Below are 57,671 nucleotides of genomic sequence, written 5' to 3'. Positions count from 1 at the left end.
CATCATGCGGAAGGCAAGCGTCCGCAGGTTCTCCGACTGGACGAAATACGCAGAGTCCAGCCAGGAATTCCATTGGCCTACACCCATGAACAGTGCCATTGTGGCAAGAAGCGGCATCGAGACCGGCAGGATAATCCGGAAGAAAATAACGAATTCGCCCGCGCCGTCAATGTGTGCGGATTCCTTAAGCTCACCGGGAATTTCCCGGAAGAACGAGATGGCAATGAGCAGGAAGAACGTGCTGAGCATCGACGGTATGATATAGACGCCAAACGAATTAAGCAGACCGATCGAGCGCAGCACTACGTAGTAAGGGATCAGGCCGCCGGAGAAATACATCGCAAAAATGATGATTGCAAAATACAATTTGCTGAACATCAGGTCGCGGTGCGAAAGTCCGTAAGCTACCAGACTTGTCAGCAGCAGCCCCAATGCTGTACCCGAAACCGTCCGGACAACCGTGACTATGAAGGCACGGTACCATTTAGGATCGTCCAAAAACATTTTGTAATTCTCCAGAGTAAAGCTTCGCGGCCAGAGATAGACGCCCCCCAGAAGCGAATCCGACCCCTTGTTGAATGAGGCGATCAGAACATAATAGAACGGGTATAGCATAATGAGCATAATAATGAAAAGGACGGTATAAATAAAGCCGTCAAAAAGCAGATCCTTTTGTCTTTGACTCTTGAGCACGGCTCTTCCTCCTTTCCCTAGAATAAACTTGAGCCTGACATCCGTTTTGCGATAGAGTTGCTAGAAAATATTAATACTACCGAAATAACCGACTGTATTAAATCAATAGCCGCTGCGTAAGAGAACCGGCCGTCCTTCAGCCCCACCTTGAACGCATAGGTCTGCACAATCTCCGAAGTCGAATTATTGATGCTGTTGCCGAACAGGTACGCCTGCTCGAAATTGGAGCCCACCAGTCCTCCTCCAAGAATACTGCCGATCGTCAACACCAGCACCACCACGATGGTTCCCTTCATCCCCGGCAGCGTGATATGACGAATGCGGGCAAGTCTTCCTGCCCCGTCGATCTCGGCCGCTTCGTACAGCGCCGGATTGATTCCGGTAATGGCTGCCAGGAAAATGATCGTCCACCAACCCATTTCCTTCCAGACAGCGCTTCCGACTGCAAGTCCCCAAAAATAGTTCGGGCTTGTCAAAATATTGAGCGGTTCGTGGATGAAGCCGAGGCTCATCAGGGCTTTGTTGACCACACCGACATCTGCGGACAGAAAGGCATAGGAAACACCGACCACCACGACCCAGGAGATAAAATGCGGTAGATAGCTGACCGTCTGAACGAACCGCTTGAAGGCCATGTTCTTCACTTCATTCAGCATAATGGCGAGCAGAATCGGCGCCGGAAAAGCGAAGATGACCTTCAGAAAGCTCAGGACCAGTGTATTGCGGACAATCTTGCCGAACTGATAATCGTGTACAAATTCATCGAAATACTTTAGTCCCACCCAATCACTTGTAAAAATCCCCTTAATGCCGCTTGAAATGCTGTAGTCTTTGAACGCCATCAGGATCCCGAACATAGGCGTGTACGAAAAAACCACCAAGAACAGCATACCGAGTCCGACAAATAAATGAAGCATCCTTTGTCTTTTGAACCGCTTCCATAATCTGCCGCTGCCGGTCTGCGGGCTACTAAGCTGCGTCTCCAGTTGCATATGCGACCCTCCTTCTATATGTAGTGTACTCTCCCGAACAACGGCGGCATAAGCCAACATTCTTAAGAAAGCGTTGTCATTTTTAAATATGGATACGCTTCGAAGTATAGATGTAACGCTCTCCCATGACAGAGACGTTGTCCGAATTGTACCACGCATGTTGCGAAACACATGTTCAAGTAATTGAATGAGAAACCTAAAAAGGACCGCAACAGCTTGCCCGCCAGCAACCTGTCACAGCCCTCCAACCCGCGTCTGACGCGGTCTTACGCCTGTTCTTCTTCTCCCGTCGCGATCGGATTTTCCGGGTAGCTGACCCAATCGCTCCAGCTTCTTATCCACCCAAGAGCCACTTCACCTCCGGAAAGCGGCTATCCGGTCCTTTCATTAAGCTTCCGCCTTGATTTTTCAGATACATATCGAAGAAATCCAGCATATAGGCATTGATAACGGAGTTCGCTCTTTCGGGCGCAATCTTTCCTGTAATGCCCAGCCTTTTGAAAATCGGAGAAATGAACTGTACGTCGGTAAAATTCAAATGCTCCGTATTTTCGATATAGAGGACTTGTCCCCCTTCGCCCGTCGCTTCGCGCATCCGTTCAAGCTCCAGCTTTTTATCTTCCGTTACTTGATTCATCCACTCTCTTGTTGAGCCCATACGGTTAAGCTCTGCATCTGTGTAGACCCGGTTCTCCATCACCATTTTTAATTTTTCGGATTCGCTTTCCGAGTTGATGAACAAAAACGGCTTTCGCAGACCCTCTCTGTCACGCAGCCGATAAAGCGCTCCATCAAGGTCTATGCCAACCGCGATTCACGGATCGTAAGAAGCGTCATAGGCCGTCGCTCCGCCGATGGAATGACCGAACACCCCGACATGACCGAGATCAATCCTCCCTTTTAGCTGACTTGGAATCTGCCCCGATTGGATCAGCTCAAATTGGTCCAGCGCAAACGCCACATCGCCCGTTAAAACTTTGCCCAGCTTGTCGCGATTTCCGCTTTCCGTCCGGTAATCATGGTCGGGCGAGAATAAGTCGTTGGTTGTGCTGGTCGTGATTCGACCATCCGGAAACTCGGTTGCAAATGTATTGTAGGTGTGGTCGATCACTGCCACGATATAACCGTGACTCGCCAGATTCTCGGCTTGCGACGTGTGGAGGAACCTGGAAGAGCCGAAGCCGGGATTCGCAAGGATCAGCGGGTATGAAGTCTGTGCCGAAGAGACTTCGGCCCCTGAATAAGCATGACTGGATACGTACTTCAGGTGCCCAAAAGTAAACCCGGGAAGACCATAGTCCGCGGCCATATAACGTAAAATCCGGGTATCGGGAATAAGGGGAGCGTACTTGCCGGTGCCAGCTTGAGCCGGATACCATACCTGAACCATCAATTCCCTCTTGCCTGTCGCGGGTTGTCCAAATGTCTCCTCCCGGTTTGGATCAATGAAATGAAAAACTTGCGTGCCTACCTTCAGCTCACCGGTTGGTGCCGGAAGGCTGAATACGGGAAACACATAGAGGAAGCACGCCGTTGCGATTAGCCCAAACACGATAAATAGGCGACCCAGCACCCTACGGATTCGCGGGACCGTCCGAACAGCTTTCTGCGTTTTGAAAACGTCTATAAACGAAAGCATAAGCATGAGAATCGTAAATCCGTATAAAAATAAAAGCTGAACCCTGTATCCTTCGACAAGAAAATGGATCACTAAAAAAATGGAGCCGGCTCCGCTTGTCAGGAGCAAAGCTGATCTTCGGATACGTTGATTGGAAACGAACAGGAATGCCAACAAACAAGCACTTGAAAAGAATAGCAGCATTTCAAAAAGCCTCACGCCATCTCCCCCTAAAAACTAATCCCATCGATGGATAGGATTAGTATACAGGAGCAAATAGGTTGATACTATTGATCTAGATTACAATTGCCTTACACTCCTCGTAAGGTTATTCCGCGGGATTGTGAATCCAACTAAAAGGTCAAACTGTCAATAATAGCTCCATGGCTACACGTTCCTTATCCGCAATCTCGAGCAGAAGCTCGGAAACCAGGTTCAGTTCCTGATGGCTCCCCGTTCTTCCTGTATTGTCGATCAAAGAAGACACGCTTACCCACATTGGAGCAATTTCCGTAAACAGCCAGTATGCCTGTTCTACCTTTGAATCTCCAAACAGATCCACGCATTCTTTTATAAAATCCCGATATAGGTTTCGAAACAAAGCGCCGCCGGTTCCCGCTCTTTCCATTAATAGCGCAGTCAAACATAGATCTTTCTCTAAATCCTTGCTTCTAGAAGGCCACTTCAAGACTTCATGGCTCATTTTTATAATGCCTTTATTCCCTATATTGCGAATAGGCGGATTCAAATAGTTTCTTGCATTCTCGGCTATAGATGATCGTATAGCGGGTATAAGCGGCGGAAGGGTACCGACCGGCTCAATCGTAAAGGAACGATTCCTGGAGCTCATTGGTCCCTTTGCGTTTCTCGCCATGGCCAAATGGGTCAAACTCGTCTTTACAAGTCCGCCTTGTTGTCTTGTATCCGCCATGTAGGCGTATTCGGCATCCGCGCCATATATTACCGCATAATGGGCTGCAAAGTGCACTTTATTCGTGAAATAGTCCAAATAATAGGAGTCTAGTTTAAGCCCAACCGGAACTCCAAGTTCTATGTAGCTCCGTACATTCTGCCACGCTTTATCAACGGACGAGCTCTCTTGCATCCTGATAGTTAAGTTGAGCTGGGATACAAGGCAAGCAGTCAGTTCATCCGGCTTAACCCTCCCTCCTATAAAAGGAAAGTCCATCTGCTTCGAATCCCAATAAATAAATCCCAATCCTTGCCCGAGTCCGAATAACATCGGTTCCGATAGCCGAACTCCAGCAAATTGAAGCAAGTTGCCTATTGTTGTTGTCTCGCAATGTTCCCCTTGAAACGGAACGAACCCCTCAATGTTATTAGACATGTTCCTTCGTCTCCTCCATCAATTCGTTGATAATACTGGCGACGAACGCTTGCTCACTCTCGATAAGACTCATCGGATGAAGGAAAAGCGCTCTTACGTGAAGCGGTAATCGAGCTCCGCCTTGAGATTCGTACGTCTGCCTTAAATTTTTCAATGTCTCTCCAAGAAAATCTAGCCGTTTCCGCAAAGCCTCAATGGCTTCTCCTTTCTTAACAAAAGTTAATGCGGCAAGCCCAAGATCGAAGCGGTTATCGCGCTCTCGCGAAGACGATAGGCTGGCAACAACTTCTTTTCTCAGCGTTGTTATCCCCATCTCCGTCATGGAGAATCGGGTCGGCATTGGTCCCTTACCCGATTTCTCTCCGGAATTCTCGTGCTCGACCAATCCTTTATCGTTTAATTTCTTCAGTCCTGCGTAAATTGAAGTCGTACCGATATTTGCCCATTCCCTGTAACCGCGCTGATCGATTAACTTATTGACCTCGTAACCCGAAGCTTGATTACATTCCGCGACAATTTGCAACAGCATAAATTCGACATTCGAAAGTTGATTCATGTTCAGACCCCTTATGCTTTAATATTACACACATGTAATATAACACTAGTGAAATATAAAATCAATATAACGAAAGCGGCAGTGAAGTAACAACCGCCTGCAGCTGTTTTCCTCGGGTTCTTGTTTGCAAGCTGTTGAACGAAAACGCCAAAAAGGACTGCAACAGGTCACTTGCTCCTAACCTGTCATAGCCCCCAAACCCGCGTCCGACGCGGCTTCCCGGTTCTTACTCTTCTCCCGTAGCGATCGGGTTCCCTTCATACGAGATCCAGTCGCTCCAGCTGCCCACGTAGAGTCTCACGTGTGAATATCCCGCTTCCGTCAACGCCAGTACGTTAGGGCAAGCCGTAACACCAGCCCCACAGTAGACGATGATCTCCCGGTCAGTCAGAATGTCCCGAAACCGCTCCTTCTGAGCAGCCGCACTCTGAAAAACGCCGCCCGGCGATCCGTTCTCCCAATAGCGGTTGATCGCGCCGGGTATATGTCCAGCTTTGGCGTACTACCGCGAACCGTGCGCTTTCAAAGCTTTATATTTGCCAAAGGATTTCTTGAAAACATAATTTGAAGAAATGGTTATGACCACGTAATAGATCAAAATGATCAGAGCAATAACAGCCATGAAAATCCAAATATTATATATAAAAGGAATATAATCATTTGTGCTTATGGATACACTTCGAAGTATAGATGTAACGACCTCCCAGGACAGAGGCAGTGTGATTATATAAGCGGCTAACAGTATAGGCACATAGACATTTATCAGCATTTTCTTGATCTCCCCAGGCTCATACCCCATTCGCTGCAATATGTCCATACTGCGTCTGCTTTCCTCGGTAACGATTAAACTGATCAACATTATCATCACAATAGCGATAAGCACGCCAATGACCTGATTCAAAACGGCGCTTAATTGTGAGGATGAGGCTTGACTTAACTTTTCATCGTGAATTTGTTTTACGGAAATAACTTCATTTCCCGCTCCTTTATCTCCTTCAGAAATTAAAGCATTGCTGAATCTGCCATTATAAATATGTGGAGATATACCGAGCATTGCCGTCAACTTTTCTTTTTTCAAATACACTGTGTCCGGATTTCCATTATAGCTAAAAGCACTGACGGGAACTTGCAGCACTGAGTTGTCTACCCGAACCGTAATTGCCGTTCCTACCCGCAGCCCCCATAATTTCGCTTTGGAATAATGGACCACTGCCCCCTGATCCATAGCGCTGTTAATAGATTGTCCGTCCTTCGACAACAGTGTGAGCCAGCTGGCATCGCCGTCCCAGGATAGCAGTTCGCCTTGGAAGCCCTGTCTGCCGCTGCCGGAATCTGCCCAAGTAAAATATTTGTTTCCAAGGCGGTAGTAGCTGCCGGAATCTCCCGATTTTTCCTCAATTCGGGCCTGATCAAAGCGTAAGTCATAGCTGTAATGAATTCCGGAAAACTGCCGCTGAATAGAATCCAAGCTTGACTGATTCAGCGAGAAGCCGAGCAGGAACAAGATGGAGGACAGCACAATGGTTATGACAAGTAGCACAATTACCCGGAAGCTTCGAAATGCCATCCGCCATTTAATCCGGGACAGGAAGGGGAATTTTTCCGTCCACAAGGCAAGCTTTTGCATAACTTTCTTAGGAGAAGATTGCAATGTCGGCCGCAGCATGGATAACGATGTTTGACGTGCGAACAGGCGCAGCTTCAAATATAAAGGCAGAACAAATGCAGCAAGAATAAATATTATCCCGATCAGCAGCGAAGCGGTTGAAACGCTTTTGGGAAAAGACGGCAATGTATACTGGGATTGAAACTGCGCGATCAGCAGATCGGCTCCCATGTAAGCCAGTCCCCAGCCGGCGAGAATCCCTGCTGCGCACAAGCTCGTATGCACCAGCAAAAATGCCCGAATCACCAGGCCAGGTGAATAGCCCATGGCTTGAAGCACTCCCCAGGATTGTCTCAGCGCATTCAAACGGCGGTCCAGAAAAACATAATAGATCCCCCCGCACAAGGCCCCCAGCACAACCAAAAAAGTATAGGACAAGCCTTGATTCGAAGTAACGCCCTGTATGATTTCAGACGCATTCGGATTATCATTGACCTGCAGGATGGTATCAAAACCGGTATCTTCATTCATTCGAGCAGTTTCATCGGAAAGCGATAAACCCTCCATCGGTAAAAATCTGCCGGTATACAGATATTGCTCCGAAGATACCGAACGATTATAATCGGCAGACCACGATAAAATGGAAACAAGCTGATCCGACCCTGAAGACACCCGAGTTAAATGCCCCGGTTCAATAAAATGTCCCACAACAGTATAAATATTCCCGCCTAAGCTGATCGTCCCTCCTATATGGGAGGACAACAGCTCCTCTGCATTGACAGGGACTGCAATTTCACCGGATTTTCCAGGCAAACGGCCTTCGCTCATATACACCTGATTGATACTGTTCGAGTTCGGACTTGCAATCAAGTGGAAGGTTGTTCCGTCTTGCCGGATTTCTTTGTAAGAGTTCCTTCCATATGTGAAGTGATACTCCTTGCTCAACCGCTCCGCTTCCTTGCTTTCCTGGGCATCAAAAGCAAGACGGTATTTCTTGCGGATATTGTTGAATCCCATCATATCGAACTCCTGCCGGGAGACTCCGGTTCCTGACAACAGCTCCCATTGCTGATCCTTGGTTAAGGAGCCCGCCAGGTTTAATGTAAATTCGAACTGCTCCTGGTGTTGTTCTTCAGTAAAGCTGTTGTATTCTGCGGCGATCCCATCCGATGCATAACGTATGAAAAAATAGATAAAAGCCGCAGCCAAAATAAGGATTATAATCAAAATTGTTTGCAGCCGGTTTTTAAGCACATCCCGCCAAACCCACTTCAGCACATTTCCCATAACCATTCACTTCCTTAACTTGGATAACTAGCTCCAGGGGATGTCGTCGACATCAAGCGGCTGTAAAGAATGCAATTCTCTAACCAGCTTTCCGCTGTTAAGCTTGATGATGTGATTCGCCATCTGCGATATGGCTGTATTATGCGTGACGAATACAACGGTAAGCCCATATTTGCGGCGTAGTCGCTGTATTATTTTTAACACCTGTTTGCCGCTCTCTTCGTCAAGTGCTCCGGTCGCTTCATCGCAGAACAGGATATCCGGCTTTTTAATCAAAGCTCTGGCAATAGCAACCCGCTGCTGCTGTCCTCCCGACAGTTCATGTGGAAAACGCTTCTCCAAGCTGCCGATATCCAGCTCTTCCACAAGCTCATCAATTTCCAGTCCCTCTTTGTTCAAATAGCGCCCAATCTCAATATTCTCGCGGACGGTCAGATTAGGAATTAGATGATACTCTTGAAAAATAAATCCGGTATGAAGCCGGCGGTAGCGGCGCAATTCTTGATCGTTATACCGGCTCAAATCGTCCCCGGCAAAAAAAATGGCCCCTTCATCCGCGCGCTCGAGCCCTGACAACAAATTCAACAAGGTGGACTTCCCCGACCCGCTCGGACCAAGGATCACAACAAAATCCTTTTCTTCTATTACCGCACTCACCTGCCTAAGGGCAAAAGCCCGCCCTTCTTTTTCTCCATAGGCTTTACTCGCATTTTCAACACGTAATATCTCCGTCATGAATCCCCCTCCATTTTGCTGTTGACATTGTAGGACGGTTCCAAATTCTGTTCTGCCCCTACTTTCCTTATGTACACCACGATAGTTCGGCCGCCCATTTTACTTTGCGAATATCCCAATTGTACGCTCAGCAAGTAAACTGGCACATCATTCTCGGGAATGATTTTTTACTTTTTATATATTCCAAGGAAAAAAAATACAACGACGAAATGAAATAAATATCATTTTGTAGAGTATACTCCGTAGTTCTCATAATAGAGATAAGGGGATAATGAATTAAAAAGAAGGATACCTATAAATTCAGAAAGGATGAACAGAAAATGAGGAGCCTGCTAGAACAGCTATATCATGGCAATTTGTGTCCCGAAGAAAAGGTTATACCCAGCGACCCACAATACCGTCAGCTCAGCCGCAAAACATCCGAGACTATTGAGGCATGGAGGAAGCAGCACTCCGAAGAGGAGTTCAGTAAGCTTGAGGAGTTACTGGAGTTATATGGTCAGACCCATGGAATGGAGCTGGCCTCTTCTTTTACCTATGGATTTCGCCTGGGGGCAGGCATCATGGTCGAGGTCTTGACTGGAAAAGATGAGCTGGCTCACAAGCTGAGTAGCTTTCCTGATAAAACTTAGTTATAGAGATTTCAAATAAAAAGAGCTGAAGCATACGGATTTCTATATCTAAAAGGCAAAATAAGAAACCTTGATTTAGATATTCCTGAAACTCCCCTATTTTTCGATAACTATAGTATGTGAGTAGATGTGCTACTAGGATACGAAATACTTTTTTTGATGTAATACACCCCACTGACAACTGATGAAGCTTTATACTAATGGTCACAAGATGATATTAAGCCGAGATGTCCCTTAGACTATTTTCTAGCATCTAAATAAGGCAGAACATGGCATCACTAAAAGAGCATACTAACCCTAAACTTAGAGAGTGTAACAATGATTGAAACCTAATTACCAGGCTTTTTTCTTTGTTTAAGTGTCATTAAGGCAAAGCATAGGAAAAGCCCATACAATGGCGTACAGGCTCGTGTGATGAGGTGCTTATGTCTTATGCTTTCTGCTCATACCCTTAACCCTACGATAGAAGGTATTCGGTTTCATATAAGTTCTAGGACAATACTTGATATCAGCTTCTCTAAGCCCTTGTGGTACTGTCTAGTGTCAAGAATTAGACTATCAAGAATTACTATATGAGCTCCTATCTCTTGTGTTATCCCTTGCCGTTCACGCTTAATCTCTTGAGCGTTGCGTCCAAGCCGATTAAGTTCCTTGACGAAAAGAATATATCTTTTCTGCAAATGTATAGAGATTAAGTTAAATCTATTATTTTACATTATCTAACCTCTGTATATTCTTATTATCTTCAAAATAATTATTATCCGGTCGGTTTCCGATATTTTAAAAAATCCAAACTTTTATTATTTTATAAAAGAAAGAATTTATTTGCTTCGATCAATTCGAGTTTAGACCTTTTTATACAATTTACCATCTTTGATGAAACCGTATTTTCCATAGAATCTCTTCAAATCTTCAACGGTTAAATTTCTACCAGGAACCATACTACCTCTAATACAGGTAATTTGTTTTTTATAACTTTGTGAACTCAAGAATTTTTCATATGAGTAACGATGTTTAATTTCTGAATAAAACTGTTTGTTATATTCGTCTATTCTTTGGTTTAGTTTCGGAATGATTTCAAGTAAAGCATTCAGCATTATTCCGCCATGCCCCATTCTTTCCACTTCAGAGAAAAAATCGTTAATTATCAGGTTGTTGCTATAACCCTCATACTCAAGGTACAGTCTAGAACGCATAGAAAGGCATTTTCCAAATGATAAAAATAATGTTGGCGTATTTCTATCTTCAGGGTTAAACTGACTTAGATTTAAGTATACTGCGACTAAATTATTGATTCTATCTCTACAAACTTTGAAGTAAACATCATCATTCTTTGATGAGCATTCATTGTGTAAAAGAATAGATATATCTGACACTAGATCGATAATTTGATTTAGTTTTTGATTCTCTGTGCCATATTTTCTCAAATTCAATTCACCGATTTTATTTACTATTTTTCCGTTCATTGATAAAATCTTTTCAAGGTTTCCTTCTTGAATTATACCTTCAAGATCAGTTATATATTTATTAAGACTTTCACTGTAAATCTTATCTTTTTCAGTCATTAAGATTGTGTTTGATGTTACCTTATTCTTCTGGTTATTAAAAATAAAGTTTAACAATTTTTTCATATTTCACCCCAGCATCCGTTTCCTTTGCACCACATTTGATCTCGTGTACCAATTTCAATGATTTCATTCTACTTTGAACGATCATTCTCCCAACATGTTGCTTCTAAATCTAAAATAATGTAATTCATTTTATCTCCATTCGCTGATTAAGTTTTATTTTAGAAAAGAATCTATATTGAACAACTTTGGTTTCTTCGCTTTCAATCCTTCTGAAACCATCATCAGATAAGTATATATTCGATTTCCATTTGATAAAATTCTGAATACTACTTTCTGATGATTGCTTGCCATTGATTTTATATGAACCTCTGCTGGAATGTATATTCCTGGAATAAGCATTTCTGTATCTCCATATGTTCTATACCTGGATGCTACTCTATGATTTCCATCAATCATTAATGATAAATTTGATGGAGCGTACTCAACAACATATATAGGATTTGAATTACGAAGGGCATGAGGAAATCTATCTACTTCCAACCCGCTATAATCAACAAATTCTTCAACTTCGGCAATTTTGAATTTTTTTCTAACCACATTATTACTATTATTTTTTATTAATTTTTCAAGTTGTGGAATACTCCACGCAAATTCATATTTATCTCCATTTGGCAATACATGCTCTCTGAAATATAATTCTCCTTCATCGATAGGAATCACTATTTCTTCCTTGGTTTCGAGCAATTTTAACAAAATGATCTTAAGCTTGTCGCAATGTTCCAGTAAATTGGGATGCTCGCCCATGTTCAACTCAGTATTCATTTTAAACCCTTCAATCAAATCTATAATTGAACGAATAGCGCTAACCTTTTGAGGATTTAAATTGAGTAACATCTTGGCTCCCCCCATTAATCAAATGTTTATAAGATGCCACTTTCATCTGCTTAAGAGCGTTGCTCCAATGGCAGATCTCTGGTCATCCTCTCTAGTCTTCAAGGCTGTGTATCATACTTTCAAAATCTACCAGTTCATTATTTATTGATACAATATCGTCATTACTTACTTCGTTATTTCCTACTTTTTCAACAAACTTTTTAAAATTAACAAGAACGTTCAAAAATTCTTCTCTCATAATCATTGCCTCCTTGTAAAAGCAATAATTTATTTCGAAATAAAACTATACTCGTCTATTGCTTTTTCTATTAATGCGCTAGGATGGGATTTAATTTTTATATGGTGTCCCTCTTTATACATGTTGTTCACAATGGAATAATTCCTTTCGCATTTGCTCAGACAACATCTCTTATACTTCTTGCCACTTCCACACTTACAGATTTCATTCCTTTTGGTATTTCTATTTTTGGTATGTTTTAGTCCTCGGAAGAAATCCCATTGCTCAATGTCCCTATCATAAAAGAAAACTTCTTTTTTCCTTAATGCTGCGGTTTGTTTACCTGATTCATAACCTGCTATGGCTCTTGATGGGGATTCAAATCTGAAATCATCCGCAATTAATTCTATTGACTCTCTATTTTGTCCTATGCACTTAATATACGAATTGTTTATAATTGTTCTATTTATTTCCTTAACTTGTTCATGGGTCAACGTATTAATTTGGTTTGGTTTTATATAATTTGGTTTTTCCCCATTGAAATAGGCAATATAATATTTGCTCGATAAGGGTATTAGCATTAGCACATCTTTCAATCCCAGATGACGATTGCTTATATTTATATACTGCCCCTTAATACTTAAAGCCGCAGTACTCACATATTGATCGCTTAATAGAAAGCCATCACTTTCACTTTTTATAATCGACAAATCATAAAACTTAATTATTGTGTTGCTTAATTCCGCTAAGTACGATGAATCCAGTATCTTTTCCAGCATCAGAGGAATCTTATCTTCTTTTTGAAGGCCATCAAAAGCATACTCATTAAGCAACGCACCGCTTCTATAATAGAAAATCAGAAAATCTCTTATGTAAGTCTCAGCCTGCTTTTTTAAATCTCCAATATTAATTGGATCAGACTCTAAATCTTCAATAATTTTCCTCATGGCTGGAGCAAAATAACTTTCGATTTTGCCGAACTCCTTTTCCAAATAGTTCCCCTCTAAGTATGGATGTTCATATGTATATCTTTCAGACATAGACTGCCTGTAACTAATCGAGTAGATATTTCTATGCTTCAGGAGTATTTCAAATACTTTACCTTTACTATTAGCAAAATTAGCTAGTATGCTTTGGGGAATATAATGTTGATTTTTGGTAATAGTGTTCATCTGATTATCCTCCTAAAGCTCAGTTATTTTAAGATGAACTATGGCTCTCTATTGTATATTACTTGATAAACTTCACTAACCAATCTTGATATAACAGGGATTGATAATAAACCCTTCTTTATTGTCAATAGCCATTTCAAACCAATTATCTTTGGTTAAAATCACTAACTGTACATTGCTACCTACAGTACTATCTACTTTTGAGACTTCTCGTATGATACCAATAAAATTATTGCCTATTGATTCTGGATTGTTTTCTTCTGCGGGTTCGGCATCCTCTAATAACTTTAATGCCTTATCCATACCACTGCCAAATCCCATATGTGTTGAAATGCTAGATTCTTCAAAATTGTTTCTGTAATCATAATGAAATAAAAAAGTAGTTTGTTTTTTAGGATCGTATCCAAACAAAATAAATGCCATCCCAGTTTCATAATTCGGTGCGTATTTTGAAAACTGATTCATAGCAAATTTAAAATGTTCAATTGTACAAGCCTTAATATCTTCTATCGATACTTCAGCATTTGCCATAAGAATACTTCTCACAGCCTCAACACATGTATCGCCTAATCTTCCCAATCCAGAAACTGCTATTCCTACGCCCTTATGAATCAATTGAATTTTTAGTTTTTCATTGTCTTGATTCCCTAATTTATTCCCCGAATTGTTTAATAGCACTCTTAACATATCTGAAGCTACTACAATGCCATTGTTATACTTTTCAGCCAATATTAATGTCATTTAAATACTCCTCATAATAATTTGTATGAAAGGTATCTGCAAAGATGCTGAACTCAACAGGATTCAACGTTTTTGTTACCATCTTATAAAATTCCTGTAGGAATAAGTTCAATGTAAAAATATATTAACTACTTGGTCATAGAAAAAGTGACATAAATCCTTTTATTATTTCCAGTAAATCTCCCCATTTAAACTACTCATTTAAATATCGCTTTCAACAAATCAAAATGACAAATCATCATCATCAATACTAATAACAAATGGGTTGTTAACTTCTGTGGCGGGGGAGATTACCTCCATAACTGTTGTTGTGCTTGAATGCAATTCAGCCATTAAATCATCTAGATTAATTCCTTCTATTGTTGGAGGGTTCGAAGCTTCACTTGTTTTAAAGATTTGATCGTTATTTAGTTCAGCTTTGAGTAAGTTGTTTCTCACATAATTATGTTTATTAATATTTATTTCATCCAAATCCTCTAACAGTTTCTGATGTGCATTGACCTCCAATGAAGACAACGCAACAGTAACTGTTCGAAGCATTGAATTTGTCTTACCTACGTATTTATATATCTGATTTCTATTTGATTTTTCATGACTCGCTAAACCTACCATAGCACTAATTATAAGTTCGGGAGCATGCCCCCGGGCAATATTTTTTTTCAATTCTAGAAACCCATAATTATTTTCTGGTATTTCCAAAATTATACATTTTACAACATTAGTAACGGATGGGTGCTTGTAAATAGAAACTAGTAAATCAGCTATTGACTCATTAAGCTCAGTGAAGTCAATTATTGTTTTGGTTATCCAAAACAATTGGTATTCAGGGATGAATGATTTTTCAAGATAAACTTCAATTTCACTTATAATAGTATCCGAAATCATCATATAATTTCTTTTAATGTTGTAATATAAGTTTTTTGTTAATTGCGGAGAATTATTTAGAACCAATCTTGTCAGTTCTATTGTTTCTGATTCAGAAGTCATCAATAATGAGAGTATAAGTTCTATGTCCTCATCCTCAATATTTTTCCTATTGTGTAACATATCCTTTAGAAAACTTATCTCTTCCTCAGTTAAATCTTCGATTTCATAATCATAATCATCAAATTCATCGGTATAGGAATTAATTATAAGTCTTCTCTTTTTTAACAATGATATCTTAACTGTTTCAATATCATTTTCCTCTTCGTTTTCTGTTGTTGTAATTAGCGTCTTCTCTTCATTCAAACATAATCCTTTTTCACCTAATAATTTTTGAACTGTAAATATATCATTTGTAATGGTTTCCTCATCATTAGAAAAAAAATAAATATCGTCCATAAATCGTATAATGTATTCACTTTTAAGTTCTCTAGAAGCTTCTATAAAGCTTAGAAAATTACTCCCTATAACTTTCATTGGAAATAACCCTTGTGGCATACAACTGGTGCTACGTCCTTCATTAATTTCTCTTAAAAATTTCCCTATTTTTTCTGCTTCTTGTTGATTAATAGTTCTTGCTATGTAACTAACAATATCATGATGATAAATATTATTAAAAAAATTAGAGATATCAATTTTCCCCATAAACCCAAACTCATTCTTTAACAAATGTAGTTTATTTATAAACTGTCTGTATTCTTCAGTTTGTGAACTATAACTGTCTCCACTGAAAGTATAACCAAAACATTCACGGTTTGAGTAAACTTGTTTTTGGAAAAAAATTCTGTTTCTAAAAACGAAATCATATATGAAAATTAGAGAAATGGGATCTAATTGAAAAGTTTGTCTATAATGTTTTTTATCCTTTAAAGCGTAAACCCATGGTTGAATCAAAAAATAGGACTGAGCGTTCTCATTAATTTTTTTAATTTGAGCTTTATTCATTACTTGCGTTACTTTTTTGTAATCATCTTCATTTAAAAAAGTTTCCAGCCAAGTCTGGGAGAAAATTTCCTTGTTAATATATTCCAAAATCGAGCCTGCTTGATATTTGGCGATAAATAAAACAGAACGAAGTGGAAAAAGTGTTTTCTGAAAATCCTTCAATATAAAAGAATATACATCATCAATGCTACTCATATTTTCCTCCTCATGCATACAAATAAACATTCTATGTCAAATATAGATAGGATAATTTTATTATATCACCCAAAAATTTGTTTTCAATTTCAGTTTGATTCTAAATTTTTTTCATAGAAAACTTAACAAAAAATATCTGGAAAATATAAAAAAGTAAAGTTATATATACTTTTTTTACTTGAATGAATTTTTTATTACATTAGAGTAGGCTAAGAGGAATCAGTGGTTCTTCGTCTAGAATAACCTACTTGTGATGAAGAAAATTTCTCTATATTTACGTTTCAGACTGCTCTGAAATGGCTGTAAGAATGCTTCATCTCAGGATTTGAATAAGCGTTATTCTCGTCATATACAATAGGCAGTTGCTTTTTTTACTTTATAAAAATTTCCGTCCTCCCTTTCCCACAAAAAACATACAGCTATCTGTAAAATAATCGCAAGCCCCTCCCCGTTCAAAAAAAGGAGGTCAAAAAAGTAGAGGTATCCGGTCAATAATCTTTATTTCACATCACTTTCTCCTCACTTAGAATGAATGGTGCAAGCCAATCCAACAACTATTAGGTAAATGGGGGGAAAGGTATGACAAAGAAAAAAGCGTCTTTTTTTCTTTCGTTATGTATGTCAATCATTTTGCTGGCAGCATGCAGTAACACCGGCGGCAACAGTACCGCGGGCAATGGTGCGGGGGATAAGCCCGCGAACGGCAATGAAGTGACCAGTTCCAATGAAGTAGATCCGTCTGATCCGGCGTTCAGTGCTTTTAAAGAACCGGTAACGATTCATACGGTAACTTCCGAATACTCCTCGGCAAAATATCCCAAGGGCGACGATATTACCAACAACGTATGGATAAAACGGTATAAAGAAAAATTCAACATTGATGTCGTCACGGACTGGGTCAGCGATGAGTACGATACCAAGCTTAACCTGGCCATTTCTTCGAGCGATCTTCCCGACGTATTCAGAGTCAACGCCTCGCAGCTGCAGCAGCTGATCGAAGCCGATATGGTAATGGATCTGACAGAAGTCTTCAATAAATACGCCTCAGATCGCTTGAAAGGCTATATGGAAGCCGATGCGGACAGCTTTGAGTCCGGCAAGAAAAACGGAAAGCTGTATGGCATACCGCAGTTGCACTGGGGATTGATCGAGCAGCCGGACTATATTTGGATCCGCAACGATTGGAAGGAAGAGCTTGGCGTCAAAGATCCGGCATCCGTTGCGGACATCAAGAACATCGCACTTAAATTTATGGAAAAACACGGCGGTTACGGTATCGCTGTCGACCAGACGCTGGATTATCTGAACCTGCTGGCCGTTTCGTGGAATGCCCATCCGGATATGTGGATAGAGGACAGCGGCGGCAAGCTTGTCTACGGTTCTATCCAGCCTGAAATGAAGGATGCACTCAAGGAATGGGCTGAGTGGTACAAATTAGGAATCATTGACCCGGAATTTGCGATCAAGGACTTCAACGCAATGAACGCCGATGTTGTAGCCGGAAAAGTAGGCATGCAGCCTTACTATCAGTGGTGGGGGTATAACCCCGGTGTCGATACTGTAGCGAATTTGGGCAAGGATGCGGTCTTCTATCCGTATCAACTCCCAAGCATCACCGGTCAGGAAGCCAAACAATCGATCTTCTTCGCAAACGGCAGCTATATCGTAGCCAAGAAGTCGTTCAAACATCCGGAAGCGGCCATCAAGCTCTTAAATGACTACGCTTACATCGTAGATGAAGCCGTCGGCAAAGAATCCAAAGAATTGTTATCCAGCTTGCTGGACAATGATATGGCGCATGTTGTTGGCGCTTTCCGCGTCCTCAATCCTAACTCCGATTATGAACAATTTGAGGCTGTATCGGCGGCCTTGAAATCCAACGATACCAGCGGTTTGACATCTGCAGGGATGTGGCAGAAATACAACAACAGCGTTGATTTCATAAAGAATGCTACACCGGGCGCGGCGGGCGATTACTTGCAGCAAGGATCGCCGAAGCCCGCTTACGGCCTGGCGAAGCAGGTGCTCGACAGCGGGAACTACATCAAGACCGCACTATGGGGAGCAGCTCCGGAGGCACTTGCCAGCTACGGGACAACTTTGGACGATATTCTGACCGAGGGATTCACCAAAATTATTATGGGCGCTGAGAACATCGACTACTTCGATACGGTTGTCCAGAACTGGCAAACAGCAGGCGGAGATGCAGCCACTGAAGCCGTGAACGCAACATACGGAAAGTAAATCGTGCATAAGGGGGACGAGGGGTTCTCGCCCTCCTTTTATTTTTCGGATCACCCCACTTTTTGAAACGGAGGATTTGTAATGCTGAACAAATTGAAACAACAGCGTGCCTACCATCTGATGTTGCTGCCAAGCATCATCCTGGTGTTCATCTTCAGCTATATTCCTTTCTATGGCATTATCATTGCGTTCCAAAAATACAATCCTGCCCTGGGTTTCAACTCACCTTGGGTGGGGTGGGATAATTTTACCCATGTGTTTAATCAGCCGAACTTCGTGCGGACCATCTGGAATACGCTGTACATGTCCGCCTTTAAAATCATCGGAGGTATCGTTGTACCGGTCATTTTTGCCCTACTCCTCAATGAAGTCGCACACAGCGCCATTAAACGCACGTTTCAGACGCTTGTATATATTCCGAACTTCCTGTCATGGGTAATCATGGCCGGCATTCTGCTAGACATCCTTAGCTCAGGTGGCATTATCAATAGCTTCCTGCATGTTTTCGGAATACAATCCATTCCCTTTCTTGGCAGCCCTTCACTCTTCCCCTGGACCATGATTGTGAGCGATATCTGGAAAGGCTTCGGCTTCGGCACCGTAGTCTACTTGGCGGCCTTAACCAGCATCGACCCCGGACTATACGAGGCCGCAGTCATTGATGGAGCCAAAAGATGGAAACAAACGCTGCATATTACCTTGCCGCTCTTAATGCCGACGATTGTCCTGATGTCTGTTTTATCGCTTGGCAGCGTACTTAATGCAGGATTTGACCAGATTTATAACCTGTATTCCCCCGTCGTCTATCAGACTGGCGATATTATAGACACCTACGTTTACCGCCTTGGGATTCAACAGGCGCAGTATTCGGTCAGCGCTGCTGTCGGATTGTTCAAATCCGTTATCTCCTGCATTCTTGTAGGAGTGTCATATATCTTGGCCTACAAAGTAGCCAACTACCGAATTTTTTAAGGAGGCCTTGTTATGATTCAAGACAAAAGCATGGGAAGACGCCTGTTCCATGTCTTAAACTACACCATACTGATCCTGACTTCTTTGCTCTGCATTCTGCCGTTTATCAACCTTCTGGCCGTATCCTTCAGCAGCAGCGCCGCCGTATCGGCCGGGGATGTGGCGTTCTGGCCGGTTGATTTTACAACCAAAGCCTATGAATTTGCCCTGACCGGGGGGAAGTTTTTCACTGCTCTATGGATATCCGTACAACGGGTTGTACTGGGAGCGGTAATCAACCTTGCTCTAATGGTGCTTACAGCCTATCCGCTTTCCAAGTCGAAGCTAAAGCTGGCTGGGCGTAATCTATACATGGGATTTTTTGTAGTGACTATGCTTTTTAATGGCGGGTTGATCCCAACCTACCTCGTCGTAGTCAAAGCGGGGCTCATTGATTCGATCTGGGCGCTGCTCCTTCCCGGAGCTTTGCCTGTATTCAGCATGGTCATTCTCATGAACTTCATTCGCGGTTTACCGGAGGAGATTGAGGAGTCGGCAATTATCGACGGTGCGGGCCCATGGCAAATTCTGACCCGTATACTGCTCCCACTCCTGAAACCTGCGCTTGCAACGGTGGGTCTGTTCAGTATTGTCGGCCATTGGAACTCGTGGTTCGACGGCATAATATATATGAACAACCCTGATAACTATCCGCTGCAAAGCTATTTACAGACGTTACTACAGAGCTTTGAACAGATCATGCTCAAGTCAGGCACCGACTACACCCAGTTGCTGTCCATGATGAATGCCAGAACCGGACGTGCCGCCCAGATGTTCCTGGGTGCCATACCAATACTAGCGGTCTACCCGTTCTTGCAGAAGTACTTTACCAAAGGCCTGGTGCTCGGCAGTGTCAAAGGGTGAAATATGATTGTTCCCCAGAGCAGCCCCTCCCCATAATTGGAGAAGGGCTGCTCTGCCTTTTTGGTCATTGGAGTTGGCTGGTTATGCCGGGTAGCCGAATGATAAATGTCGTGCCTTCATTTATCCCGCTCTGCACCTCTATCCCGTAGGACTCGCCAAAATGAAGCTTGATACGACGCTGTACATTATACAGACCAATTCCTCTTGTTCCGCCTTCCGGTTCCTTCGTCCAGCTTTCTACCAAACTCTGAATGACCTCCTCCTCCATCCCGATGCCGTTGTCATAAACTTCGATGGCAATGTCAGTGTCTTTGGAGTATATCCGTATGGTAATCACGCCGTCCTCTTCAAGCTCGGCAAACCCATGAAAGATCGCATTTTCGATCAGCGGCTGCAAAATCATTTTGGGAACCCGGTAACCCAGCAGCTTGTCTTCAATCTCATATCTCATATGAATGCAATCATAGTACCTGACATTCTGGATCGTGATGTAGTTTGATACATTTTCCAATTCCTCACGGATTGTTACCAGGGAACCGTCGAATCTTGTAGCATATCGGAGCATCGAAATTAACGCTTCCGTCATATCAACGATCTTGTCCACCTTTTGCATGGAAGCAATCCATTTAACAGAACCGAGGGTATTGTATAAAAAATGAGGGTTGATCTGGGAATGCAGCGCCCGTATTTCTGCTGCGCCTTTCTCGATTTCCTCCTGCTGAACCCTTTCGACCAGCCGCTTCAACTCATACGACATCTTATTGAAACGGTTGGATAAATGCCCGAACTCGTCCCGGGAGCCGATATGCTCCACTTTTTCGAACTGTCCCTTTTCGACCAGAACGATATTGTTCATGAGCTTCTTTATAGGACGAGTAATGACATTGGACAGAAAAACCGAGATGATCGCAGCAAACAGGGACATTACAATCGCCAGCGTAACCAGGTTGCGTCCCAATATTTCGCCCTCACCGGTCAATTCATCCATTGGCATATACAGGTACGTTGTCCATTCCTTTTGGCTAAGCGGGCTGGTCACCACGATGTTCGCCGATTCGTCCGGACGGACGTTGTCCCGAAACAGTGTGCCTATCAGACGATCATCCACGTTGTATACAATTTTGTCGTCACTGTCAACGATCATAAATCTCGAACGCAGCGCTTCCTGCAGGTTTCTGTTCACGATCTCAATAAATTTAATGTCAATGCTGACAACGATAACGCCTAAGAGCCGGCCGGTTGTCGCGTCATATATTTTTCTGGCGTGCGAAACCGTCAGCGTTTTATTATCTAGCTGCTTGTCGATCCGGGTTGTCAGGGTAATGGTTCTATCATTTGTATGCATAAATTTTTTGAACCACAGCTCGTTATCCACTTTATATTCGTGATTAATAGGGTGATTGGGGCTGACGAACAAATCGGCTCCTTGGTTTAAATTATACAGGTAAATAGAGAATACGCGGTCTTTCATCATGATGTAGTTCATTAAAGTATTGTAAGCCGCATTCTCATTTTGCTCACCGCCGTCGCGAAGAAAATCTTGGATTGGATAACTTCCCTCCAGCGTTGCCGATAAGCTGCTGCTTAGTCCGTTGCTGGCAAGCAGCGATATTTTTTCAATTTCCTTCAGAAATTCGTCGATGCGTATATTGGTTTGCTTGGCCAGATCCTCCATCAGTTTTCTGTAGTTGTGCTCTAACAACCGTTCAGTAGAGTGATAAGAATTGAAAGTCATCACAATAACCGGGAGTATAATCACTGTCAGGCAAATAACCATGATCTTCGTCTTTATGCGAACGGGCTGCCATCTCCGCATTGTGCACCTCTATTCCTTGAGTCAACTCGAAGTTTGGCTTTACTCTCGATACTCCTCGGGGGTGACGCCTACGATCTTTTTAAATATTGTGCTGAAATAGGTGTAATTATGGTACCCTACCCTATCGGCAATTTCGTACACTCTCAGCGTCCCTCCCTTTAAATAAACCTTCGCCTGTTCAATCCGAACATGGGTCAGGTAAGATATGAAATTCTCTCCTCTCTCTTGCTTGAAAATTCGGCTGAGATACGACGGATTGACGTTGATCTGATTGGCTACGCTCTGAAGTAAAATATCTTCGCCATAATATTTGTTAATAATATCAACCGCGAGCTCGGTATAGGTGCTTTCACGCTTGAAGCAGGCATCGGCATCAAAGCAATAAGCAATGTATTCCAGCATGCTCTCGTGAACATTTTCCCAGCACTCCCCTCTTAAAACGGTTTCATAAGGAGAGTGCTGGGTGGAAGAAGGGCGCGGTCTTTTCGCTGCAAGTGATAATTGTGCATGTGTTTTTTCCATTATTAATATATATTTCTCCCGAATGCTGTTCTCGTCAGCCCGCAGGGCTTCAAGCTCTGACCGGACCCTAACCAGAAACCGCTCCGCCTGTTTCTCATCCTTGCTTGCCCACATTGTGACAAAATCATATTCTTCCTCAAGGCTAATCCGTGATTCTATGGCTTCACGAACAGGCTCTTTGGCTGCATCTTCATAAAACAACACATTGTGTGGGCCCGTGAAAAAACGATTGCTCAGAGCAAGCTCAGCTTCCTTGTAGGCTGCTTTTAAGAACTTGAAACCCGGCGCCACCGTACTTACTCCAACCGTAAGCGTAAGGTTCATGAAATCCTTTACAGAAGCCAGTATTTTACTGCACAGTCTCTCGATGTCACTGCGTACCGAACTGCTGCCAGGGAGCGTATTTACAAAAACCAGATATTCCGAAGAATTGCCAATGACGATTTCTTTGTCCCATTTGGATGGAATCACTTCTTCCATAATGTTCAGGATCGAAAATCTGAGCAGCTTCTCATCCTTCTCCACGTACTTCTTCCTCACCGCTTCAAAATGATTCACCTTCATAATCAGGACAACCAATTCGGCTGATTTTACGCGAATCTGTAGTTCATCCGCTTTAGTACTGGCATCTTTTTCGCTTATGAAGCCGCTGATGAGGTCTTTAAAAAAGTTTTCCTTCAAATGACTTAAGTTGAGAGAGTAGTCATAGGGCATTTTGAAGAGGCTGCCCTGATGTTCAAGTTCTGCCTGCAGTTTCTGGCGAATGGAGATCAGCAGCTCAGCGAGTGAGGCGGGGGTAATCTCGCTTTTAATCAAATAATCTGTCGCACCAAGCTTAAGGGCTTCCTTCACATAATGTAATTCATCAAAATTGCTCAAGATCACATACTTGCAGGTTTTCAGCGCGCTGGACGTTTCCCGGATGAATTGCAGTCCGTCCATAACTGGCATCTTAATATCTGTAATAATCAAATCAGGCGAAGTGGTTAGCGCGATTTCCAGCCCCTCCTTCCCGTTTGCAGCCTCCCCCACAACCTGGAAGCCATACTCCTCCCAATCCATCATGCTGCGAATCCCCACCCGCATTAATAACTCATCATCTACAATCATCAGTTTATACATGATCATCCCTCGGTTGTCTCATTCTAATGCGCTTTCATACTTTCTTTTATTATATGATATATTCCCGACAAATAGATGTGAAAAGATTAAATGATCTTTGAAGCAAAGGGGTTTCATTGATTGTTCATCATATTCCTTTCACAAAAAAAGCACTCTCCCGAGTGCTCCTTTAATAACCATCTATAGATATCCTAGAATTACATTATCCTTTTTTATACCCTACGTGCAAAGAAAAGGCACATTCACTTGAATGCGCCTTGTTACTGTTATAACATACTATAATAGAGAAGATTGAGGCAGTTATACACGATATGCACCACGACTCCTGGCCAGATGGAGCCTGTCTTACGGAATAGTATACCCACCAGGATGCCGACCATGAATGCGTCTAACAGGATGACGGTGAATCCATGAACAACGCCGAAGATCGCAGCGCTACCGACTATGCCAGCCCATGCTCCGTAACGGTTAAGCGCATTGGCAATCACGCCACGGAATACAAACTCCTCGCTAAGCGGCGTGAGGATGGCGCCAGTGATAATCAGAACGAAGAGCGAGAGCGGGCCGCCTTGCGCCGCCGTCTGAAAGTCCGCTTGGGTGTTCAACTCGGTGATAAAGTGAAAATATATCCCTTCTATAACGAAACATCCCCCGAACGCGATAACACCGAGGGCGGCTCCGACAAGCAGCCATTTCCGTTCGGTCATCCGGAAGCCGAAAGCACGTAAATTGCGCACCCGCAGGGCGTAGGCTGCGAACAAAGCCATGAGGCCAACAAGACCATTGCCTATACCCCCGATGTTAATTCGCAAGATGGCTTGCTCATCAGGAATTTGCATCATCCAAAGACCGAGGATAACAATGCCGATCAGATAGAGGAACAGTGCAGTTAGGATCTCTGGCCAGCCAGGCCGGGCTTGGGGCATATCGGACGTGGAAGGGTTACTCATTTCCAGCCTCCGATAGTGTTGGTCGCAACGTTTTCAATTGTTGCGGCCAGTTCTTGTCGCTTGAGATTGCACAACACGCAGGTGCGTTCCGCATGAATTCGCGGCTAATCCCGCTCTTCCTCTCGAATGCTAGTTGGCACCAGTTTTTACTCATGCTAAAAACCTCCAGTTTAGTAAATTGAACGTCAAAAACAAAAACCATTTCACCTTATCTCTTTCCCCTTCCGCTCTCTGTTTTCATCTGTCTTTCCATGCTAATCATTTGATTACGTAATTTATCATCCCGAATAACTTTGGGGCCCACATGACCGGGAATGCTGTAAGATTCTTGATGACATGAGTACAATGACAGTAGTGGCGACTTAGGACAACTCCTCATCTCCTCCTCCTAGTTGTTCGAATTGGCTGCTCATTCCTATCCTACCAACCTCATTGAAACGGAGCCTAAACGAATCGATGAACTGTAGCTTAATTTCGCTCCCGCCGTTTAGGTTCTGTTAAAATAAGTATGCTATTTTGAAAAAGGGTGAAAACAATGACAAATCTATCCGATATTAAAATCGCCATCGTCGACGACGAGCCTTCGATTGTCACCATGCTGCAAATGGTGCTTCGCAGGGAAGGGTTTTATCAGCTGCACGGGGCTTCCACTTGTGCGGAAGCCCTCGACCTAGTGCAGCGTGTAGTTCCCGATATCGTCCTACTCGACATTATGCTCCCCGACGGCAGCGGACTAGAGCTCTGCTCCAAGCTCCGCGAATACGGGAACCCGTATATACTGTTTCTGACGGCCAAAGCGTCCGATCTTGATGTCCTGCGTGGCTTCGCCATGGGCGGGGACGATTATATCACGAAGCCCTTCAATCCCCTGGAGGTGGCCGCAAGAATTCAAGCGCGCATACGCCGGCTGGAGCTGGAAGCCTCGACGTCCAGTCCGGCGAAACGGCCCGATCCGGGGATTTACCGGTTCGACCGCTTCACCGTCAACGAGGCAGAGGGCGAACTGACTGTGGAGGGACAGCCCGTTCCTTGCCCCGCACAGGTCTTCCAGCTGCTGCTGCACTTCTGCAGGTATCCCGGCATCGTATTTTCCAAAACACAGCTCTACGACAAGGTTTGGGGGATCAACGGACAGGGCGATGATTCGACCGTGATGGTGCATATCCGGCGCATACGGGAGCGGATCGAGATTGATCCCGGCAATCCGAAGCTGCTGCTTACTGTACGCGGGCTCGGCTACAAGCTGGTGAAGGAGCCGCAGGAACGATGAAGATCCAGCGGCGCATGGCATTCCACTTCACGTATCAATTGATCTTTTATGCTCTGGTGATTGTGACCATTGCCTTGGTTGCCTGCATCATATTTTTCCAGAACATGACGAGTAATGAGATACGCCGGAACTTTCCGGTTGGCGTCCTGCAACAGATCGCTCAAGAAGCTCATTACAAAGACGGGACGCTTCAGATCTTTCCCGAGTGGAACAAGCTCATCGAGGAGAAAGGAATGTGGCTGCAGGTTGTCAGTGCAGAAGGAGAGGTAGTCTACAGCGTCAATACAACTCCATACCCTACACTACCGGCCTCCTACTCCATCGCTCAACTGCTCGATCTCCAAGAGACACGGACGCTTGGGCCGTATGCTGTACACACTCAACTGAATTTTTCTTTCCAGGACCCGCTTCTGTATGTGCTGGGCTACCAAAATCCTGATCTTGACCAGCTCGTGGCCTGGTTCGACGCTTACGGACAGCATGGCATTGTGCGTAGTGAATCGGTTCCCCTCCTGGACCGGCGGCTGCGCGAAACCGGCAGCTATCTGCAGGTGATCGATCCCAAGAGCCATATCGTACAAGGCATCGGCGATGAAGCATACGTACAAAAAGCGTATCGACCGCTGGATATCCTGGCCATCGAGCAGTCTCCCGACAACTATGACGCAAATATTGTCGCCCATCGGGACAAGCTGAGCGGAATGACATGGATCTTCTATACGCCCCATACAGCAGGAGCCCCTCTGAAGCATCCTGTCATGGAAACGGTAACGCCTAGACTCGTCTGGATTGCAGGTCTGATCTTGCTCTTGGCGCTGTCGATTTCCATCTGGCATGGCTACCGCTATGGGCGGCCACTGATTCTGTTCGCAGGCTGGTTCGAACGAATGGGCACAGGGCATTACGACGAGGTGCTGACCGCCAAGGACAAGCGCAAGGTATTCCGCCGCAATGGCACAATGCGAACCCGCAACAGGCTCTATCAGGAAGTCATTCAATCCTTCTATCAAATGACTGGTCAATTGGCTCAAACCGAGAAGGAACGCAAAAGGCTGGAGAAGGAGCAAGCGGATTGGATGTCAGGGATTTCCCATGATCTGCGCACGCCCCTGGCCACGATTCAAGGCTATGGGTATATGCTGGAGAAGTTGCCTGAGCAATGGAGCCAAGAGGAAATGCGGATCATGGGCACGACGATCAGGGAAAAGGGGGATTATATGCTGGAGCTGATTTCCGACTTTTCTTTGATTCATCAGCTCAAGCAGAACGATTCAATCATGGAGCTTCAGGAGATAGACTTGGTAGAATTGGTACGCTGCTCCGTGCTGAAGTATGTCAACGACGCCACGATGTCTGAGTATCAGTTTCACTACATTGGGGAGGAGCGTCCCTTGCTGATACAGGCGGATGTAACTTGGTTGCAGCGGCTGATGGACAATTTGCTGTCCAACGCTGTGAAGCATAATCCGCCGGACGCAACCATCACCGTCTCTCTTGGCAGGATTAACGACAAGGCTTGCATACGGGTAATCGATAATGGTAAAGGGATGGACGAGGAAACACTGCATCATTTGTTCAATCGCTACTACCGGGGAACAAATACCGAGGAATCGACAGACGGCTCCGGGCTTGGGATGAGCATCGCCAAAACCATCGTGGAAGCGCACGGCGGCGACATCCAAGTGCAATCTGAAGTGGGGCAAGGCACGAAAATTGAGATCCTCTTGCCCTGCTAAGCGTTTAGATGGAATCATCCTTTCCTAATGTAAACGCTCAGCTGAGCAAAATCAAGATTGATCTTTTAGAATCTGACGGATAATTCCCCGTCCATTTTTTTTCGGAGTCCCTTTTTCTTCGGAGTTATCCACTTATTTATGTATTGTATAATTTCCTTAACAACAAACAAGGGTTCCAGCCCAAATAAGCTGAAACCCTTGTTTTACTAGTGCCGAGGACAGGGGTCGAACCCGTACGGTACTAAGTACCGTAGGATTTTAAATCCTAGAAGCCATTGGGACTCTAACTCCCTGTAGTGAAAATAAGGGAATCTAATCCGCAAAAAACCTTGGAGTATAGCGGTTTTTCGTGTTTTTCTTAGAGCCACGCGGATCTCCGATATGAATTAAAAAAACGTGAAATTTTTGCCTCAGGAGAGAACTCGGAAAGAACTAAGGAGAGAAATCCGGAGAGAACAATCAAAAGAACAGCCCGCTCCCTACCATTGACAAATGTTTGGAGCAATCCTCCAGAGAGGTTCTATTATGACCAAGACAACCATCATTACAATCGCCAATCAAAAAGGTGGAACCGGTAAAACGACTACAACCTACAATTTGGCTTGCGCCTTATCCACTGAAAATAAAAAGGTGCTATTTCCATTAATTTTTGTTTTAATACTTCAATTTTAGTATTACTTTCATTAAATAAAAATATTTCATCAACTTGAAAATCATTTATATGCTCTGAATAACTAATTAGTGCTAGATTCATACCTTCATCAAAACGCACACTCGGATATTTAATAGCATGGAATCCAGCAGCTTTAGCACAATCAGCAATAAATCTTGTAAAGACATAGTGAGGTTTGTGCCACCCCTCCCCTTCATTTGGGGAACTCATTAAGGATGACCATCTTATTAAGTTAATGATGTTTGACTCATGAACTTGCATTGTTAAGTCTAAGACTTTGATAGGTTTTTTTATGCGAATGTTTGCAATCATCACACCTTCTTGGGGTGAACGTAGTTCATGGAAGCATGTTTCTGGCTTCTCAGAAAGGTATAATACTTGTTTTCCAGCATGATTATATCTTCCCTCAGCAACCTTCTCTTTAGGAGGAGCAAGAAAGTCAGCTGCAGTATAAACAATTTCATTATTGAATATTCGGGCTCTGTATACTGCATCAGATAAAATCTCAGGATCAATAGTTTGAGATATATTAGTGATTTCTTGAAACACCTCAAGTGCAAAAGGATGTGCTAATAGTAAAAAAGGTGTCTCATATGCTATTTTAGCAATTTCTCCTATGAGTTCCTCAAATCCATATGGAACATTAAAGGGCATATTATAGGGATAGATGACTCCACGTAATTTTTGGTTACATCGAGGACATACTAAATCAGATGAGAATTGGTTGAATTCATCTTCAGTTATAAAATCACAGAACCGCATCATCGAATACAATGATGAAATTTGTATTGAGTAGGTTTGAAAATCCTGATCGTTAATATAGACACCCGGCCAGTATTTGATAAATTCATCTACACATTCTTCACAGCACATGATATCTGCTGAAAAAATCGAATCAAATTCTTCTGCAAAAACTAAATGAAAGAACTCTAGTTTATCCTGTAGTGTTATTTCATCTTCGATCAAAACCATCACCTTTCGTTTCTTAAACTTATAACGTTGGACAAGGTCGGAAGCGTCTGCCTAATAAACACAGTGTTCTTCTTGACTCATTGACTTATCTAAGTAAATTAATCTTACAATTTGAATGAAAAAAAGAATAGTATCCAACCGACCTATGCGCATGGGAAAACTTCTCAACTACTGATTATTTTATTGATGGCCAAACATTAATTGACTGATGATTAATCTGTAGCTGCACCATCAGTTTTGCTTCGATCAAAACGATATCTCTTCTGATCCTCTTTATTCACATAGAAGATGGACTGACCCTCGCAATAGAAACTCAAAGATAAGAGCAATGCCTGAAGGTTAGAATGGCTGCGGGCGCGAAGTTTCGCAGTGATTGATGAGGCAAGTATGATTATGCAAGTGGATGTAATACTCTCGCTGCATCGTCTCCAGAACGAAACCAAACAGCACCCCCTATTTTCCCGCCTCTTCTATAATCCGTTCGATGGTTTGCCGGGAAGGAGTTCTGGATACGGGCCAGCAAGGGAAATGGATAATTTAGGAATAATCCAGACCAGGATTTATCCTCAAAAATCAACCTAACATGAAAACCAACCATTTTTGTGACCCCCTTGCTCTAACTGTAAGCGTCCCAACTACAATTGATTTATTGGTTGAATAACATATAATGTAAGTTGTGTTATTCCAAACAAAATGGAGATGGTATTTATATGAAAGTGGTCATTGGAGCAGGGCAGATAAAGTATGATGGTTGGCTCAGTACCCAAGAAGATGAATTGAATTTACTATCTTTGGACAGTTGGATCAAATTATCTGCACCAGAAAGTATTGATGCACTCCTGGCTGAACATGTGTGGAGCATTTAACTTACGAGGAAGGGGTTACGGCTGCGAAGCATTGCTATCAGTTTTTAAAACCTGGTGGGTACATCCGTTGTGCGGTTCCCGATAAAAATTTCCGTAACGATTGGTATCAACAGATGGTTCAAGTCGGAGGTCCTGGACCAGCGGATCATCCTGCGGCATCTCATAAAATAGTATACGATGCTAAAACGTTTGTATCAGTATTTGAAATGGTAGGGTTTGAAGTAACGTTGTTGGAGTATTGCGATGATAACGGAGATTTTTATTATACATACTGGAATGAAACAGATGGGAAGATAGGGAGATCATTTCGATTTGATACAAGGAATTCTATTAATGAATTAGGAATGGTATCCATAATCATAGATGCAAAAAAGCCATTGCTAATAAAAAATAACACTTAAGATTTTGAATCGATTATTTGAAATTTTTAAGTATGTTCTTCAACCATCATATCCATAAATTGCCCCATTTCTCGGAAAACCTTGAGCCTAAAAATGGGGTGTTAGCCGTATCATTTGAATGTTACTTTAACGAATTGTTCTCTATCATATAAAAAGGAGGATAACCAATGATCTCTGATAAGTCATTGACTGAGATGGGAGTTATCAAGAGCAAAGATGGGGTATTTATTCCAAAAGATTTCTGTTTAGTGTCGTTGTTGAATCATTATCAAACCGAAGCCACTTCGCTAACTGATGAAGAACATAATGCCATATCGAATTTCCTCTTTCATCTGGAACTTGATTTGGGCATCTGTGATGGAACAATACCAAAATACTTGAAACAGAGAGTTGTTGAAGAGGACTAAATCTCTCATTTTGTTCTGAAACCCTTACAAGTCACCCTTGCACAAGGGACACTTTGAATGATGGAAAGTTCACTTTGCTGTAGCGCTCCATTCTGCCTCCCCACACAGAATTTTTAGCTTTTGTCTTGAGCTTTATTCAAGGGCTACTGTCGTAAAACCCTTATAAATCAAGGATGCCGAGGCCGGAGGTCAAACCAGTACGAAGGTCACGTGCCGCAGGATTAATAATTCTATGCTATAAATCCACGCTAATCTCCTAAATTTTTAAAAACAGTGTAATAAAAGATAGTAATATGGCAAAATAAAGCTATCGCTTTATATTACATTGCAGGATGGTGCTAATATGAAATTGACTGAAGTAACTATTGAAAACTTTCGATCAATTGAAAATGCAACTATTTCATTTGACCCCCAATGCAGGGTATTAGTTGGAAAAAACGAAGTGGGTAAAACTAATATACTAAAGGCATTAATGACACTTAATCCAGACACACCAATCACTCAAATCGATTTGAGAGAAGGTTTGCCCGAAGAGGAGATAGTGGAGAAAGGAGAAGTCAACTTTATTTTCACCTTAGAGCCTAATGATAAAAACGCTATCTTAAATTTGATAAAAGATTCGGTATTGGCCGTAAAAACAAATTTTAACAATATGCTTATAAAAAATAATAAAAATACATCTTTAGAAAAATATTTTCTCGATCATTTTAATGAAGGTTTATTATGTGTTAACATACCAAGCGGTAAAAGGTATGAGACTTACTGGGATATTTCGGTAAAATATGAAATTCTAACACATTGGAAAAGACCTAAGAAGGGAACTCAATACTCAATAATTGTAGACGAAGCCCAAGTCTCACTTGCAAACTATCAATTTATCAATATAAGGGAACACCCAGAGGTCCCTTTAGATTATCTAGAGGATGTTACACTTGATTATATTAATGAGTGTTTAGGCTCAAAAGTTTCACAATTTGTAAAAGCAAATAAACCGGAGGCTCTCCTATGGTCTTATGATGATAAGTATCTCTTACCTTCATCAATAGAACTTAGTTCATTTCGATCTAATCCAGATTACTGCCTACCACTTAAATCAATGTTTGAACTTGCAGGTGTAAGTAAAATTACTGAACAAATAGATCAAGCAACCAGTAAGAATAAAGTTGGCTTTAGAAACTTATTGGATAGGGTTGCTAAACGAACAACAGATCATTTTAGAAATGTTTGGAGCGAATATAATAATGTTGAATTTGTTTTAAGTCCCAATGGTCAATACATAGATGCTGGTATTAAGGATAATTTTAATAGTTTTGAACTATCTCAGAGGAGTGACGGATTTAAAAGATTTGTGTGCTTTCTTCTCTTTATATCAGCTAAAGTAGAAAGCGAAAAGATGAGAAATACCCTTCTTCTGTTTGATGAACCCGATCTAGCTTTACACCCATCTGGACAAAAATACTTACGTGAAGAAATGTTCAAAATATCAAAAAACAATTATATTGTATATAGTACTCATTCTATTTTCATGATTGATAAAGAAGAAATATCACGACATTTAATAGTCGAAAAAAAACAAGAAAAAACTAATATTAAACAAGTTGATGAATCAAACTTTGTTGATGAAGAAGTAATATTTAATGCACTTGGATTTTCTGTCTTTGAAACATTAAAAAATAATAATTTTATTTTTGAAGGATGGAAAGATAAAAGCTTGTTTAATCTTGCATTAACGAGGGTTCCTGAAAGGTATAAAGAAATTAAAAGATTAAAGCAATTTGGTATGTGTCATGCAAGAGGGGTTAAAGATATAAAACATATTGCCAATATTCTAGAACTTGCTGGTCGAAATTATATAATTATCAGTGATAATGACAATCCGGCTAGAGAAAAGCAGGAGGAATTTGTTGATCTTAGAAAAAATGGAAAATGGAAAAGGTATGATGAATTAGCTAATGGAGAAAATATTAGAACCGTAGAAGATTTTATAAAACCTAGTTGTTTTGTAAAGGCCATTGATAAATTACGATTGGAACATTTATCTCTTCCACTTACAACAGAAGATTCATTTATTAAATCATCCAAAACTATCCTATTGGTTTTAGAAGATGAGCTAAGGAATGTTATAACTGATAGAGATGAAAGAAGAAAGATGATAGAAAACATTAAGAATGAAGCCTTTGATAATTTATCTTTAAAAGATATTAAAGAATCCTATTATCAAATGATTTTCAATCTGCATAATGAGATTAGTTAGACTCTAAAAACTTTTTTATTTATATCTATAATATAAACTCTTTCAAGAATTTGTGATTAAACAAGCACTGAAAAGGAGTACTGTCGTCAGGGTTCTGTGCGTTGGATAGTTAATTCTAGACACACAGAACCTTTATCTTTTGGCAGGAGCTTTATTCAAGGGCTATAAAAAAACCTTGATTTCTCAAGGCTTTAACTGTAGTGCCGAGGGCGGGGGGAGGGCGAACCCGTACAGTACTCATGTACCGCAAAATTCTTGAACTTATCAATATAAAATTTATTTAGAAGAATATTTATCCGTCTAAAAGAAAAGCACTCTCCCAAGTACCATCTATTCTCCCGGCACATACTCAATCAAATCCGACAGCTTGCATTGAAACGTATCACAAAGTTTGAATAGCGTCACCAACTTAACAGTCTCCAGTTGAGTTTCTCTATAAAGTTTGTTAATTGAATTTCGGCTTAGACCCGATTTTTCCATTAATTCAGTGATGTCGTTTATACGATGTTCTGCCATTAGAACTCTTAAATTACTTTTCAACAAAATGTTCCCCTCCAACTATAACCGATCCTTTGATTCGCATTCGGCTTGAAGTGATGTACCGTGAACTATCAAACACCGCTCCTATCTATAAATTGCTACTACAGGAAAGTGATCAGCACTTCCAGCAACTTAGAAACGCCCTGCCGGAGGAACAGCGAAACACTGCATTCCTGTATGAGGATGCGCAGGTGTCGCTTCAAGCCATTCTTGAGCGCTCCATCTATTTACAGGGATTTAAAGATGCTCTTTATCTCTTCAATGAACTACATCACATGCTTAATTCGATCCTAGATTTACATTATCCTTTTTTAAGCCTACGTGCAAAGAAAAGGCGCATTCACTTGAATGCGCCTTCCACTGTAGCTATGGATGCCGAGGACGGGGGTCGAACCCGTACGGTACTCACGTACCGCAGGATTTTAAGTCCTGTGCGTCTGCCTATTCCGCCACCCCGGCATGTATGTGCGTAGTTAACGCGACAAGTAATATCATATCATGTATCCTGTGGATGCGCAATCATAATTTCCATTATATTTTGGTTACAAAAAAATGGCCCGATCAGCTGGTGCTGATTGGGCCGTTTGTGGGCCTACTATTGGCGGTCGCGTTCGCCGCTTCTGCTTCTCATGCCGGCCAGACCGAGCAGACCGATCAATCCGATCCAGCCCCAGTTAGAGCTGGTTCTCGCCACAGGGGCGGTCGTGCTGGTTGTGCGGTATCTGCCGGTTGGTGTGGTATTGGACAGTGGAGAGACGGTGGTGTTATCTCCATAGCGGACTCTGTCCTGCACGATGGTTTCATTTCTGTGCATGGTTCCTGTGGTCTGATTCATCATGGTATTGCCTTGCTGGTTCATCATATGGGTGCCGTCTCCGACAACCGATGATGCATTTCCGACTCCGAGCAGACTCATGGACAATATTGTACCGCAGGTAAGGCTGGTGATCAGCTTGTTCAAGATGGTATGCCTCCTTTTGTAATTTTCGCTGATAATTTTCCCCTGCGGTGCATTTACTATGCAGACAAATTTATTGAGTCACTACATTTACTGTCTTGTTTACAGGATCATAAGCCACCTTGGCGCCAAGTGCTTCAGCCAATGCCCGTATCGGGACATAGGTGGTTCCATTATCCAGTACCCCAACCGTGAGCTTCGCCCCGTTCAGGTTGATCGTAATTTCCACACCCTTATTCACTTGATCGTCACCTCCGTTGATCCGGCTCAAGGCCATCTTCACCTGCTCAGCGCTTGGACGCTGGCCTGCTTTTAACTGTGCGGTGGTCAGTCCAAAAGCCATCTGCAAATGGGAATAATCCTGAAAAGAAGACCAGTCTCCGCCCCATTCGAGCCCCAGCTTTTTCGCTTCCTGCACCACCTCCTGCCAATCTGCCAGCTTATCACCGTCCCCGTCCCTTTTTGTATCCCAGGAGACGCTTTGGCCGTCCGGCAGCAGCAGCGCGAAATCAACCGCCAGGCCGTAATTATGGTAGCTGCTGCCTCCCCGCGCGTTAGTTACAATATCGCCCTTCTTCGTTCTCCCCTGTGCGTACAGCGCATTCTGTTCGGCAAAACTCCGCATACCTGCGGTAATGACGATTGGAATCCCCCTGTCGTAGCTTCGCTCAATCAAGACATTTGCGGCCGCCAGCAGGACAGGATGAAGACCGCCGAGCCGGGCTGCCGATTTTTGTGCCACCTGATCCAAAGTCAGCATCTCATCACCTCCTGGTATAGTTAATGCCTTGTTTCCCCAATTGCTTGTACGCTGTTCCCTTATTTGCAAAAGAAAAAGACCCCGAACACTCCGAGGCCTTAGCAGCTTACATATTATAAGGTGGACGTTTACCACCATCTAGCCGAAAAGATGATCAGTCCAATGATCGCAACCGCAATCAACAAATCGGCCACTTCTCTAAAAAAACGCGGAAACTCATTGTTCAGGAGCTTTTGCTCCTTTTCCTGATGCTTCAGCTTCATAGCTTCTTCCATCGCCCCGTCCAGAGGCGGCCTTGGCTCTATCATCATAAGCTTCCACTCCTCTCGCAGCGTTATCCAAATCATACCACATATTGCCGATTTTCTGGATGATTTTCGTATAAAAAGGCCAATATAATTGCGAAAGGTGGGAAGACCCAATGGACATTCACAGCGACAGCTACAAAGTGGCAGCGTTTGGCGATCAGGAGGACGCAGTGGAAATCATCCGCCAGGCCGAAGCAGAACTTGCCCGGATGAACGGTAATAAGGCGGTTACCTTAATCGCGTATGAGAAAACAACCACTACCCCCTATGGAGAATGATGATTATATTGCCGCAGCCGTTCTGCATCACACGATGTAAGCCTCGACAATGTCATCCACGTTAATCCATTTCCATTCCTCCGCCCACTGCAGCTTGAATTCACGCGAGTGGGTGTGAATGGAGGTCACAAAGCCGCTTTGCAGCGTATTCTCAGCAGAGTCGAACAGAACCACCGTTACCCGGACATGACTCCGCAGCGACAAAGCCAGCGTACACTCAATTTCCTCGAGCTTCTCCTTATCCAGTACCGGCTTGATGCGGTGCAGTCTCTCCCGTTCCTCACTAATCCTGCTGCTCACCCACTGGCCGTTTCCTTCCAGCTTCTTGCCCATTGCCGTTCCTCCTTCCAATCCATCAACGAACATATGTTTGTATTATATACGCAATACTGATGGTTAAGCAATCCTAAATATATGGCAGCAAAAATCGGACAAGCAGACTATGCCGGGGGCTGCAGCACTCCAAAAGACAGCAAAAAAGGCGCTCACAGTTTACGCTGTGCGGCGCCTTTTTGCCGGCCTGTCCCATGACCAGGATAGAAAATGGCTAACTCTTAGTGCATTCTTACTTCACGTCAGTTACCGTAGTCCTTGTGTCGGACTTGGTATTGGTTGTGGATTCTTTGTTCGCCTTAGTGTCTGTGGCAGCTCCCGTGACAGCTCCCGTACCGCTCAGCGTCTGTGCGTCCGTGCTGCTCTCCGCTTCGATCAGCCCCGCCGCGACTCTCGCTTCGTTCAGCTTGGAGATGCCGTACAGCATTGCCACATCTGCCTGCTTGTTCATATCATTGAACTCTTCTGCGGTAACATCGGGAGAAACCGCACTTTTCGAAGCTTTCTCCTTGATCGAATAGGCGCTCTGAAAAGCGATGATCGAATCACTTAACAGCTTTTGGATGTTCTCGGGCAGATTCTTGGAAATCTTCACATCCTTGACATCACCGGCAAGGTCGGAAGCTGTGTCCTGGAACTCATCTACAGCCTTCTCCATCTCCTTGTCCGTAGCTTTTCCTGTCGAATACGAGGTCAAGGTTGTGTTGAACGCCTCCAATGAAGATTTGCCCATTTCATCGAATTTCGTCATCTCATTGTAGAAGCTCTGTACGGTCTCCTGTACCTGTTCATGGGTAGCAGGCGCCGAACTATTATTGCCGCAGGCGCTGAGTACCACAAACGCCATTAGTAACGCTGCCAGTAAAGCTTTTCTCATAATTAATATCCCTCCATTTAACAGAATAATGGCGGGATAAGCAAAGTGCAAATAAAAATTATGTAAAAAGAGCTCAAATGAAACATATTTCTGCGTTTAAGCGTATTCAACAAGAGATATAATGATTTCAGCCTGAAATAAGAGAGGAAGATTCCTTATGCCTTATTGCACAAACTGTGGTGCGGAATACAAGCAAGGCGCCAAATTTTGCGGAGAATGCGGCGCAAACACCGGAGATGCTGCCGCAGCCCCGGCACACCCTACTAGGGCAGGAGCAGCCCCCGGCTCTGGCTCCGGCCCTGAAGTTGAGCTGTGGCAGGGCAAGCCGGCCGGCATCTCCGACCGCCTCAAAGGCATCGTACGCCTGAACACAACTACGTATACCATCACCAGCCAGCGGATTATGGTTAAGACCGGGCTGATCGGGAAGGACATCGAGGAAATCGAGCTGCTGCGGGTGAATGATTTTTCCGTGGAGCAGTCCATACCGGACCGTATTCTTGGCATTGGAACACTGACGGTATTCTCGGATGACGCTTCGTCGCCGCAGCTTCTTTTCCGCAAAATCCGCAAGGCCCAGACGGTGAAGGACATCCTGCGCAAAGCGGTGCGCGATGAGAAAATCGCCAACAATATCAGCTACCGCGAGCAGATCTAGCGCTATACTGGACTTTCCTTTTCAGGGAAGAAAAAACGCCCCGGCCGGAATTACGCCTTTGACCTGGCTGGGGCTCTCCCACATCAGAACCGCCCGCGCATCCCCCTGGTTCTCGTAATACTCCACCTTCAGCTCATGCAGCTTACCGGCGATCAGATTCACACTGCCCTTCCGTTCCTGTCCGCTCTGCTTGATCCAGCTGTCAATCACCAGCACGTCGTCAATCCAGACCCGGATGCCATCATCCGAAGAGGTATAAATCGTATAGCCCTCAGTATAGGCTGCACTCAGCCTGCCGCTCCAGCGCACCGAGAATAAGTCCGCGGAGATAGCGGGATCAGGAGCCGCCTGCTTCCAAATGAAGTTAATAGCTTCATCTTTACGGGTAAGCGCCGGTGTACCGCTAAGCGAAGCATTGTTGAAATATTGCCCGAACAGGCCCGGCATAGGTGCGGCATCCGGCAAAGAGGCATACTGCGCCGCCTTTAACTTATATTCATCTCTGGTGAACACAAAGGAATCATTCATATACGCTTTGATCACCGCATTGCTGTTCTTCTCAAAGAGCAGCTTGCCCCAGCTCATCTGGTAAGACCACTTATTCTGAGTTTTGGCCAGAACGGCCGGAGCTGGAAGCTCTGCATTTTCCCCGATGGCGATCAGCTTCCCGCACCCGAGCTTCCATAGCCTGTCATGGTGGCTGGCTTTGAAATCTGCGTTATAAATATCCAGCGCCAGCACATCCACGCTCCCGCTGCCCGGATAATAGCCTGCCGGCTCGTCGCACCATTCATTTTTGGCATTGGGACTCCATACCCACAGCAGATTATGCAGCTTATGATATACGGTGAACCGCTCGAACATCAGGCTCCACAGCCGGCTGTACGAGCTTTTTTGGCCCCACCAGAACCAGCCGCCGTTCATCTCATGATACGGACGCCAGAGCACCGGCACACCTGCATCGCTCAGTTTTTTCAAATATACGGCGGCTTTGTCCAAGTCCGAGATCAGCGCGTTGTACTGGGCAGTGCCGGGTGTAATATATTTGGCAAAATCCGCTTCGCTAAGGCTCATCTGGACATTCGACCACAACGGGGCTGTGCCCGGTAAACTTTCATGGTAGCTCATCGTCACAATACCGCCCGTCTTATGCCAGCGGATTGCGCTGTCTACCACGGCCTGCCGTTGGCTATCAATCTGATCCGCCGTCTGATTCTCTATTGCGCCCAGTTCATAGCCGTGAAGCGCGGCATATTGGCCGCTGACCGTTTTCAACTGGCCGCTAAAATCATCCGGGCTCTCCAGGTAATCATGCTGTCCGCTGATGATGCCTTGTCCCTGCAGGCGGTACAACGTCTTCAGCAGCCTCAATGCCGGAGGCGCAATCGCAGCATCTGCCGGAGCCATCTGCACATTCCGGAAGGCCGCCTGCCACTGCACATCGCCCACCAGACGTGATGCGGAGTCAAGCAAATCGCGCAGGATGCGCTGTTCCATGTACTCACCACCCCATAATCATTTTCTTCATAGTATGGGGATATTCGGGGCAATAGCACGGCGAACAGTCATGAAATTGTAATAAATATTCAGCACGAAAAAGAAGCCGCCCCCACATGATGACGCCCCCATTCATAACGCTTCTTAATGATCTCTTGAGCGGAGGCAATCAGCGTCTGATCCTCGATTGAAATCTCATATTCCATATGCTTCCCTCCCTATTATTACTAATTTCAGTATACCAAAGAGGGCTATTTTTGAGCTATACTGGTTAAATCTACGCTCACTGAAGCATAGTTCAAACATAACTTAGGCTTACCAAAACTTAAGAGTATGCTTTCGAAGTGAGTTTTGCGAAGTGATTCAAGAAGATTAGGCTTACCAAAACTTTAAGGGGGCAGCAAAGTGAAGTCCAAGAAAATCATCCCAAGTCTCATCATTATCGCCTTGCTTATGGCAGCCACTTACTGGTTCGAAGAGAAAGGACCGTCGCCTACCGGGCAGCCGTCCACAGGAAGCTCTGACGTGGTTCAGCTTGACTTTCCAAGCGACCGCTATCCAGAGACCGCCAAACACATCCAGGACGCAATCCGCAGCGGAGAATCCGCAGTCTGCACCATCGACCGGAAAGAGGCCGAGGAGAACCGCAAGGAATCCCTGAAAGGAGTACCGACCAAAAAAGGCTACGACCGCGACGAATGGCCGATGGCCATGTGTGAGGAAGGCGGTGCAGGAGCCGACATTGAATACATAACGCCAAGCGATAACCGCGGCGCAGGAAGCTGGGTTGGCAATCAGCTTGAGGAGCTGCCCGACGGAACGCGGGTAGAGTTCATGTTCAAATAGGCTACAGACCAAGTCCGGCCCCGGAGTGAATTTAATTTGTCCGCACGTCCGGGGACTCAACTAATCTCTCCAATGACCGCCGCCGTTACCGGAGAGATGTGGCTGTGGCTCGTGCTTTTCCCAGGCAAGCAGTATTACAGCAGTCTCCACAGGCAACGTTGGCAGCCACTGGATGTACTCCTCCCAAACCAGCTCCCGGCAGCCGGCTATTACTCCCGCTCTCGTCCGCCCGCTAAGCCGCATTAGCTCTGTCAAACTCGGCATCCTCCGGTAATGATTGCTGAAATGACACATAATCCGCAGCAGCTTGCGCGCCGTATCATCCAGCATGGCTCACCTTGACCTGTTTCCAGGCCAAAATGCTGTCCGCTCGAAAAACCCGTGGTCCTCCTGTACTTAGACAAGTAGCCCGGAGCAGCCCACCTTTATGCCCATGCACCTCTATTCTGCGCTGCGTAATCTTGCCCGCCTTGTCCTCGTATATGATTTCAATAACCTGACCGATCAGCTTTTCCATCTCTTTTGTGCTCACTTTAGCCCCATCCTTTCGATGAAACAGGAACATTTGTATGTATTATATGCGAACAAACGTTCTTTATGCAATAATACGCTAAGAAGGCGTAAAATGGGGGTGGTATATTATCCCAAATTCGGAGAGCCAGGGTGTTCTATATCTGTTACCGGGGGAAAAGGCTATACGGCCCCATGTCTGAGGCGGAAGCCTTGAAGGAATGGTTCGTACTTTCAGGAACAATCAAGGAATTATATATTATTGAAACTGACGCGCACACAGGTCGAACCAAACGCCAAATCGGACCTACATCCCGCAAAAAAAAGAAATAGCCCCATCTGGCATTAAGCCTGACAGGGCAGCATTCGCTAACAGCACAATTAGAAAATACAGGCGCTAGTGATAATTACCAGCAAAATGAACAAAACAAGAATCGCGCTTGTCGAAGTAAACGGGCTTACATAAGGAGTAGCTACTGGAGGACCTTGATTCACTCCACCGACGTTCCCGCAACCGCAACCATACTCTGCTCCCATTATTGAATTCCTCCTCTGTAATAATGACTACAGCACAGAATATGTAAAAGGCCAATTTGCCGTATGGGCCAATCGGTAAAGAAATACCCTTCACCTAATGAATCGAAGAAGTGCTGTCGATATACATTATGGAAGACTTTCACAGCACTAAGTAAGACAGAGGCTCACAAAACTTAGCGAATGCTTCCGAAGCGAGTTTTGTACGAAGAGATTTCTGGAGGCTATGCTCACAAAACTTTTAGGAGGTGCAGGATGGATATCGCCGCTTTATCCGTTTCGTTAGGCCAGGCATCGTTGCAGCAGGCTGTCGGGCTGCAGGTATTTAGCATCGCCAAAGATCAGGCTGAAGCTCAAGCTCAGAATATGACGCAAATGCTTGGGCAGAGCACGCATCCAAACTTAGGAAAAACACTTGATATTAAGGTTTAATTGATTTATCATTAGAGACATAAGAACACAGGTTCTCGTAACCACTAAGCCCTCTGGGCTTTTCTTTTGCCTATAAATACGAACACATGATCTTATATTGAGGTGAATAATATGTACTCCTATTATCAAATGACTACTCTGGAGAAGTGGACAGAGGATCTGTATGAGCGGCTGGACATCCGGCATCCGGCCCAAATATCCATTAAGCACATCTCTGAACGCCTGAATATCTGGGTTCATTATCTGGATGTAAGGAGCAAGTGTATCGAGGCTTCTGCCGGCATGTACAGTATGTTCCTCGACAGCCGTCTTCCCGCTGAGCTGCAGCGCCTCGAATTCCTGCATGAGCTCTGCCACCTGCTGCGCCATGCCGGGAGCCATACGTTAATGCCCGGGCATTTCAAACAAGACCAGGAGGATGAAGCCGAGCGTTTTATTCTTTATGCGGCAATGCCCTTCTCAATGATCTCCACCATGACCCTGCCTGAGCTACGTGAAGATGCTGTCAATGCGCTCGCAGCAGCTTTTCAGGTTCCTTGCGAGCTGGCTTTGCAGCGCATCGACCAGATCCAGCGGCGCGTGTTCCAGGGACAATTAATTGCCGTTATGGAAAGAAATGAAGATAGAAAATTAATCCACAGACATATTCGCTAAACGCCACGGAAATAATACAGGCATACACGTCATGAAATAAGCAACTCTAGGCTTAAGTTGAATTTATCCGTAAGGGGGAGCAGTATGGAGGCCAGCCAAGTTATCCAGCTATTAATGACCCACCCGGATTACAGCGTGGACGCAGTACACCCCGAAATCCCTGATTTTGTTGGCATTGCAACCATTGAAGTGGATCATGAAACCCAGACCTTTTCCATTTTGCTGCAGGAGCCCAATGAAGAGGATTAGAATGGTTGCATAGGAAGAGCACTTATATTTTACTCCTTCACAAAAAAGCGACCCCGCCGACACCCGGCAGGGTCAAAATGTATATTTAAGGGGATATGCATTTAATATAATCCCATTAGCTTAAGTTCTCATGAAATTCCGCTGAAGATAAGCTAAATCTTGTTCAAGGCTACGCACTTATGAATTGGATCACGCCAATCAAAAACAACACCAGAATCAATCCCAGTACAATCCACAGTATTGCTAAGGCCCATTTTTTACCGGTACGCGAAGACTTTGAGTAATTCTCTAATACATTAATACGGCGTTCCAGCTCCTGAATTTTCTCATCTTGCTCTGACATACGCAATCTTCCTCTCGATTAATGTGACTTGGAGGCATCTGCAAACCACTGTTCATGCAGCAGAGGCACTGTAATGCTATTGTCGATTTGACAGCAATACCTCACATCCTGTTCATACCCTCGCTCACGAAGCTCGCGCCCACTGGCAGATTCCCAGATCAGCTCCTGCAGGTTAGGTTCCGAGTATTCATAAGCTCCAATACAGACCTCCGCCTCGGGCGACTTGCTTCCGTGAAGCTGTGACAGAATCAGACCTGCAGCCAAATAATCTTCAATGCTGGGTCGCAGATTATTTTCTTGCTGGCTGACATCGATCCATTTCTCCCCGCAGGCGATCACAGTAATGTCTTTGTTCTGCTCCTGGCTGAACTGATTGGCAATCCGGGCAACAGCTGAGGCATTCAGCAAGCAGCCTATCAGAAGGGTAGGAACCTGTGAAGCTACGGATGTGCAGAGCGCCCCATTTACCGAGCATAATACAAAATTACGTGCCTGGTCTGCCGTTCCAAAAGATAAAGGTGACAGGGAATGCCCACCCTCTGTGACCGCTTCCGCTCTTCCCCATACGATCTCTGCATGTTTGGCTTTGGCAAAAGCTCTGGCTTCCTCATTAATCGGCGGCGGGAATGGAAATATTCTAGCTTGATGCTGGACCGCAGTCACCACCGTGGAAGAAAAGCTGAGCACATCCACGATAATTACAATATCCCCCCGCTGCGAAGCTGCACGTGCTCCTGTGGCCCCCCAATCCAGCTTGATCTCATAATTCGTCTGGTCAAAAAACAAGTCATTCCCTCCGTTCCTGTAAGAATTTCAGTCGTAGGGGATTATCCAATGTTTACATGTATTGTCGTTTTTATGCTCGGTCTATCCATTATCGCATTTGGCATATATGTGCGCAAACAACTTTTGGTATATCATATGAGCTATTTCAATCCGCAGCTTAGCCTTCTCTCATTAAAATTCTTTTTGCCATTATACTTAAATTAGCGTACATTCATCCGATATAGTTAATAGGTCTCATATTTCAAAAAATAAATCCGGGATTTTTAAATATTGAGGAGTGAAGATAATGCTAAAAGAACTAAAAATAGGGCTTGCAAAGAATCAAATGGTAAGCGTACATACAAAAGATGGGGATATAGTAATGGGGATTCCAGAGGATAGTTTTATGGAAACTAAAGTAAAGCTGCGGAATGGGCTGGCTGTTAGATACATACCTTACGATGACATTATTCATGTGATGAGAATAATACCTTTGCCGAAATATAAGTCCTCAAAACAGCAAAAACCCCTTGTTAGGCAAGGGGTTTAGTGAAGTGGGCAGCACAACACACCTCTGATCTTAAAATCCAGGACTAGGTCAAATTGGGTGATCGTTATTTGCTCTCGGTACCGTTTGGAGTACGCGAGTCTTTGGTCTGTCGGCTCCCACTCCTGCACTTCCAGCACTTATTCCGTATTCCGAGCTACTCCATAGCCTCGCTCACCGTAACTCCTCCCAATCTCATTTCGATAGTTATCATCTTTATTTCTACGGGAAAGCTCATTTTGGTTGCTAACGAAAAAACACCTCCGATGTTATCTCCCTATCTTACGACAAGGTTCCATTCTCTTGAAGGTGTTTTGATTTGTCTCACGTTATGGGGGCAGTCCCAATAAGGTTAACGGGGATATTCCTAATCTAATAATCTATTTTTGCATCTTAAATATTATATTGTTGTTATTATCTAATCCTATGATATTCCCAATGCTAACTTGAGTATTAAGTGGTAAAGTTCGAACATCTAAATAACTTCTTTTTGTTGCATTTAACTTCATAATTACATTGTTTTTGTCGCTATATTTAATTAACAACATATCTATAGATTTATTATTTATCATACCTGATATAGTTTTGAATTTGTAATCTGAATTTTTTAATTCTCCAACCAACATTAGTTTGGTAACTTCACTTTTAGTATCAACAACGGTATCTTCTTCTAGAAGAACTTGAGATTCATTTTGATTTTTGTAAATATAACTAATCCCTTCATGCTTTTTGTTATTATGCATGAAATAGAATTGGGCGAAAATATGATTATCTAGATAATTTTTAATATCCAAAATAACAAAACTGTCAATCGAACTATATTTGCCAGTCAAAAATGATTTGAGCAAGGCTTCATACTTTATATCCGAACTATCAGACACCTCAAGGGCGGTTTGCTCGGGTAAGCTTTTTTTCTCACTACAGCTAGTTAGGCTTATTATAGCTAGAATTAAAAATAAGTATATCTTCAGTCTATTCATAGGTTCTCCTGTGAAGAAAGGAGGAGGATAGCCCCTCCCCCCACCTTATTCTTATTTGTAAGTACCGGCGTAATGATCAACATACGACCAACCATCAACTTCTGTTATTGCATATTGATGCCACTGTGCACCTGCATTAACATAAATGGATAGTATACCCCAAGTCGCACTGAACGAACCGCTTACTTGAAATTGAACATCCATATAGCCCTGTACTTTTCCATTAGTGCCTGTTCCAGACTTTCTAGGATGGTTCGGAGATTCACTAGCTATGGTGACAACGCCATAAGATGCACCAGCACCACTATCGGAGAGAGGAGATACACTGAAGTTATATACTGCTGACTCTCCGCTACCAGTAACCACACCATACCATTGCCATTGAAAAACATCATTTAGCTTTGAATAGCCAGCTCCTGATGAAAATGACCATTCAGTCTTTGAAGTTATTTGTCTTACCTGCCCACTTGGCCATCCGTTGTTATAAAGAACACTAGGCTCAGTATCAATGAGACTTATACTATTCCAAGGTCCTGAAATATATGGGGTTGTGGAAAGAGTTGTGACAGCAGGAGCTTTGGAGGCACCATTTATACCGCTATTTATTCTTGCTATTTCTTCAGGAGAAAAAACACTAACTATTTTAGAGTTATCCGTTTCTACTATATTTTCGACGGTCGAGCTAATACGACTTCCATCTGGATACTCCATGGAAAAAGTTTGATCTGGGCTATCTGCTTCCTTAAAAAGGCTTACCAAATTTTGCAGATCAGATACACCTTCAAATCTAAGTCGTATTTCTGAAGATAACGCTGTTTTTAATGCATCAGGATTTAGTGCTAAAACTTCTTGTTGGAACTCCTTCTTGTTTAGCCTTACATAATCATCTGAGAAAGTCGTATTTGTAGACTTATTTTTTGGAAGTTCATAATTAATACCCTGCTTTTCCATTTCCTTAACCAGTTTATCAAGCTTTGCATAATAAATGGCATCTTCCAGAGAGATATTAGGATCTTTGATGATATCGTTGACAATTGATTGGTCATAGTTGTCGAGATTAATATGTAAGTCTTTAATACTTTTACTAGAATCAGCGTAAATATTAGGAGAAAGTGATAGTCCCAAGGCTAAAACCACTGTAAAAACGAAACCTTTTTTCATAAACATTACATCTGCCTCCCGAAATTTAGTGAAAAACTTACAAAATTAAATAACTACAACTTTTTCTATTTTTATCAACACACTCCTTTGAAACATCATGTAACCATCCATTATTATACATATATTTTCCAAATAAATCTATAATATCTCATATTTTTTCAACTTCAACCTAATTAACCCTATTGAGAGACCTGTATTCAGATAAGGAATATTCTATCGAGTGTTTCTGCCAACTGGTGACTGGTGAGGAAAAGGAGTTTGTTCATGGGGTTATATAAGTAACTGTTACTTGCCAAGATTCGAAGAAATAATTTGTAAAAGAATAGAGACATCCTTGTGTTCCCTTGTACGTTTCGTTCGTTATGCACGCGGTATACAGTTCAACTTCGGCTGTAACAGTCCGTGGTTTCCGGTGGTTCGGCGCGTGTATGATGCTTTCACCTGAATGGAATATTTCAACAACTAGCTCCCAGGTCTTGTCAACGACAAGGCTTGTTCCCGTGTCAAAACTTATACTTCTGAGGGAATAGAAAACCGTTACCACGCACCTCAGTTACAAAAAAAATCTATAATTTGAAATGCGTAAATCTGGCATCACGGATTCAGGTATTTTACAGAAACCCTAATCTGCCCCTCTCAGAAACAAGAGGAACCCCAAACACAGCAAAAACCCCTTGCTAGGCAAGGGGTTTAGTGAAGTGGGCCCTACAGGACTCGAACCTGTGACCAATCGGTTATGAGCCGACCGCTCTAACCAACTGAGCTAAGGGCCCGGATCTAGGATTCCGTATATACAATGGCTGTCTGGAAAATAAATTGGTTGCGGGGGCAGGATTTGAACCTGCGGCCTTCGGGTTATGAGCCCGACGAGCTACCGGGCTGCTCCACCCCGCGTCAGTAATCATATTCAAACAGCGACAATAGATAATATACATCATATCCGGGGTTAAAGTCAAGGATGATTTTGGTTAATGTGATCAGGGAAGAAAGCGTACCCCATAACGGCCCTTGCGCGAACGATAAATTTCCACAAAACGCGGGTCATGATAGCCGTATATCCAGCCGTCCTGCTCCAGTCTTTTAGCCAGGCAGCCTGCTTGAAACCTCGTCCTGAACAGCTTTGCGAAGTATATCCAATTCATGATGCCTTCTTCTCCTTTTTCGCAAAATTAAGGTCCCTCTGGTTCTAAAGATATCATGCCCATTTTCCCAAAAATAAGCCGCCGGAATCCGGCGGCGGCTGTGTAATTTATGGGTGTGTTATTTTTTCGTCTCGCTTTTCTCAGGCCAGCTCTTATAAAGATCAAAGTACTTATTAGGGTCCTTCTGCAGCGTTTTCAGCATGAGATTGCCCTGCTTCTCCCAGGCTTGAAGCGCACTGGCGACAGTTCGTTTGCCTTGATAAACCTCAGTGAATAATATTTGCCCGGCATCGTTGATCTGGGTGATTCCGGGAAGGCGCGCCTGCAGACTGTCCATCGCCGGGTCATTTGCCGGCAGCGGCTTCTGGTTGTAGAACGGGGCAAGATCCAGACTCTTTTCCGGGGATTTATTATAATCTTTGCGCGCGGTCAGCTCGTAACGGTTATGGGCTTTGATTTTGGCGACCTCGTTGCTGTTGACGAATTTGATCAGATCCCAGGCATCCTCTTTGTTCTGCGCCATTGTATTGATCGCCATCAGGCTGCCAAGCGAGGTTCCCATAGCTACTCCGGGCTTTTCGGCAAAGGTAGGTACTGTAACGATGCCCCAGTCTACAGGCTGGAAGTTTTTAATGATGGATGCATTCCTATTGGCTGCCGTAATCTCATAGATGTAATTGTAATCCGCAACTACCATTGCAGCTCTGCTGGTCAGAAACAGGTCACCAGCTAAGGGAGTAACCTCATTCGGGTAGATAATCTCGCGCAAGCCGGGAACGATCTGTTTTTTTACTAAATTACTGTAGTCGGTCCAGGCCTTGCTCCAGGCGGGAGTATTCACGGTCATTTTTCCGCCTTTATTATCATACATCGCAAGCTGAAGCGGAGAAAGGTAGCTCTGCATATCCCAGAAGGGATCACCCGAGAAGCGGTTCATGGCTAATCCGTAGATGCGGTCTTTGACGTCTCCGGGACCCTTGGTGACCTTTGCCGCGACCGAGAACAATTTCTCCCAGGTCATCCCGTTCTCAGGGTATGCCACTCCGGCAGCATCGAATATCTTTTTATTGTAATATAGTGCACTTGATGTAAAGGCAGGCCCCAGCGCATACAGACTCCCCCTGCCCAATTCACGTATCCCCTCCAGAACCGTCGGGGCCATATTGCTGAGATCGTAATGATCACGGTCAATCAAAGGCTGCAGCGACTCTACCAGATTACCGTCAGCCATTCTCTTAAGCAGCGTACTGTCGCCGATAACCACATCCACCGGCTTATCACCGCCCATGATGGCCCGCATACTGGCCAGATTATCCTGACCCGCCTGGAGATTTTGGGAGTCAAAGCGTAGCTTATCTGTATCAATGGCCGTAACGAACTCCAGTTTGACCTCGGGATGCTGCAGCTCATAGAGATCGGTAAACTGCTGGCGGAAATAATTGTCGTCCTCCCCGCTCCACAAGCTCCCGATACGCAGCACCCGCTGGCCTTCAGAGACCTTGGAGCCCTCGGCGGCGACACTAATCCCCCCTGCAGATGTCAGCGGCAGCACAAGCGCCGTACAGATGCCAAGTGACAGCCAGCGTTTGGTTGCCGCCCTGATTCCCTTACTATTCATGTAAAAATCCCCTCCCGGCAAAATTCGTTCTCTCCCTTAACGGAAATGAACCTTTCCTATATTTAGCATTATAAAGATTTGTGCGGGCGGGGAAGTTACAGGCAGTTTAAAGATACACTACGATTTCTTCATAGGATGGGGGAGAGGGAGTAAGGTATTGAGGTGGGAGTCAGGGACAATCTTCCGTATATTATCAAAAAAATCCCCACCGAGGTGAGGATTTGAAGAGTGCTTATTCTTTGATATTATACGCCAAAGGACGCAGGATCTTTGCGCCACGCTTGCAACAGCGCTACATCTGAATCAGCAATAGTGCCTTGGGCGAGCGCCACATCAATCAGGGTTGTGTAGTTGGAGAGGGTCTGCAGCGGCACACCGGCAGCGGCGAAGGCTTCAGTGGCACGGTCCAGCTCATAGCTGAAAATAGCCAGCACGACCAGCGGAATGCCTCCCGCTTCCTGAACGGCCTGAGCAGCCTTGATCGAGCTGCCGCCCGTGGAGATCAGGTCTTCGATCACGATGACCTTTTGGCCTGGCTTGATCAAGCCTTCAATCTGGTTCTGTTTGCCGTGGCCTTTGGCTTTGTCACGGATGTAGGCCATCGGCAGGTTCAGCTTGTCAGCCACCCAGGCAGCATGCGGAATGCCGGCGGTAGCCGTGCCTGCAATTACTTCGGCTTCCGGGTAAGTGCTGGCAATCGTCTCAACGAAGGCATCGGCAATATAGCCGCGTACTTCCGGAAAGGACAGCGTCAGGCGGTTATCACAATAGATTGGCGATTTAATGCCGGAGGTCCAGGTAAAAGGGTCCTGCGGGCGCAGCGCCACCGCACCGATCTTCAGCAGGTAACGGGCAACTTGTTCACTTTTATTCAATAATGGGCTCATGCTTGGCTCATCTCCTCAATAATGGTAAGTGCGGCCTGGCGCGGGTCCGCCGCCGCTGTAATCGGACGTCCGACAACCAGGAAGTGGCTGCCCTGACGGATGGCTTGACCTGGAGTCATTACGCGGGACTGGTCATCCAGCGAAGCGCCTGCCGGACGAATTCCCGGTGTTACTGTGCGGAATTCCGGTCCGCAAGCTGCGGCAATCACTGCCGATTCCTGCGGCGAAGCCACCACGCCGTGCAGGCCAGCCTCAGCCGCGAGCTTGGCGTAGCGCACAACGGTATCTGTAACCGTGCCGTCAATACCGATCTCGGCATTCATCATCTCCTGGCTGGTGCTCGTAAGCTGGGTTACCGCGATAATGAGCGGAAGCTGCAGCGACGGATGCAGGCTGACTGCCTTCGATGCACCTTCCAGCGCCGCCGCCATCATTGTTTTTCCTCCAGCAGCGTGAACGTTGAACATATCCACTCCCAGCAGCGTCAGGCTCTCCGCTCCGCCGCGTACGGTATTGGGGATATCATGCATTTTGACATCGAGAAATACGGAATAGCCGCGCGCCTTCAGCTCTCTGATAAAGTCAGGTCCAGCCGCATAGAAAAGCTGCATGCCAACCTTCATATAACAAGGAATGCCTTCCAGCTTCTCGATCAAAAGTCTGGCCTGGGCCACATCCGGCACATCGAGGGCGACCATTAGGCGTCCTGCCATTTCCTTATGCTTCCCGACTTGCTGATCCTCTTCTTTTGCCATAGTACTACCCGCTCCTAACCCATGCGGCACACCGCACGGCTTGTTGATAAAAAATAAAGTATCCCAAGGCCCCGGGCACAGCGGAACGGTCTGCGCTAACGCAAACCGTTCCCGTTATCCCGCCTGTAGAGGCCGGGCTATGCTTCGATAGATTATTGTCCGACAAAGGCCGGCATCGACTGCGACGAGAAGTTGATCGTCTGCAGCATTCTCAGCAGCGCGGTCACGGTATCAAGCGAAGTCATACATACGACGCCGTTCTCCACCGCTTCCCGGCGGATGCGGAAGCCGTCACGCTCCGGCGTTTTGCCTTTGGTCAAGGTATTGAAGACGAAGTTGGCTTGCCCGCCGCGAATCAGATCGAGGATGGTCGGCTCTCCTTCATCCAGCTTGTTGACGTTCATCACGTTCAGGCCTGCCTGTTCGAGGGCAAGCGCTGTGCCGCCGGTGGCAATGATTTTGTAGCCCATGGCGTGGAAGCCTTTCATCAGCTCTACCGCTTCCGCTTTGTCTTTGTCCGCTACCGTAACGATGATGGCGCCGGTTGCCGGAATCTTCATTCCTGCACCGATCAAGCCTTTATACAGCGCTTTGGCGTACAGCTTGTCGCGGCCCATAACCTCGCCGGTCGATTTCATTTCCGGTCCGAGTGTAGGCTCTACTCTGCGCAGCTTGGCAAAAGAGAACACCGGCACTTTTACCGACACATAGTCGCTCTCAGGCCAGAGGCCCTCTGTATACCCGTCTTCCTTCAGCTTGCCGCCGAGAATGACCTTGGTGGCAAGATTAGCCATTGGAATGCCTGTTACCTTACTCAGGAAAGGAACCGTACGCGAGGAGCGCGGGTTAACTTCGATGACATACACTTCATTTTGATAGATAACAAACTGGATATTCACCAGCCCGATGGTCTTCAGTTCTTTGGCGATCTTGATGGTGATGTCCGCAATCTTCTGCTTCAGGTCTTCATTCAGATACTGTGGCGGATATACGGCGATGGAGTCGCCAGAGTGAACCCCTGCGCGTTCTACATGCTCCATAATGCCCGGGATAACCACCGTCTCACCGTCGCAGATGGCATCAACCTCAACCTCTTTACCGAGCATATAACGGTCGATCAGGACCGGATGCTCCGGATTGACCTTCACCGCTTCAGCCATGTAGCTCAGCAGCTCAGCATCGTTGTAGACAATTTCCATTGCACGGCCGCCCAGCACGTAGGAAGGACGGACCAGAACCGGATAACCGAGAGATTGCGCAGTTTCTACGGCCTCGTCGATGTTGATGACCGTCTTGCCCTTAGGTTGGGCGATATCCAGACGGGCCAGCAGCGCTTCGAACTTCTTGCGGTCCTCGGCTTCGTCGATGCTGTCCAGGCTGGTGCCCAGAATATTCACACCCGCAGCGGCCAGCGGTGCAGCAAGGTTAATTGCCGTCTGTCCGCCGAACTGTACGATAACGCCAATTGGCTTCTCCTGGGCGATTACGTTCATAACATCCTCGAAGAACAGCGGCTCAAAATACAACCGGTCCGAGGTATTGAAATCCGTAGACACAGTCTCTGGATTATTATTGATAATTACGGCTTCATAGCCGGCATTTTGGATTGCCCATACCGCATGCACTGTAGAGTAGTCAAATTCAATCCCCTGGCCGATGCGGATCGGACCGGAGCCGAGCACGACTACCTTCTGCTTGTCGGAATGAATAACCTCATTCTCCGTCTCATAAGTCGAGTAGTAGTACGGTGTGGAAGCTTCGAACTCGGCTGCGCAGGTGTCTACCATTTTGAAAACAGGAGTCAGCCCTTGCTGCAGGCGCAGCTCGCGAACGTCGGATTCCTGTGTCTGCTTAAGGCCGGAACGGCCCTCTGAGCGAATCTCAGCAATCGCCCGGTCGGTGAAGCCCTTGCGCTTCGCTTGATAGAGTGTCTCCGCCGACAGCGTTTCTTCGCTGCGGAGCACCTCTTCAAAGTTCACCAGCCCTTCGATCTTGGAAAGGAACCACCAGTCCACACTTGTGATATCCTGAATCTCCTGCAGATCATAACCGCGGCGGAACGCCTCGGCGATCAGGAACAGGCGCTCATCGTCTGCCTTCGCCAGTCTTGTGCGCAGCACGCTGTCCTCCAGCTTCTCTGCACCCGGGAGGCGGAAGCGGTGAAGGCCGATTTCCAAAGAGCGGATAGCCTTGTGAATCGACTCTTCAAAGGTACGGCCAATCGCCATTACCTCACCGGTCGCCTTCATCTGCGTGCCCAGCTTGCGGTTCGCATAGATGAACTTGTCGAACGGCCAGCGCGGAATTTTGCTGACGATATAGTCCAGGGTCGGCTCGAAGCAGGCATACGTCTGGCCGGTAACCGGATTAACGATTTCATCCAGCGTATAGCCGAGGGCGATTTTGGCCGCCATTTTAGCAATCGGGTAGCCGGTCGCCTTGGACGCCAATGCCGAGGAGCGGCTGACACGCGGGTTCACTTCAATGACATAATATTGATAGCTCTGCGGGTCCAGCGCGAACTGCACATTACAGCCGCCTTCGATATTCAGCGCACGGATAATCTTCAGCGAAGCGCTGCGCAGCATTTGATATTCACGGTCGGACAAGGTCTGGCTTGGCGCTACAACGATACTGTCGCCTGTGTGCACGCCGACCGGATCGAAGTTCTCCATGTTGCAGACCACGATACAGTTGTCGTTCGCATCGCGCATAACCTCATATTCAACTTCCTTCATGCCGGCGATGCTCTTCTCCACCAGACATTGGCCAATCGGGCTGTAGCGGATACCCGCTTTGACGGTTTCGCGCAGCTCATCTTCGTTGTCGCAAATCCCGCCGCCGGTTCCGCCCAGCGTGTAGGCAGGCCGCACGATCAGCGGATAGCCGATTCCGGCTGCGAAGTCCATAGCTTCTTCCACACTCGTGATAATCGTGCTCTCCGGTACAGGCTGCTCCAGCTCACGCATCAGTTCGCGGAACAGATCACGGTCCTCCGCCTTCTCGATGGACTCTAGCTGCGTACCCAGGAGCTTCACATTCTCCTGCTCCAGTACGCCTGCACGCGCCAGCTCCACAGCCATATTCAGGCCGGTCTGTCCGCCCAGGGTCGGCAGCAAGCCGTCCGGACGCTCCTGGCGGATAATTCCAGTAACGAATTCAAGGGTAATCGGCTCGATGTATACCTTGTCGGCCATATTGGTATCGGTCATAATTGTGGCCGGGTTGCTGTTGATCAGCACAACCTCCACGCCTTCTTCTTTGAGGGCCTGGCAGGCCTGTGTTCCGGCATAGTCGAACTCGGCGGCTTGGCCGATGACAATCGGCCCGGAGCCGATGACGAGGATCTTTTTAAGCTTATCGTTCTTTGGCATGTTATAGAGCTCCTTTCACGGCTTCAAGCTGCGGTGTAATGGTTGGGGCCGTGATTCTGGCGTTAGCCGCAAGCTGCGCCTGTCTAGTAACGGCAGGTCTTTTGGCTTTATGGTCGGCAATCATTTGCAGGAAACGGTCGAATAAATAACTGCTGTCATGCGGTCCCGGTGCCGCTTCCGGATGGTACTGCACGGAAAATGCGGGGTAGCGGGTATGCTTCAAGCCTTCAATGGTCTTGTCATTGTTGTTAATATGTGTAACTTCAAGCTCGGTGCTCTTCACGGATTCCTCGTTAACCGTGTAGCCGTGGTTCTGCGAGGTAATGAAGCAGCGTCCGCTCTCTAGCTCCTTCACCGGATGGTTACCGCCGCGGTGGCCGAATTTAAGCTTTTCTGTATCCGCGCCACAAGCGAGTGCGAACAATTGATGGCCCAGGCAGATCCCGAAGATTGGATATTCACCGAGCAGCTCGGAAATTGTCTTCACAGCATGAGGGACATCTTTCGGGTCCCCAGGGCCGTTGGAGAGCTGAATGCCATCCGGGTTCAGGCGGCGGATCTCATCAGCTGTTACATCATGCGGCACGACAACGACATCACAGCCGCGGTTGTTCAGCTCGCGCAGGATACCCGTCTTTGCGCCGTAATCGACAAGCACGATCCGTTCCTTGGTGCCCGGGCTGCTGTAGGTTGTAGTGGTAGAAGTGCGGGCAACCTGGTTGCGCAGCTCTTCAATTGAAGTGTCGCCCATCATCTCCATCAGCTCTTCCACACGTTTGTTAGAAGTGGTCAGAATTGCTTTCATAGTGCCGTAGTGGCGGATAATGCGGGTCAGCATCCGTGTATCAATCTCGCTGATTCCGGGAATGCCGTATTCCTTCAGCAAGTCGTCCACACTGTATTCAGCGCGCCAGTTGCTTGGAACAGCCTCATGGCGTCGTACGACAAAGCCGTGCACAAAGGGACGAACCGATTCAAAGTCATCCCGGGTAATGCCGTAGTTTCCGATCAGCGGATAAGTCATTGTGACGATCTGTCCGCAGTAGGAAGGGTCTGACAGCACCTCCTGATAACCTGTAATCCCTGTGTTAAAAACAACCTCGCCCGTCTTTTCGCCTTCCGCACCAAATGCGGTGCCTGTAAACAGCGTACCGTCCTGTAGCAGCAATCTTGCCTGCATTCCCTTCCACTCCTTCTTGGTTCTGTAGTCTGATGCTTATGTCTTCCATGTCTGCCGGAGTGTGCGCGCGAAAATGCCGCTGTATGTTCACCTGCCCCATACAGCCGGCAGCTCCGCTCCACCAGTCCGTCAGTTATTCTTCAGTCCATACGGCTCGGCCGTCTACCCATGTCTTAACCGGCCAGCCTTTAAGCTTCCATCCGCCAAAAGGAGTGTTGCGCCCTTTGCTCGCAAACGAAGCAGGATCTACTTCCTTCTCTGTCGTCAGATCAATCAGTGTCAAGTCCGCTGGTGCGCCAACCGTAAGGCTGCCTGTGTTCAGCCGGAAAACCCGGGCCGGATCAGCCGTCATGCGCTGTACCAGCAGCGACAGGTCCCATTTGCCTGTTGCCACAAAAGCTGTGTACAGCAGCGGGAATGCCGTCTCAAAGCCGACGATGCCGAACGGCGCAAGCTGCATGCCCTTGGCCTTCTCTTCTTCACTGTGCGGCGCATGGTCAGTGACGATGATATCAATCGTGCCGTCCAGCAGACCGGCGATGCAGGCCTCTACATCGCGGCGCGAGCGCAGCGGCGGGTTCATTTTCCAATTGGCGTCCATGCCGGGAATGTCTTCCTCTGAGAGCAGCAGATGATGCGGGCATACCTCAGCGGTTACCTTAATGCCGATCTCCTTCGCCTGGCGGATCAGCCGGACAGATTGCTCTGTGCTGACATGGCAGACATGGTAGTGAACACCTGTTGCTTCAGCAAGCAGAATATCGCGGCCGACATGAATCGCTTCCGACTCATTAGGAATTCCCTTCAGCCCGTGCTTGTCGGCAAAAGTGCCTTCGGCTACCGCGCAGCCCTCAACCAGCGAGTTGTCCTCGCAGTGGGCAATTACCGGCATATCCATCCCCGCGGCGATCTTCATCGCATCCTTCATCATCTGGGCGCTTTGCACGCCTACCCCATCATCCGTGAACCCGATTGCACCAGCCTCCTTCAAGGCGGCAAAATCAGTCAGCTCACGTCCAAGCTCATTCTTGGTAATCGCTGCATACGGCAGCACCTTCACAAGTCCTGCTTCACGCGCTTTATCCTTCACGAACTGCACAATCTCCGGGCTATCCGTTACCGGCCGCGTGTTCGGCATACAAGCAATTGTCGTAAAGCCGCCCTTGGCAGCCGAACGGGCCCCGGTCTCCACCGTTTCCTTATGCTCAAAGCCAGGCTCGCGCAGATGCACATGCATATCAATCAGTCCCGGAATCAGCAGCTTGCCATTAGCGTCAATGATCTCTCCTGCTTCGTCTACAGCCTCGATTTCGCTCTCGATTGCGGAGATAATCCCATCCTGCACTACGATATGTTTGCGCTCCAGCACGCCTTTCTCATTCAGTACACTGGCATTCTTGATGATCACGGTTCTGATTCTCCTTCTACCCGCAGGCCACAGCCGCGGGCTCTGTAGTTATTATATAATAAAAATTCATCTTTGTGTATATTTATTAAAATAGAAGTTGTCAGGTTTTTTAGTGGATCGCTCTTTCCATTACAGCCATGCGTACCGGCACTCCATTAGCCATCTGAGGAAAAATCCGCGATTTGTCGCTTTCCACCACTGCATCGTCAATTTCGACGTTCCGGTTCACCGGGGCAGGGTGCATGATGATCGTATTCTTGTCCAGCTTCGCGGCGCGCTCTTCGGTAAGTCCATACTGCTTGCGGTATTCTTCCGCCGACTGCAGAATCCCTGTAGCATGACGTTCAAGCTGTACGCGCAGCATCATGACCACATCCGCTTTCAGCGCTTCCTCCATGCTGACGTAAGGTGCGAATTCGGCAAGCTCAGGAGCCTTCATGCTGTCCGGGGCACAGAACTGCACGTGAGCACCCATTTTCGTTAGTCCCCACAGGTTGGAACGGGCTACCCGGCTATGCATAATATCTCCGATGATTGAAACCTTTAGGCCCTTAAACTCTCCAAAATTTTTGCTCATCGTATACAGATCCAGCAGCGCCTGCGTCGGATGCTCGTTGTTGCCGTCTCCCGCATTGATCAACGGAATGGATACCTTCTCTGCAAGCTGCTGCAGCACACCCGCAGGCTTCAACCGCACCACTCCGGCGTCGATTCCCATCGACTCCAGCGTGCGTACGGTGTCGTAGATCGACTCGCCTTTTTCAACACTAGAAGCAGCAGCCGTGAAGTTAAGCACTTGAACGCCAAGCCGTTTCTCAGCCATTTCAAAGGAAAACCGGGTAC

General features: G+C 45.4%; 53 protein-coding genes, 3 tRNA genes and 4 pseudogenes (2 of these 60 cut by a window edge). 17 read left to right on the top strand and 43 right to left on the bottom strand.

The genetic code is table 11. The features are described from left to right. From AC0LWN_RS17285 to AC0LWN_RS17250, 8 genes and pseudogenes are all read right to left on the bottom strand, one after another. A protein-coding gene (locus AC0LWN_RS17285; protein ID WP_474667367.1) for a carbohydrate ABC transporter permease crosses the window boundary here: on the bottom strand, window positions 1-693 show its 5' portion. The gene continues 189 nt to the left of window position 1, outside the view; 693 of the gene's 882 nt are visible here — the first part of the coding sequence; it begins with the start codon at window positions 691-693; the stop codon falls past the left edge of the window. Window positions 694-710: 17 nt separating this feature from the next. Further along, window positions 711-1,685 carry an ABC transporter permease gene (locus tag AC0LWN_RS17280; protein ID WP_474667365.1) on the bottom strand — a complete coding sequence of 325 codons (975 nt, stop codon included), beginning with the start codon at window positions 1,683-1,685 and terminating at the stop codon, window positions 711-713. Between the two features lie 334 nt (window positions 1,686-2,019). Continuing rightward, window positions 2,020-3,522, bottom strand: a pseudogene (locus AC0LWN_RS17275) (alpha/beta hydrolase family protein). Between the two features lie 142 nt (window positions 3,523-3,664). Continuing rightward, entirely contained in the window at window positions 3,665-4,651 is a 987-nt protein-coding gene (locus AC0LWN_RS17270; RefSeq protein ID WP_474667363.1) for a BtrH N-terminal domain-containing protein, read from the bottom strand. Next, complete coding sequence (locus AC0LWN_RS17265; RefSeq protein ID WP_474667361.1) at window positions 4,644-5,207, bottom strand: PadR family transcriptional regulator; 564 nt, start codon at window positions 5,205-5,207, stop codon at window positions 4,644-4,646. Before AC0LWN_RS17265 ends, AC0LWN_RS17270 begins: the two co-directional genes overlap by 8 nt. A 226-nt stretch (window positions 5,208-5,433) precedes the next feature. Further along, a pseudogene (locus tag AC0LWN_RS17260) lies at window positions 5,434-5,700 on the bottom strand (sulfurtransferase); the annotation flags it as partial. 9 nt (window positions 5,701-5,709) lie between these two features. Next, window positions 5,710-8,100, bottom strand: coding sequence for an FtsX-like permease family protein (locus AC0LWN_RS17255; RefSeq protein WP_474667359.1), 2,391 nt, complete (start codon window positions 8,098-8,100; stop codon window positions 5,710-5,712). 27 nt (window positions 8,101-8,127) lie between these two features. Beyond that, on the bottom strand, window positions 8,128-8,835 hold the full coding sequence (locus tag AC0LWN_RS17250; protein WP_474667357.1) for an ABC transporter ATP-binding protein: 708 nt from the start codon (window positions 8,833-8,835) through the stop codon (window positions 8,128-8,130). A 320-nt stretch (window positions 8,836-9,155) separates the two neighbouring features. Between AC0LWN_RS17250 and AC0LWN_RS17245 the strand changes: the two genes are divergently transcribed. Then, window positions 9,156-9,467 carry a DUF6809 family protein gene (locus AC0LWN_RS17245; protein WP_474667355.1) on the top strand — a complete coding sequence of 104 codons (312 nt, stop codon included), beginning with the start codon at window positions 9,156-9,158 and terminating at the stop codon, window positions 9,465-9,467. A gap of 845 nt (window positions 9,468-10,312) precedes the next feature. Here AC0LWN_RS17245 and AC0LWN_RS17240 read toward each other — a convergent pair. The 6 genes from AC0LWN_RS17240 to AC0LWN_RS17215 form a co-directional block, all read right to left on the bottom strand. Further along, window positions 10,313-11,098, bottom strand: a complete 786-nt coding sequence (locus tag AC0LWN_RS17240) for a hypothetical protein (protein ID WP_474667353.1) — start codon at window positions 11,096-11,098, stop codon at window positions 10,313-10,315. Between the two features lie 153 nt (window positions 11,099-11,251). Continuing rightward, on the bottom strand, window positions 11,252-11,932 hold the full coding sequence (locus AC0LWN_RS17235; RefSeq protein ID WP_474667351.1) for a hypothetical protein: 681 nt from the start codon (window positions 11,930-11,932) through the stop codon (window positions 11,252-11,254). A 91-nt stretch (window positions 11,933-12,023) separates the two neighbouring features. Then, window positions 12,024-12,170, bottom strand: a complete 147-nt coding sequence (locus AC0LWN_RS17230; RefSeq protein WP_474667349.1) for a hypothetical protein — start codon at window positions 12,168-12,170, stop codon at window positions 12,024-12,026. A gap of 29 nt (window positions 12,171-12,199) precedes the next feature. Then, on the bottom strand, window positions 12,200-13,321 hold the full coding sequence (locus AC0LWN_RS17225) for a DUF4238 domain-containing protein (protein ID WP_474667347.1): 1,122 nt from the start codon (window positions 13,319-13,321) through the stop codon (window positions 12,200-12,202). Between the two features lie 75 nt (window positions 13,322-13,396). After that, window positions 13,397-14,062 (bottom strand): Ntn hydrolase family protein, encoded by a 666-nt coding sequence (locus tag AC0LWN_RS17220; RefSeq protein ID WP_474667345.1) that lies wholly within the window; start codon window positions 14,060-14,062, stop codon window positions 13,397-13,399. Window positions 14,063-14,284: 222 nt separating this feature from the next. Continuing rightward, the gene (locus AC0LWN_RS17215) at window positions 14,285-16,126 is read right to left on the bottom strand and encodes an RNA-directed DNA polymerase (protein ID WP_474667343.1); all 1,842 of its coding nucleotides are present in this window, start codon (window positions 16,124-16,126) and stop codon (window positions 14,285-14,287) included. A gap of 579 nt (window positions 16,127-16,705) precedes the next feature. Here AC0LWN_RS17215 and AC0LWN_RS17210 point away from each other — a divergent pair. The 3 genes from AC0LWN_RS17210 (at window position 16,706) to AC0LWN_RS17200 (ending at window position 20,245) form a co-directional block, all read left to right on the top strand. Continuing rightward, window positions 16,706-18,370: a type 2 periplasmic-binding domain-containing protein gene (locus AC0LWN_RS17210; protein ID WP_474667341.1), complete on the top strand. Its 1,665-nt coding sequence runs from the start codon at window positions 16,706-16,708 to the stop codon at window positions 18,368-18,370. Between the two features lie 81 nt (window positions 18,371-18,451). Next, complete coding sequence (locus AC0LWN_RS17205) at window positions 18,452-19,342, top strand: ABC transporter permease (RefSeq protein ID WP_474667339.1); 891 nt, start codon at window positions 18,452-18,454, stop codon at window positions 19,340-19,342. A gap of 12 nt (window positions 19,343-19,354) precedes the next feature. Next, on the top strand, window positions 19,355-20,245 hold the full coding sequence (locus AC0LWN_RS17200) for a carbohydrate ABC transporter permease (RefSeq protein WP_458963515.1): 891 nt from the start codon (window positions 19,355-19,357) through the stop codon (window positions 20,243-20,245). 64 nt (window positions 20,246-20,309) lie between these two features. Here the strand turns inward: AC0LWN_RS17200 and AC0LWN_RS17195 are convergent, their stop codons facing one another. From AC0LWN_RS17195 to AC0LWN_RS17185, 3 genes are all read right to left on the bottom strand, one after another. Beyond that, a complete protein-coding gene (locus AC0LWN_RS17195; protein ID WP_474667337.1) occupies window positions 20,310-22,061 on the bottom strand; it encodes a cache domain-containing sensor histidine kinase in 1,752 nt (583 codons plus the stop codon). Between the two features lie 39 nt (window positions 22,062-22,100). Continuing rightward, window positions 22,101-23,711, bottom strand: a complete 1,611-nt coding sequence (locus AC0LWN_RS17190) for a response regulator (protein WP_474667335.1) — start codon at window positions 23,709-23,711, stop codon at window positions 22,101-22,103. Between the two features lie 260 nt (window positions 23,712-23,971). Then, complete coding sequence (locus AC0LWN_RS17185) at window positions 23,972-24,655, bottom strand: CPBP family intramembrane glutamic endopeptidase (protein ID WP_474667334.1); 684 nt, start codon at window positions 24,653-24,655, stop codon at window positions 23,972-23,974. Between the two features lie 535 nt (window positions 24,656-25,190). Here AC0LWN_RS17185 and AC0LWN_RS17180 point away from each other — a divergent pair. From AC0LWN_RS17180 to AC0LWN_RS17170, 3 genes and pseudogenes are all read left to right on the top strand, one after another. Continuing rightward, window positions 25,191-25,925, top strand: coding sequence for a response regulator transcription factor (locus AC0LWN_RS17180; RefSeq protein WP_474667333.1), 735 nt, complete (start codon window positions 25,191-25,193; stop codon window positions 25,923-25,925). Further along, entirely contained in the window at window positions 25,922-27,661 is a 1,740-nt protein-coding gene (locus tag AC0LWN_RS17175; protein WP_474667332.1) for a sensor histidine kinase, read from the top strand. The genes AC0LWN_RS17180 and AC0LWN_RS17175 overlap by 4 nt, the downstream gene beginning before the upstream one ends. Window positions 27,662-28,186: 525 nt before the next feature. Next, window positions 28,187-28,297 (top strand): annotated as a pseudogene (locus tag AC0LWN_RS17170) (AAA family ATPase); the annotation flags it as partial. Here the strand turns inward: AC0LWN_RS17170 and AC0LWN_RS17165 are convergent. Next, on the bottom strand, window positions 28,245-28,988 hold the full coding sequence (locus tag AC0LWN_RS17165) for an RES family NAD+ phosphorylase (protein WP_474667490.1): 744 nt from the start codon (window positions 28,986-28,988) through the stop codon (window positions 28,245-28,247). The pseudogene AC0LWN_RS17170 and the gene AC0LWN_RS17165 sit on opposite strands and share 53 nt — an antisense overlap. A gap of 1,028 nt (window positions 28,989-30,016) precedes the next feature. Between AC0LWN_RS17165 and AC0LWN_RS17160 the strand changes: the two are divergent. From AC0LWN_RS17160 to AC0LWN_RS17150, 3 genes and pseudogenes are all read left to right on the top strand, one after another. Beyond that, window positions 30,017-30,573: pseudogene (locus AC0LWN_RS17160) on the top strand (class I SAM-dependent methyltransferase). Window positions 30,574-30,740: 167 nt separating this feature from the next. Then, window positions 30,741-30,980 carry a hypothetical protein gene (locus AC0LWN_RS17155; RefSeq protein WP_474667331.1) on the top strand — a complete coding sequence of 80 codons (240 nt, stop codon included), beginning with the start codon at window positions 30,741-30,743 and terminating at the stop codon, window positions 30,978-30,980. A 343-nt stretch (window positions 30,981-31,323) separates the two neighbouring features. Further along, the gene (locus tag AC0LWN_RS17150; protein ID WP_474667330.1) at window positions 31,324-33,234 is read left to right on the top strand and encodes an AAA family ATPase; all 1,911 of its coding nucleotides are present in this window, start codon (window positions 31,324-31,326) and stop codon (window positions 33,232-33,234) included. A gap of 330 nt (window positions 33,235-33,564) precedes the next feature. Here AC0LWN_RS17150 and AC0LWN_RS17145 read toward each other — a convergent pair whose 3' ends face one another. The 5 genes from AC0LWN_RS17145 to AC0LWN_RS17125 all read right to left on the bottom strand — a co-directional run bounded on the left by AC0LWN_RS17145 (window position 33,565) and on the right by AC0LWN_RS17125 (window position 35,803). Continuing rightward, a complete protein-coding gene (locus tag AC0LWN_RS17145) occupies window positions 33,565-33,777 on the bottom strand; it encodes a helix-turn-helix domain-containing protein (RefSeq protein WP_474667329.1) in 213 nt (70 codons plus the stop codon). A 370-nt stretch (window positions 33,778-34,147) separates the two neighbouring features. Further along, window positions 34,148-34,233 (bottom strand) — tRNA-Leu (locus tag AC0LWN_RS17140). A 136-nt stretch (window positions 34,234-34,369) separates the two neighbouring features. After that, the gene (locus AC0LWN_RS17135; protein WP_474667327.1) at window positions 34,370-34,735 is read right to left on the bottom strand and encodes a WGxxGxxG family protein; all 366 of its coding nucleotides are present in this window, start codon (window positions 34,733-34,735) and stop codon (window positions 34,370-34,372) included. A gap of 70 nt (window positions 34,736-34,805) precedes the next feature. Next, on the bottom strand, window positions 34,806-35,492 hold the full coding sequence (locus AC0LWN_RS17130) for a M15 family metallopeptidase (RefSeq protein WP_474667325.1): 687 nt from the start codon (window positions 35,490-35,492) through the stop codon (window positions 34,806-34,808). A gap of 128 nt (window positions 35,493-35,620) precedes the next feature. Beyond that, window positions 35,621-35,803: a hypothetical protein gene (locus AC0LWN_RS17125; protein ID WP_474667323.1), complete on the bottom strand. Its 183-nt coding sequence runs from the start codon at window positions 35,801-35,803 to the stop codon at window positions 35,621-35,623. A gap of 110 nt (window positions 35,804-35,913) precedes the next feature. On the opposite strand from AC0LWN_RS17125, the gene AC0LWN_RS17120 reads away from it, so the two are divergent. Next, window positions 35,914-36,078: a hypothetical protein gene (locus AC0LWN_RS17120; RefSeq protein WP_474667321.1), complete on the top strand. Its 165-nt coding sequence runs from the start codon at window positions 35,914-35,916 to the stop codon at window positions 36,076-36,078. A gap of 27 nt (window positions 36,079-36,105) precedes the next feature. Here the strand turns inward: AC0LWN_RS17120 and AC0LWN_RS17115 are convergent, their stop codons facing one another. Both AC0LWN_RS17115 and AC0LWN_RS17110 read right to left on the bottom strand, forming a co-directional pair. Continuing rightward, the gene (locus AC0LWN_RS17115) at window positions 36,106-36,411 is read right to left on the bottom strand and encodes a YolD-like family protein (protein ID WP_474667319.1); all 306 of its coding nucleotides are present in this window, start codon (window positions 36,409-36,411) and stop codon (window positions 36,106-36,108) included. Window positions 36,412-36,643: 232 nt separating this feature from the next. Further along, entirely contained in the window at window positions 36,644-37,288 is a 645-nt protein-coding gene (locus tag AC0LWN_RS17110; RefSeq protein ID WP_474667317.1) for a hypothetical protein, read from the bottom strand. 157 nt (window positions 37,289-37,445) lie between these two features. Here AC0LWN_RS17110 and AC0LWN_RS17105 point away from each other — a divergent pair, with 157 nt between their 5' ends. Continuing rightward, on the top strand, window positions 37,446-37,946 hold the full coding sequence (locus tag AC0LWN_RS17105; RefSeq protein WP_474667315.1) for a zinc ribbon domain-containing protein: 501 nt from the start codon (window positions 37,446-37,448) through the stop codon (window positions 37,944-37,946). Window positions 37,947-37,967: 21 nt separating this feature from the next. Here the strand turns inward: AC0LWN_RS17105 and AC0LWN_RS17100 are convergent, their stop codons facing one another. Next, window positions 37,968-39,443 carry a glycosyl hydrolase gene (locus AC0LWN_RS17100; RefSeq protein WP_474667313.1) on the bottom strand — a complete coding sequence of 492 codons (1,476 nt, stop codon included), beginning with the start codon at window positions 39,441-39,443 and terminating at the stop codon, window positions 37,968-37,970. Between the two features lie 405 nt (window positions 39,444-39,848). On the opposite strand from AC0LWN_RS17100, the gene AC0LWN_RS17095 reads away from it, so the two are divergent. Then, a complete protein-coding gene (locus AC0LWN_RS17095) occupies window positions 39,849-40,289 on the top strand; it encodes a NucA/NucB deoxyribonuclease domain-containing protein (protein ID WP_474667311.1) in 441 nt (146 codons plus the stop codon). Window positions 40,290-40,349: 60 nt separating this feature from the next. Here AC0LWN_RS17095 and AC0LWN_RS17090 read toward each other — a convergent pair whose 3' ends face one another. From AC0LWN_RS17090 to AC0LWN_RS17080, 3 genes are all read right to left on the bottom strand, one after another. After that, on the bottom strand, window positions 40,350-40,544 hold the full coding sequence (locus AC0LWN_RS17090; protein ID WP_474667309.1) for a hypothetical protein: 195 nt from the start codon (window positions 40,542-40,544) through the stop codon (window positions 40,350-40,352). A 64-nt stretch (window positions 40,545-40,608) separates the two neighbouring features. Further along, window positions 40,609-40,806, bottom strand: coding sequence for a hypothetical protein (locus AC0LWN_RS17085; RefSeq protein WP_458963915.1), 198 nt, complete (start codon window positions 40,804-40,806; stop codon window positions 40,609-40,611). 374 nt (window positions 40,807-41,180) lie between these two features. After that, window positions 41,181-41,336, bottom strand: a complete 156-nt coding sequence (locus tag AC0LWN_RS17080) for a hypothetical protein (RefSeq protein ID WP_156830071.1) — start codon at window positions 41,334-41,336, stop codon at window positions 41,181-41,183. 252 nt (window positions 41,337-41,588) lie between these two features. On the opposite strand from AC0LWN_RS17080, the gene AC0LWN_RS17075 reads away from it, so the two are divergent. From AC0LWN_RS17075 to AC0LWN_RS17065, 3 genes are all read left to right on the top strand, one after another. Next, window positions 41,589-41,765, top strand: a complete 177-nt coding sequence (locus tag AC0LWN_RS17075; RefSeq protein ID WP_474667307.1) for a YjfB family protein — start codon at window positions 41,589-41,591, stop codon at window positions 41,763-41,765. Between the two features lie 111 nt (window positions 41,766-41,876). Next, the gene (locus tag AC0LWN_RS17070; protein WP_474667305.1) at window positions 41,877-42,419 is read left to right on the top strand and encodes an ImmA/IrrE family metallo-endopeptidase; all 543 of its coding nucleotides are present in this window, start codon (window positions 41,877-41,879) and stop codon (window positions 42,417-42,419) included. An 84-nt stretch (window positions 42,420-42,503) separates the two neighbouring features. Beyond that, entirely contained in the window at window positions 42,504-42,668 is a 165-nt protein-coding gene (locus AC0LWN_RS17065) for a hypothetical protein (RefSeq protein ID WP_474667303.1), read from the top strand. A gap of 169 nt (window positions 42,669-42,837) precedes the next feature. Here the strand turns inward: AC0LWN_RS17065 and AC0LWN_RS17060 are convergent, their stop codons facing one another. Both AC0LWN_RS17060 and AC0LWN_RS17055 read right to left on the bottom strand, forming a co-directional pair. Next, window positions 42,838-43,011, bottom strand: a complete 174-nt coding sequence (locus AC0LWN_RS17060) for a hypothetical protein (protein WP_474667301.1) — start codon at window positions 43,009-43,011, stop codon at window positions 42,838-42,840. A gap of 18 nt (window positions 43,012-43,029) precedes the next feature. Further along, on the bottom strand, window positions 43,030-43,797 hold the full coding sequence (locus tag AC0LWN_RS17055; RefSeq protein WP_474667299.1) for a 2-phosphosulfolactate phosphatase: 768 nt from the start codon (window positions 43,795-43,797) through the stop codon (window positions 43,030-43,032). A 286-nt stretch (window positions 43,798-44,083) separates the two neighbouring features. Between AC0LWN_RS17055 and AC0LWN_RS17050 the strand changes: the two genes are divergently transcribed. After that, the gene (locus AC0LWN_RS17050; protein WP_474667297.1) at window positions 44,084-44,326 is read left to right on the top strand and encodes a hypothetical protein; all 243 of its coding nucleotides are present in this window, start codon (window positions 44,084-44,086) and stop codon (window positions 44,324-44,326) included. A 377-nt stretch (window positions 44,327-44,703) separates the two neighbouring features. On the opposite strand, the gene AC0LWN_RS17045 is transcribed toward AC0LWN_RS17050, so the two are convergent. The 12 genes from AC0LWN_RS17045 to AC0LWN_RS16990 all read right to left on the bottom strand — a co-directional run. Further along, on the bottom strand, window positions 44,704-45,303 hold the full coding sequence (locus AC0LWN_RS17045) for a hypothetical protein (RefSeq protein WP_474667295.1): 600 nt from the start codon (window positions 45,301-45,303) through the stop codon (window positions 44,704-44,706). A 51-nt stretch (window positions 45,304-45,354) separates the two neighbouring features. Beyond that, entirely contained in the window at window positions 45,355-46,470 is a 1,116-nt protein-coding gene (locus AC0LWN_RS17040; RefSeq protein ID WP_474667293.1) for a hypothetical protein, read from the bottom strand. Window positions 46,471-47,163: 693 nt separating this feature from the next. Continuing rightward, a tRNA-Ile gene (locus tag AC0LWN_RS17035) sits at window positions 47,164-47,237 on the bottom strand. A 44-nt stretch (window positions 47,238-47,281) separates the two neighbouring features. Continuing rightward, window positions 47,282-47,358: transfer RNA gene (locus tag AC0LWN_RS17030), tRNA-Met, on the bottom strand. An 83-nt stretch (window positions 47,359-47,441) separates the two neighbouring features. Then, the gene (locus AC0LWN_RS17025) at window positions 47,442-47,606 is read right to left on the bottom strand and encodes a hypothetical protein (RefSeq protein WP_019909365.1); all 165 of its coding nucleotides are present in this window, start codon (window positions 47,604-47,606) and stop codon (window positions 47,442-47,444) included. 118 nt (window positions 47,607-47,724) lie between these two features. Next, window positions 47,725-49,224, bottom strand: coding sequence for an extracellular solute-binding protein (locus AC0LWN_RS17020; protein WP_474667291.1), 1,500 nt, complete (start codon window positions 49,222-49,224; stop codon window positions 47,725-47,727). Window positions 49,225-49,469: 245 nt separating this feature from the next. After that, complete coding sequence (gene pyrE / locus AC0LWN_RS17015) at window positions 49,470-50,111, bottom strand: orotate phosphoribosyltransferase (protein ID WP_474667289.1); 642 nt, start codon at window positions 50,109-50,111, stop codon at window positions 49,470-49,472. Next, window positions 50,108-50,866 carry an orotidine-5'-phosphate decarboxylase gene (gene pyrF / locus AC0LWN_RS17010; protein ID WP_474667287.1) on the bottom strand — a complete coding sequence of 253 codons (759 nt, stop codon included), beginning with the start codon at window positions 50,864-50,866 and terminating at the stop codon, window positions 50,108-50,110. The genes pyrE and pyrF overlap by 4 nt, the downstream gene beginning before the upstream one ends. A gap of 152 nt (window positions 50,867-51,018) precedes the next feature. Next, a complete protein-coding gene (carB, locus tag AC0LWN_RS17005; RefSeq protein WP_474667285.1) occupies window positions 51,019-54,240 on the bottom strand; it encodes a carbamoyl-phosphate synthase large subunit in 3,222 nt (1,073 codons plus the stop codon). Between the two features lies 1 nt (window position 54,241). Continuing rightward, window positions 54,242-55,420 carry a glutamine-hydrolyzing carbamoyl-phosphate synthase small subunit gene (carA, locus tag AC0LWN_RS17000; RefSeq protein ID WP_474667283.1) on the bottom strand — a complete coding sequence of 393 codons (1,179 nt, stop codon included), beginning with the start codon at window positions 55,418-55,420 and terminating at the stop codon, window positions 54,242-54,244. Between the two features lie 133 nt (window positions 55,421-55,553). After that, on the bottom strand, window positions 55,554-56,828 hold the full coding sequence (pyrC, locus tag AC0LWN_RS16995) for a dihydroorotase (protein WP_474667281.1): 1,275 nt from the start codon (window positions 56,826-56,828) through the stop codon (window positions 55,554-55,556). 109 nt (window positions 56,829-56,937) lie between these two features. Next, window positions 56,938-57,671 carry the 3' portion of an aspartate carbamoyltransferase catalytic subunit gene (locus AC0LWN_RS16990; RefSeq protein WP_474667279.1) on the bottom strand. It continues 175 nt past the right edge of the window, so only the last 734 of its 909 coding nucleotides appear in the window; its start codon lies off the right edge, out of view — the gene reads right to left on this strand; it ends in the stop codon at window positions 56,938-56,940.

This window comes from Paenibacillus sp. sgz302115, assembly GCF_056120445.1.
This window is presented reverse-complemented; position numbering and strand designations above follow the sequence as displayed.

Bases quoted from the DNA above. Each gene is read 5' to 3' on its own strand.
- AC0LWN_RS17280 (WP_474667365.1), bottom strand. From the start codon at position 1,685: ATGCAACTGGAGACGCAGCTTAGTAGCCCGCAGACCGGCAGCGGCAGA.
- AC0LWN_RS17270 (WP_474667363.1), bottom strand. From the start codon at position 4,651: ATGTCTAATAACATTGAGGGGTTCGTTCCGTTTCAAGGGGAACATTGC.
- AC0LWN_RS17265 (WP_474667361.1), bottom strand. From the start codon at position 5,207: ATGAATCAACTTTCGAATGTCGAATTTATGCTGTTGCAAATTGTCGCG.
- AC0LWN_RS17255 (WP_474667359.1), bottom strand. From the start codon at position 8,100: ATGGGAAATGTGCTGAAGTGGGTTTGGCGGGATGTGCTTAAAAACCGG.
- AC0LWN_RS17250 (WP_474667357.1), bottom strand. From the start codon at position 8,835: ATGACGGAGATATTACGTGTTGAAAATGCGAGTAAAGCCTATGGAGAA.
- AC0LWN_RS17245 (WP_474667355.1), top strand. From the start codon at position 9,156: ATGAGGAGCCTGCTAGAACAGCTATATCATGGCAATTTGTGTCCCGAA.
- AC0LWN_RS17240 (WP_474667353.1), bottom strand. From the start codon at position 11,098: ATGAAAAAATTGTTAAACTTTATTTTTAATAACCAGAAGAATAAGGTA.
- AC0LWN_RS17235 (WP_474667351.1), bottom strand. From the start codon at position 11,932: ATGTTACTCAATTTAAATCCTCAAAAGGTTAGCGCTATTCGTTCAATT.
- AC0LWN_RS17230 (WP_474667349.1), bottom strand. From the start codon at position 12,170: ATGAGAGAAGAATTTTTGAACGTTCTTGTTAATTTTAAAAAGTTTGTT.
- AC0LWN_RS17225 (WP_474667347.1), bottom strand. From the start codon at position 13,321: ATGAACACTATTACCAAAAATCAACATTATATTCCCCAAAGCATACTA.
- AC0LWN_RS17220 (WP_474667345.1), bottom strand. From the start codon at position 14,062: ATGACATTAATATTGGCTGAAAAGTATAACAATGGCATTGTAGTAGCT.
- AC0LWN_RS17215 (WP_474667343.1), bottom strand. From the start codon at position 16,126: ATGAGTAGCATTGATGATGTATATTCTTTTATATTGAAGGATTTTCAG.
- AC0LWN_RS17210 (WP_474667341.1), top strand. From the start codon at position 16,706: ATGACAAAGAAAAAAGCGTCTTTTTTTCTTTCGTTATGTATGTCAATC.
- AC0LWN_RS17205 (WP_474667339.1), top strand. From the start codon at position 18,452: ATGCTGAACAAATTGAAACAACAGCGTGCCTACCATCTGATGTTGCTG.
- AC0LWN_RS17200 (WP_458963515.1), top strand. From the start codon at position 19,355: ATGATTCAAGACAAAAGCATGGGAAGACGCCTGTTCCATGTCTTAAAC.
- AC0LWN_RS17195 (WP_474667337.1), bottom strand. From the start codon at position 22,061: ATGCGGAGATGGCAGCCCGTTCGCATAAAGACGAAGATCATGGTTATT.
- AC0LWN_RS17190 (WP_474667335.1), bottom strand. From the start codon at position 23,711: ATGATCATGTATAAACTGATGATTGTAGATGATGAGTTATTAATGCGG.
- AC0LWN_RS17185 (WP_474667334.1), bottom strand. From the start codon at position 24,655: ATGAGTAACCCTTCCACGTCCGATATGCCCCAAGCCCGGCCTGGCTGG.
- AC0LWN_RS17180 (WP_474667333.1), top strand. From the start codon at position 25,191: ATGACAAATCTATCCGATATTAAAATCGCCATCGTCGACGACGAGCCT.
- AC0LWN_RS17175 (WP_474667332.1), top strand. From the start codon at position 25,922: ATGAAGATCCAGCGGCGCATGGCATTCCACTTCACGTATCAATTGATC.
- AC0LWN_RS17165 (WP_474667490.1), bottom strand. From the start codon at position 28,988: ATGCCCTTTAATGTTCCATATGGATTTGAGGAACTCATAGGAGAAATT.
- AC0LWN_RS17155 (WP_474667331.1), top strand. From the start codon at position 30,741: ATGATCTCTGATAAGTCATTGACTGAGATGGGAGTTATCAAGAGCAAA.
- AC0LWN_RS17150 (WP_474667330.1), top strand. From the start codon at position 31,324: ATGAAATTGACTGAAGTAACTATTGAAAACTTTCGATCAATTGAAAAT.
- AC0LWN_RS17130 (WP_474667325.1), bottom strand. From the start codon at position 35,492: ATGCTGACTTTGGATCAGGTGGCACAAAAATCGGCAGCCCGGCTCGGC.
- AC0LWN_RS17125 (WP_474667323.1), bottom strand. From the start codon at position 35,803: ATGATGATAGAGCCAAGGCCGCCTCTGGACGGGGCGATGGAAGAAGCT.
- AC0LWN_RS17120 (WP_474667321.1), top strand. From the start codon at position 35,914: ATGGACATTCACAGCGACAGCTACAAAGTGGCAGCGTTTGGCGATCAG.
- AC0LWN_RS17115 (WP_474667319.1), bottom strand. From the start codon at position 36,411: ATGGGCAAGAAGCTGGAAGGAAACGGCCAGTGGGTGAGCAGCAGGATT.
- AC0LWN_RS17110 (WP_474667317.1), bottom strand. From the start codon at position 37,288: ATGAGAAAAGCTTTACTGGCAGCGTTACTAATGGCGTTTGTGGTACTC.
- AC0LWN_RS17105 (WP_474667315.1), top strand. From the start codon at position 37,446: ATGCCTTATTGCACAAACTGTGGTGCGGAATACAAGCAAGGCGCCAAA.
- AC0LWN_RS17100 (WP_474667313.1), bottom strand. From the start codon at position 39,443: ATGGAACAGCGCATCCTGCGCGATTTGCTTGACTCCGCATCACGTCTG.
- AC0LWN_RS17085 (WP_458963915.1), bottom strand. From the start codon at position 40,806: ATGGAAAAGCTGATCGGTCAGGTTATTGAAATCATATACGAGGACAAG.
- AC0LWN_RS17080 (WP_156830071.1), bottom strand. From the start codon at position 41,336: ATGGGAGCAGAGTATGGTTGCGGTTGCGGGAACGTCGGTGGAGTGAAT.
- AC0LWN_RS17075 (WP_474667307.1), top strand. From the start codon at position 41,589: ATGGATATCGCCGCTTTATCCGTTTCGTTAGGCCAGGCATCGTTGCAG.
- AC0LWN_RS17070 (WP_474667305.1), top strand. From the start codon at position 41,877: ATGTACTCCTATTATCAAATGACTACTCTGGAGAAGTGGACAGAGGAT.
- AC0LWN_RS17065 (WP_474667303.1), top strand. From the start codon at position 42,504: ATGGAGGCCAGCCAAGTTATCCAGCTATTAATGACCCACCCGGATTAC.
- AC0LWN_RS17060 (WP_474667301.1), bottom strand. From the start codon at position 43,011: ATGTCAGAGCAAGATGAGAAAATTCAGGAGCTGGAACGCCGTATTAAT.
- AC0LWN_RS17050 (WP_474667297.1), top strand. From the start codon at position 44,084: ATGCTAAAAGAACTAAAAATAGGGCTTGCAAAGAATCAAATGGTAAGC.
- AC0LWN_RS17045 (WP_474667295.1), bottom strand. From the start codon at position 45,303: ATGAATAGACTGAAGATATACTTATTTTTAATTCTAGCTATAATAAGC.
- AC0LWN_RS17040 (WP_474667293.1), bottom strand. From the start codon at position 46,470: ATGTTTATGAAAAAAGGTTTCGTTTTTACAGTGGTTTTAGCCTTGGGA.
- AC0LWN_RS17025 (WP_019909365.1), bottom strand. From the start codon at position 47,606: ATGAATTGGATATACTTCGCAAAGCTGTTCAGGACGAGGTTTCAAGCA.
- AC0LWN_RS17020 (WP_474667291.1), bottom strand. From the start codon at position 49,224: ATGAATAGTAAGGGAATCAGGGCGGCAACCAAACGCTGGCTGTCACTT.
- pyrE (WP_474667289.1), bottom strand. From the start codon at position 50,111: ATGAGCCCATTATTGAATAAAAGTGAACAAGTTGCCCGTTACCTGCTG.
- pyrF (WP_474667287.1), bottom strand. From the start codon at position 50,866: ATGGCAAAAGAAGAGGATCAGCAAGTCGGGAAGCATAAGGAAATGGCA.
- carB (WP_474667285.1), bottom strand. From the start codon at position 54,240: ATGCCAAAGAACGATAAGCTTAAAAAGATCCTCGTCATCGGCTCCGGG.
- carA (WP_474667283.1), bottom strand. From the start codon at position 55,420: ATGCAGGCAAGATTGCTGCTACAGGACGGTACGCTGTTTACAGGCACC.